Genomic DNA, 57,022 nt, shown 5'->3' with positions numbered 1-57,022 from the left:
TGGGCCTGGAGTGACAGCCAATGGCAGTTGTCATCGAGCCAGAGCAGACGAAACCGGAACAACGGCCCGCCATCCAGCGTAAACAGTTGCTCGATGTTTTCCTGCGTCAGTTGGCGCGCTGCGGCGTATGGATCGGGTTGGCTGCGTAAATCGTGTACCGGCATCGGCACCGGCATGGACCGGGCAAAACGCTGCAACGGCAGCCCATCCTCGCCGGCCCCCGGCAGCAGGCTGGTGCGCATCGCGTCATGCCGGGCCACGAGACCTTCAAGCGCCGCCTGCATCAGCACCGGATCCAGCGGCCCGGTCAGTTCGACATAGCCACCGATGTTGTACATCGGCGAATTTCCCTGACGCAATTGATCGAGCCAGATGTCGCGCTGCGCAGCGGTCAGCGGGAAGGCCTCGGAAATCGCGGACAGACCGTCCGCCGCGTCGGCAGCAAATTGGTTCATAAGATCCATCTCACGTGATTTGGCGCGTATTCAAGCATCGGCCCCGAAACCCGCGTGACACGTAAAACCCGGACAACACTCCCCACTTTGTACAGTTGTGCGAACCAACAGGGCCTGAGAAGTCAGCTAATCCCCTAAAAGTTCGGAAAGAAATGACTGAAAATCCTGTAGGACAATCGCCACACTCGACTACCCGCTAGCGCCCCGCAATGGCGCGGCACCGGGGTCCGAACCCCGGAATCCGGGGTTCGTACTAGATCGTACAGTCACAAACTACGAGTCCTTACACATTGATCTGACAGAAACGTGACGCCATTTTTTCGGAAATGGTGGCACTTTGTGTCCCTGTTTTCCCCTACAGACGTAGGACAAATGCATAGGCTTAAATCCCGTTCCAGATCGATTTTCAGGAGAAACAACTGGGTGGGCGTTTCACGGGTGCATGCACGGCAGACGATTCGGCAATGGCTCTAAATCAAGGATGACAAGGATATGAATCTGACCGGCAGTCTTCGCAACATGGAAAATCCGCACTTTTACTGGCAACTGGGTGAACTGATCGCCAGCACCGGCAACGAGCGTTTTGCCACCAACATGTTCCAGCTGGTCGACAACCTCGTTCCGGTCAATCGCGTCGATCTCAGTGAGTGGACCCTGGACGAACGGGAATCCAGCGTGGTCGAGATCAAGGCGTTGGGCAGCGCCGGTTTGCCGGACACCTTCCCGCCCCCGGCCCCGTTGCAGCACCCGGACGACCACCCGCTGCTGCAAAAGATGATCGAGATGAACGACTCGCTACTGATTCAATTGAAAGCCTCGCTCCAGCATCGACACCCGCACCACAGCGTTCACCAATGCAATCTGGTATCGCGCACGTCCAACCGCCGTTGCGTCATCTCGTTTTACCGCCCCCACACGCATAGGGTGTTTTCCCTGCCGGAACTGTCGTTCCTCAAGCGCCTGTCCGACACCTTGTTGCCATTGATCGAGCGCCACGCGCACATCAGTCGCCAAGTCACCGCCCGTCAACTCCGCGCGCCACAAGCCGATCATCCCCAGACGCCGTTGCAACAGGTGTTCGACGAACGCCTGGCGTTGGGCGACATCACCTTGTCGGTGCGCGAGAAAGAAGTCTGCCTGGGCCTGCTGACCGGCGGCACCGTGCCGCAGATGGCGGAAAAGTTGCGGGTCAAGAACAGCTCGATCGAGACCTACCTCAAACGTGCGGCCGCCAAGCTTGGGGTCAGCGGGCGACACGGTCTGGCGAAATGGATGGCCGGGGCCTGATCCGGCATTTTTCTCATTCCGGGCGCCCGGCGTCCGCCCTCATTCGTGAACGAGGCTGTTTGATGTTCAGATTGCCGATTTCCCTGCTGTCCGCCGTGATGCTGCTGGGCGGTTGTTCGTTGATTCCCGATTACCAGCGACCGGCATCGCCGAGCGCTGCGCAGTATCCGCAAGGTCCCACGTATGCTGCGCCGTCCTCGGTCACACCCCGCGCCGAGGACTGGCGCGCGCTGTTCAATGACCCGGCGTTGCAGCAACTGATTGAAAGCGCGCTGGTCAACAACCGCGATCTGCGGGTGGCCGCGCTGAATGTCGAGGCCTTTCAGGCGCAGTACCGCATCCAGCGCGCCGATCTGCTGCCGGCGGTGTCGGCCAATGCCAACCAACTGCGTCAGCGGGTGCCGTCCAGCGTGACCCGCACGAAGGCGGCGATCACCTCGACCTACTCGGTGAGTCTGGGCATCAGCGCCTATGAACTGGACTTCTTCGGCCGGGTGCGCAGCCTCAGCGAGCAGGCGCTGCTGACCTGGCTGTCCACCGAAGAGGCCCGGCGCAGTGCGCAATTGAGTCTGGTGGCCAATGTCGCCAACGCCTACCTGACCTGGCGCGCCGATCAGGAGTTGCTGGCGCTGGCCCGGGAAACGCTGGCCGCCGACGAGCGCAGCCTGCACCTGACCACCCGCAATCGCGAGGCCGGCAAGTCCTCGGCGCTGGACCAGATTCAGGCGCAGACCAGCGTCGACAGCACCCGCGCAAGCCTCGCTCGTTATCAGCGTCAGGTCGCCCAGGATTTGAACAGCCTGACGCTGCTGGTGGGTGCGCCGGTGCCCGAGCACCTTCCGGCGCGTCCGCTGGACAGCGACCTGGTGGCAACCGTGCCGGCCGGATTGCCGTCGGATCTGCTGCAACGTCGGCCGGACATTCTCCAGGCCGAATACAAGCTGCGCGCCGCCAATGCCAACATCGGCGCGGCGCGGGCGGCGTTTTTCCCGAGTGTCAGCCTGACCGCCAATGCCGGGACGTCCAGCCGCGACCTGTCCGGGCTGTTCAAGGGCGGCTCCGGGGCCTGGACGTTCCAGCCGCAGATCAACCTGCCGATCTTCAACGCCGGCAGTCTGCGCGCCAGCCTGGACTACGCGAAGCTGCAAAAAGACATCAGCGTCGCCGAGTATGAAAAGACCATTCAGACGGCATTTCAGGAAGTATCCGACGGCCTCGCGGCGCGCCAGACCTACGAACAACAGCTCCAGGCCCAGCGCGATCTGGTGCAGGCGACCCAGGATTATTACGACATGGCGCAGCATCGCTATCGCAGCGGCGTCGACAGCAGCCTGACGTTCCTCGATGCCCAGCGTTCGTTGTTCAGTTCTCAGCAAGGGCTGATTACCGACCGGTTGGCGCAGCTGGTGGCGCAAGTGAATCTGTACACCGCGCTGGGCGGCGGCTGGAGCCCGGTCGAGTCGCCACCGCCAGCACCTTGAGTCATGTTTTCTTACACCTTTTGTCGCCTGTTCCGACATTGACGGGTGATCAAAAACCGACCTGCCGGATCATTTTGGTATCATGCGCCGCTTTTACGGTTAACCCCCCGCCTGTCCTGCCGACCGGCGGGCTCCAAAGGGCGGTATGAAATGACGGCTTTGTTGACTCGCCGCAAGGTGCTTGCGGGAATGGGCGTACTCGGTCTCGGCCTGCTCGCCGGCTGCGACACCCGCGGCGAACTGTCGTACAAGTACGGCAAGGATCTGAGCGACAAGATCCTCGGACGCACCTTCAAGCTCAAGGACACCGAAGGCAACACCGTGACGCTGTCGAGCTTTCGCGGCCTGATGCCGATGATCTTCTTCGGCTTCACCCAGTGCCCGGCGATCTGCCCGACGACGCTGGCCCGCGCCGCGAAAATCAAGAAGCTGATGGGCAAGGACGGTGACATCCTGCAAGTGGTGTTCATCACCCTCGACCCGGAACGCGACACCCCGGAAATCCTCGACGCCTACGTCAAGACCTTCGATCCAAGCTTCGTCGCGCTGTACGGCACCCTCGAAGAAACCAAGGCCACCGCCAAGGAATTCGACGTGTTCTACGAAAAAGTCCCGGCCGGCGACACCTATACCCTTTCCCACACCGCCACCAGCTACGTCTACGACACCCGGGGCACGTTGCGCGTGGGTCTGTCTCAATCGCTTTCTGCACAAGAGTGCACGGAAGATTTGCTTACCGTCATGGAGGTCTGCTGATGAACCCTTTTCTGAACAACATCAAACGTGCCGCACTGGGCCTGTCCCTGCTGGGCCTGGCTTTCCAGGTATCGGCGCAGACCAAGGTCGACGACGCCTGGGTGCGTGCGACCGTGCCGAACCAGCCGGCCAGCGGCGCGTTCATGAGCGTCACCGCCGACAGCGACAGCAAGCTGCTCAGCGTTGCTTCGCCGGCGGCCAAGGACGTGCAGATTCATGAGATGAGCATGAAGAACGACGTGATGAGCATGGGCCCGGTGAAGTCGGTCGACCTGCCGGCGGGGAAAGCCGTCAACTTCGATCCGAATGGCTACCACGTGATGCTGATGGGCCTGACCGCTCAACTGAAGGAAGGCGACAGCGTGCCGCTGACCCTGACCGTCGAAAACGCCAAGGGCGAAAAGGAAACCGTGGAAGTGAAAGCGCCGGTCAAGGCGCTGACCATGGAAGGCCACGATCACAGCAAGATGCATTGATCGCTGACTGACAGATTTACGCCTTCAAAAAAACAAAAGGGGCGGCNGCCCCTTTTGCATCTGGATATCAGACCAGTTTCAATTCGACCTCGATATTGTTGCGCGTGGCCTTGGAGTACGGGCACACCTGATGCGCCGCATCCACCAGCTGCTGCGCCGCGCCGCGCTCCATGCCCGGCAGGCTTACATTCAGTCGCGCCTGCAACAGATACCCTCCCGAGTTGGTACCCAGGTCCACTTCGGCATCCACCGCGAGGTCCGCTGGCAGGCTGATTTTCTGCTGCCCCGCCACCGCTTTCATCGCGCCGATGAAACATGCCGACCAGCCTGCGGCGAACAATTGTTCCGGATTGGTCCCGCCGCCACTGGAACCGGGCGACGACAGTTTTACATCGAGGATCCCGTCGGAACTGCGCGAGGCGCCGTCACGTCCGCCGGTGGTGTGGGTTTTCGCGGTGTAGAGGACTTTTTCGATCTGACTCATGGCGATCTCCTGAATGAAAACAGCAGATTGTTCGCTCGGCGCCTCCCGTCGCAGCTTGAGGTGCGCCACCCGTTTCACACAGCCCTCTCACTATAGACGCGGGTTTGTCGCTCACTCGGGCAATGGACGTACGGGTTGTTCAGAAATGACGGCCGTTCAACTCCCCGCCCCACCATGCGCCTCTTCAAAGAAATAATCCTTCCAGCTGTCCGCCTTGTTTTTCAGCACACCCAGTTCCTGCAATTTCTCTGCATAGATAAAGGTGCGTTGCGGCACCACGGTGAAATCGATTTCCGGATCGGTGACGATTTTCTCCACCAGCGCCAGCGGCAACTTCGACTGCTCGACACGAATGTAGGCTTGGGCCGCCGCAGGCTTGTCGGCCTTGATGATCTTCTCGGCCTCGGCCAGGGCGTCGTAGAACGCCTTGTAGGTTTTCGGGTTTTCGTCGTGGAATTTTTCCGTGGTGTACAGCACGTTGAACGTGGCCTGGCCACCGAGCACGTCGTAGGAACTCAGCACTTTGTGCACGTTGGGATTCTGCAGCGCCTGATACTGGAACGGTGGGCTGGAGAAATGCGCGTTGATTTCCGAGCCGCCAGCGATCAGTGCAGCCGTGGCATCCGGGTGCGGCAGGCTGACGGAGATGTCGTCGAATTTCTTGTACTGGTCATTGCCGAATTCCTTGGCCGTTTCGATCTGCAGCGTGCGTGACTGGAAGCCCACACCCGCTGCCGGCACGGCGATGCGATCCTTGTCGCTGAAGTCCTTGAGGGTTTTGACGTTCGGGTTATTGGTCAACAGGTAGTTGGGCATCGAGCCCAGCGAAGCGATGGCCTTGACGTTCTGTTTGCCTTTGGTGCGATCCCACACGGTAAGCATCGGCGGCACGCCCGCCGAGACCACGTCCAGCGATCCGGTGAGCAGCGCTTCATTCATGGCGGTGGCGCCGGAAATGCTGTTCCAGTCGACCTTGATGTCCAGCCCCTGGGCCTTGCCGTGTTTCTCGATCAATTGCTGATCGCGCACCACATCCAGAATCAGATAACCGATGCCGAATTGCTGGGCGATGCTGATCTTGCCTTCGGCTTGTGCAGTGTTGCCGAGCAACGCGCCGGCCAGCGAGGCCGCCAGCAGCGTCAGTGCAGAACGTTTGAACGGTAGGGCCATGACAACCTCGCAACGATTTATAGAGAAATCTGTGAGGCCGGACTCTATCGCTATAAAAAACGAAATTTAAATACCGTTATCGCATATTGATATCACTGGAAAACCAGCTCGAAAAACTGATGAACAGGCTGATACCGACGTTCAAGGCGTACGCTGGTTGAACCGGGTTCTGAGCCCGTCGGCGTTCGTGGACAGGCGCTTCGCGATGTCCACGAACGGCGTAACGATCAGGCTGTACAGCGTCAGATAACGCGTGCGGTCCTGCTCGCCCGTGCCGAAGCGCAAGTCTTCGGGCTTTGAAGTGGTTACGTACAACGTGCCGAACAGCCAGTCCCACAGTGACAGATTGATCGCGAAATTCTTGTTGAAATGGCGCGGTGCGTCGCTGTGATGAATCTGGTGCTGGGCCGGGCTGCTGAGCACATGCTCGACTGCCGCCCCGAACGACAGCCAGACATGGCTGTGGCGCAGATTGGAGCCCAGGCTGTTGATGATCAGCACCAGCCAGGTCACGCCGAACAACGTGTAGCGGCTGACCTCGCCGCCGCAGGCATACCAGACCGCCCCGGCAAACGCGCCGAGGCCGGCGGTGATGACGATTCGCTCAACGATCGATTCGACAATGTGAATGCGGCTGGCGGTGGCCGGCACCAGCACCGGCGCCGAATGATGGACCCTGTGAAATTCCCACAGATATCGGGAATGGAAGGCACGGTGAATCCAGTAATGCAGAAAATCCCTGAACAGGAACACACCCAGTCCGTAGAACAACGCGATCAACGGGTGTTCCGGCACTTGCTCGCGCGCGCCCCACAGCTGAGTGAAAAACTGTGCGTAGTCGCCCGAACGCAGAATATGCGGGTCGACCAGGCCGACCACGGGCAACACCAGCGTCACCCGAAGAATCGCCTTGATGAAGTAATAACGGTAATCCAGCCAGGCCGAACGATGCCCGTGAACATGACCGCCGCCGACAAATTGCCAGAAGGATCGGGCTTGCGTCAGGTGCCGGGATTTTCGATGGCGATAAAGGCCGTAAGCCACGCCGTAGGATGTGAGCAGAAACACCACACCCAGACGACCGTTCAGATCGAACAGGCCAAGGAACCGCTCGGTGACCGGATCGATCACCCAGCGGCTGAGCTGCGCAAAGAGTTGCGTGAGGACATCCACGGAGCTTGATCTCCATCAGAGGTCGCGCATTGTAAATCGCACTGGTTCGCAAATGCAGCACCAACGGATCAAAGGCCGGTTAAACAGCCTGAAACAATAAAACCGCCGCCGCGTTCAGACCGGAAAACCGCCAGGACGGTCGCCGATCAAGGCCCCGGCTCATCCGGGTGGCTAACAGCACCCTCCGGGGAGCAGATCACCCAGCCGTTTAAAAAGGCGATCAGACAGCCCACCCTTGGTATCATCGCCCACACTTTTATGACGGTTTAATGGCTGGAAGGTCTTTTTTTGTGAGCGCTCTTTTTCAACGGCTGCGGTGCCTGGATGCCCGCCTTCTCTCTCTGGTTTTTCTGGTACTGATCGTGCCGGTGTGCCTGCGGGCGGCACTCGGCTGGTCGAGCCTGTTCGGTTACCTGTCGGACCTGGCCATCGGCAGTCTGCTGGTGGTGCTGTTGCACCGCCGTCCCTGGTGGCTGGCGCTGCCCGTATTGCTGTTCTGGGGATTGCTGGCGGTGGCGACGGCTGAACTGGTCAGCGCGGTCGGTCGCCTGCCGACCGTGGCGGACCTGCATTACCTGATCGACCCGCAGTTCGTGGAGAACTCCACCGGCGGCGGCTTCGCCCATCCTGGCGTGGCGGTTGCGCTGCTGCTGGCTCTGGCCTTGTGGCTGCTCAGTCATTGGACTCGACGTGCGACACCGGTTCGCGCTCTGCCCCGTGCAACCTGGGCGACGCCGGTGCTGCTGTTCTCCGCGTATTGGGGCGCGCAGCACTTAAACCCGAGCGATGCCGACCCGTGGCGTCTGTACAACCTGCCGCACCAACTGCTGGCCGCGCAGGTTGCCGACATGCAGATGCAGGCTGAAGAATGGCTGGACGGCGGCACCCAGGTCGCTCCCCCACCGATGGCCGGTCTCACCGATGTCGATCTGAACGGTCACCCGTTGCTGGCGGCCAAGGGCCAGGCGCGCAATGTGTTGATCGTCGCCCTCGAAGGCATTCCCGGCGCTTACATCGGCGCCAATCGCCAGGCCATCGGCAGCCATTATCAGGAAGACCTGATGCCCAACCTCAGCCGCTGGGCCGAGCGCGGCATGAACACCCCGGATTACGTGCTGCACACCCATCAGACCATTCGCGGTCTGTACGCCATGCTCTGCGGCGATTACGACAAGCTCGACAACGGCACGCCCAAAGGCGTGGAAATGCTGACCCAGCACGAACGCAATCAGGCGTGCCTGCCGGCCCAATTGCGTCAGCACGGTTTTGCCACGCACTACCTGCAAGGCGCAGGGCTGCGGTTCATGGCCAAAGACAAGATCATGCCGCACATCGGGTTCGATGCGACCCATGGCCTGGAATGGTTCACCAACGCCAACTACCTGGAATTCCCGTGGGGCAAGGATGACAAGGCGTTTTTCGAAGGCGCACTGAAATACGTCGGCGAACTGAAGAAGCAGAAACAGCCGTGGATGCTCACGCTGCTGACCGTCGGCACCCACCAGCCCTACTCCGCGCCGGAGGATTACCTGCAACGCTACGACACGCCCAAGCAGGCCGCCGTCGGTTATCTGGACGATGCACTGGAACAGTTTCTCAGCGGCCTCGAACGCCAGGGCGTGCTGAAAGACACGCTGGTGGTGATCACCTCGGACGAATCCCACGGCATCGACGGCGTACGCCTCGCGTCGTCCTGGGGCTTCAACCTGACCCTCGCGCCGGAACAGGCGCAACTGCCGCGCCTGAACGCCGGGGTCTATGGTCACGTCGATCTGAGCGCGTCGATTCTGGATTATTTCGACTTTCCGGTGCCCTCCGCCCTCAGCGGTCGCTCGTTGTTTCGCGATTACGATTCGGGCCGCGAAATCATGTCGTTCACCAACGGCAAGCTGCGTTACCACGACGGTCGCGGCCTGCTGACCGAATGCGACATGCCGCGCCGTTGCCGCAATTACGCAAGCCAAGGTTTCATCGCCGAAAGCGCCACGTTCAAGGGCAACGCCAGCAGCCAGAATGCCCGGGATATCGCCGCCCGCGCCTCGGCCCTGGATCTGTCGCTGCTGCGCACCCCGCTCAACCAGCGTTATCAGTTCGGCAGCGCCAACGTCATCCCGCTGCAAGCGCAGATCAAGGACGACTGGGCCGACAACCTGATCGGCGCGCAGTATCTGGAAATGCCCAAGGGCTCCCATACCCGCGTGCGCCTGACCGTACGTTCGGTCGATCCGCAGCAGGCAGCGTACATTCAGCTCAAGGCCAAGGAGTTCGAACAGGACGTGCAACTGGGCCTGCCGACCGAGATGGTCGCCACGGCGGATCAGCCGCTGGAGATGGATTTCAGCTTCGACAACCCGCAACCGCGCAAGGCGTTCTCGTTTCACTTGCTGGGGTATGGGCTGGGCGCCGTGGAAGTCAGTGATTTCAGCGTGATCACCGAACTGCCGGGGCAACAGGATCTGCTGGACGAGATCCCGGAGGAAGACACCGCTCAATCGAGTTGAGGTCGACGCCAGCGTCGCAACGACGCTGGCGCCTGCCCGATGTGACCGATCAGAACGTGGTGCGCAGCCCTACCTGAATGCTGCGCCCTTCTGCCGGCGCAATATCCCGCAGGATTGAGCTGGCGTAACGCACGGTCTGGTTGGTCAGGTTCTCGGCATTGACGAAGGCCAGCCACTTGCTCTGACCAACATCAAAGTGATAACCCACATTGGCCCCCAGCGTGGTGTAGCCGTCGGTGCTGCTTTCGTTGTCCGGCACCCGGTGCTGGGAACTGGCGTGTTCCACATCGATCCGCGCCTGCCAGCGATCCAGCTCCCACAACAACCCAGTGTTTAACCGCAGCGGCGCGATGCGCGGCAGGTCCTGGCCGTTGTCGAGGTTCTTGGCGCGGGTGTAGTCGCCCGACAGCTCCAGCGCAAACTTGCCGTAGGCGTTTTCGCCAAGGGTCCAGCGATCCTGCGCTTCGATACCGCTGAAGCGCGCCCGTACGCCGGAGTAGGTGTATTCAGGAATGCCATCGGCGTCTTCCTCGCCTTCGTCGTTGAGCGTGCGCCCGGTCCCGAGCAGACCAATGTAGTTGGAGAAATGGCTATAGAAAACGCCAACGCTACCCTTGTGGGTGCCGTTGTCGAAACGCAGGGCCAGGTCGCTGGAGACGGCTTTTTCTTTCGACAGCCCCGCATCCCCGACTTCATAAGTGCCGGTGGCGACGTGGGCGCCATTGGCGTAAAGCTCATAGAACGTCGGCGCACGCTCGGTGTAGCCCAGCGTGGCGGCGACCGACCAGATCGGCGTCAGCGTGTACACCGCACCGGATGACAGGCTGCCGGCGGTGAAACTGCTGGAGCGATCGGCATTGGCGAAACGCTCGTTGCCTTTGCCATCCGGGTCGACCGTGGTGTGTTCGAGGCGTCCGCCGAGGGTGAACAGCAGACGATCCGTGGCTTGCAGCTCTTCAAGAATGAACAGTGCACCGGCATCGGTATCGGTGTGCGGCACGAAGGCTTCTTCGCCCAGCGCCGAGAATTCGTTGCGACTGACTTGCGCGCCAATCACCCCGTTGAACGGACCCAGTGGCTGATGCCGGGCCTCGACCCGCGCCTCGTAGCCCTTGTTCTTGAACGTGGTGCCGACCTCGCCGCCTTCGATTTCCCGGTGCTGGTAATCGGTGTAGCCAGCGTCGAGTTTCACCGAGCTGAACGGGCCGTCGAGGTTGCGGATTTCCGAGGCGAACGCGTAGTGCTCCTGCTCCATGCGGATGCGCACATCGTCTTCGGCCGGCGAGCCGTAGTTCGAATCGTAATTGCTGTACGACAGCCCCGCGTAACCGTCATCCCAGGTGTAGGAACCGCCCACCGCACCGCCGTCCTGACGACCGTCGCTGTTGGCCAGCCGATGCTTTTTCGAATCGCCATCGTCGTTCGCCCGTTCACGGCCGGTTCTGGCGTAGCCGGGGATTTTCAGGTCATTGAACTCGCGGGCGCTGGCGTCCAGGTGCAAGGCGAACTGGCCGTTACCGGCTTCAAGCTTGCCGGCGCTGCTGCGGGTGGTGTCGGCGCCGCCGTAGCGCAACTCGCCGGCACCGTGGATGCCGTCGATGGCTTCGGTCGGGATGCGATTGTCGAAGGTGTTGACCACCCCGCCGATGGCGCTGCCGCCGTACAGCAAGGCCGCCGGGCCACGGACGATTTCGATGCGCTCGACATTGACCGGGTCCAGCGGCACTGCGTGATCGTAGGACAACGACGAGGCGTCCAGCGCGCCGACGCCGTTGCGCAGGATGCGAATGCGATCGCCGTCCTGCCCGCGAATGATCGGCCGACTGGCACCCGGGCCGAAGTAGGACGACGACACGCCCGGCTGCTTGTTCAGGGTTTCGCCGAGGCTGCCCTTTTGCTGCAGCGTCAGGTCATCGCCGCTCAACACGGTCGAGGGCGAGGCCAGGGTCTGACTGCCCAGCGGATTGCCGGTGATGACTTGCGGTTGCAGTTCCAGCGGGTCGGCGGCGAATGCGGGCGAAGCGATCAGCAGCGCCGAGGCCATGAGCGTCAGGCGGGGTTGGAAGGTGTGGAAGCGGGAAGGCATTTCAGGAATCCGTCAGGCAGAAAATTGAGGATCAATGCCAGCGCTACACAGGGTGTATTACCGGCACCGATCAGATGAAATCATTTTTATGTTATACAATAACATTTCTAATGACTATCCCGTTTCGCCCAGACACATGCAAACCAGCGCTCAAGCACGGGCATTTCAGCGCCCTGCCCCTGCAGGTTCCCTACACTTCGCGTGAGAGACTATGCCTATCAGGCACCAATAGTCGGCCTATTAGCTGACTTGCCAAGTCGGGTCTAGCCTTACTAGTCCGAAGTCGGCACGAGCCGGCCGCAGAAGACCTGATAAGGATCCCGAACATGGCAAATGAATCGAAATGCCCGTTCAATCACGCCGCCGGCGGTGGCACGACGAACCGCGATTGGTGGCCGAATCAACTGAACCTGAAAATCCTGAGTCAGCACTCGCCCGCATCCGATCCGATGGGCAAGGACTTCGACTATGCCAAGGCTTTCAAGAGCCTGGATTTCCAGGCCCTCAAACGCGATCTGACGGCGCTGATGACCGACTCCCAGGAGTGGTGGCCAGCGGACTTCGGCCACTACGGCCCGCTCTTCATCCGCATGGCCTGGCACAGCGCCGGCACCTATCGCACCGCTGACGGCCGTGGCGGCGCAGGCTCCGGCCAGCAACGCTTCGCCCCGCTCAACAGCTGGCCGGACAACGTCAGCCTCGACAAGGCCCGCCGCCTGCTGTGGCCGATCAAGCAAAAGTATGGCCGCAACATTTCCTGGGCCGACCTGATCGTGCTCACCGGCAACGTCGCGCTGGAATCGATGGGCTTCAAGACCTTCGGTTTCTCCGGTGGCCGCGCGGATGTCTGGGAACCGGACGAAGACGTGTACTGGGGCTCGGAAAACAAATGGCTGGGCGGCGATAACCGCTACGGCAAGGATCCGGAATCCATGCAGCCGCCGGGCGAAGGCACGCTGGTGGCCGAACCCGCCGAGCACGGCAATGAAGAGAGCCGCACCAATCAGGGCGAACGCAACCTCGAGAACCCGCTGGCCGCGGTGCAGATGGGCCTGATCTACGTGAACCCGGAAGGCCCCGAAGGCAATCCCGACCCGGTGGCCTCGGCCAAGGACATCCGCGAAACCTTCGGCCGCATGGCCATGAACGACGAAGAAACCGTCGCCCTGATCGCCGGTGGTCACGCCTTCGGCAAGACCCACGGCGCAGGCCCCGCCGACAACGTTGGCCCGGAACCGGAAGCCGCCGGCCTCGAAGAACAAGGCCTGGGCTGGAAGAACAGCTTCGGCACCGGCAAGGGCGCCGACACCATTACCAGCGGCCTGGAAGTGACCTGGACCACCACCCCGACCAAGTGGAGCAACAACTACCTGGAAAACCTGTTCGGCTTCGAGTGGGAACTGACCAAGAGCCCCGCCGGCGCCCATCAGTGGAAACCGAAAAACGGCGCCGGGGCCGGCACCATTCCCCACGCCCACGACCCGAACAAACGCATCGACCCGACCATGCTCACCTCCGACCTGGCCCTGCGTTTCGACCCGGCCTACGAGAAGATTTCGCGGCGCTTCCTGGCCAATCCCGATCAACTGGCCGATGCCTTCGCCCGCGCCTGGTACAAACTGATTCACCGCGACATGGGCCCGCTGTCACGCTATCTCGGCCCGGAATTGCCGCAGGAAGAACTGCTGTGGCAAGACCCGATTCCCGAGACCACGCATCCACTGGTGGACGACAGCGATATCAGGGCGCTGAAAGGCAAAATACTGGCGTCGGGGCTGTCCGTTTCGGAACTGGTTTCCACCGCCTGGGCGGCCGCATCGACCTTCCGGGGTTCGGACAAGCGCGGCGGCGCCAATGGCGGGCGTCTGCGTCTGGCACCGCAGAAATTCTGGCAGGCCAACCAGCCTGAGCAACTGGACAAGGTGCTGAAAGTCCTCGAGGGCATTCAAAACGAGTTCAACACTGGAGCGACAGGCAAGCAAGTCTCGCTGGCGGACCTGATCGTGCTGGCCGGTAACGCCGGTGTCGAGCAAGCGGCGCAAAACGCCGGGCATACGGTGACTGTGCCGTTCAATCCGGGGCGCACCGATGCGACTCAGGAGCAAACCGATGTCGAGTCATTCGGCTTCCTCGAACCGCACACCGACGGCTTCCGCAACTACGCCGCCAACACCTATCGCGTGCCGGCCGAAGCGTTGCTGATCGACAAGGCACAACTGCTGACCCTTTCCGCCCCGGAAATGACCGTGCTGATCGGCGGTCTGCGGGTGCTGGACACCAACGTCGGCAAGACGAAACACGGGGTGTTCACCGACAAACCCGGCTCCCTCACAAACGACTTCTTCCGCAACCTGCTGGACATGGGTGTGGAATGGAAACCGACGTCGAAAACCGAGTTCGAAGGCCGCGACCGTAAAACCGGCAGCGTGAAATGGACGGCGACCCGGGTCGATCTGGTATTCGGTTCCAACGCGATACTGCGGGCGTTGGCCGAGGTGTATGCCAGCTCCGATGCGAAGGAAAAGTTCGTCAACGACTTCGTTGCTGCGTGGGCGAAGGTGATGGATCTGGATCGGTTTGATTTGCGCCAATAAACCTTTTTCATCCATCCACAAAGAACGCCGCTCATCGAGCGGCGTTTTTTATTGCCCTGAACCAGCGTCAGGCAAGGCTTTTGCTGACCACTTCGTACACATCGCTGGACAGCTGCCCCGAAGCCAAAATCCGCTCCAGCTCCGCCTTCATCAGCGCCTGACGAGCGCCGTCATACTTGCGCCAGCGCGTCAGCGGCGCCAGTTGACGCGAAGCGATCTGCGGGTTGAAGCCGTTCAGCTCGATCACCAGATCCGCGAGGAAGCGATAACCCGAGCCATCCGCCGCGTGGAAGTTGATCAGGTTCTGCCCGGCGAACGCACCGACCAGCGCACGCACCTTGTTCGGGTTCTTGATGTTGAACGCCGGGTGCTGCATCAGCGCTTTCACACGTTCCAGACCGCCCGGCAAGGTGCTGCCGGCCTGCACGCTGAACCACTGATCCATGACCAGCGGATTGTCCTTGAAGTGCTCGGCGAAACTGGCCAGTGCGGTGGCTTTCTGCTCGTCGAACGGCGAGTTGACCAGCACCGCCAGCGCGGTCAGGCGCTCGGTCATGTTGTCGCAGCTGTCGAACTGTTCCAGGGTTGCTGCCAGCACTTGCGGCTTGCCGCTGAGCATCAGGTACGACAGCGCGATGTTCTGCAACGCGCGACGGGCGAAATGCTCGGCTTCGGCCACGTACGGGGTTTGCTTCGACAGGTCGCGGTTGGCCTGATAACGCAGCCACAGGGCCTCGAACAGGTTGTCCGCCAGTTGCTGACGGGCGAACTCGCGGGCGGTGTGGATCGCGTCCACGTCGGCGATTTCGCTGATTTCGGTCAGATAGGCTTCGCTTGGAAGCGAGAGCATTTCCGCGACCATCGCCTGATCCAGCGACTCGTCCGACAGCACGGTGCGCAGCGCGGAAACCAGACGCGGGTCGAGCACCAGGCTTTCGCCCTTCTGCTGCTGGCCGATCAACTCTTGCAGCACCTGCACCGACAGTTGCTGGCCGGCATCCCAACGATTGAAACCATCGGTGTCGTGCTGCATCAGGAACATCAGCTGATCGCGGTTGTACGGGAAGCTCAGTTTCACCGGCGCCGAGAAGCCACGCAGCAAGGACGGCAGCGGTTGTTCGGCGATGTCGACGAAGGTGAAGGTCTGCTCGGCTTCGGTCACCGAAATCACCCGGGTGGTGCCTTGAGCCGAGTCTTCGCCGGCCAGACGCAGGGCAATCTCGTTGCCCTGGCTGTCGAGCAGGCCCAGTTCGACCGGAATCACGAACGGCAGCTTTTCAACCTTGTCCGGGGTTTCCGGGCAGCTCTGGCGGAAGGTCAGGCTGTAGGTTTTCGCGGAGGCGTCGTAAGACTCGCTCACCGCCAGACGCGGTGTGCCGGCCTGGCTGTACCAGCGCTTGAACTGAGTCAGGTCGACGCCGTTGGCATCTTCCATGGCCTTGATGAAGTCATCGCAGGTCACGGCCTGGCCGTCGTGGCGTTCGAAGTACAGATCGCTGCCCTTGCGGAAGCCTTCGGCGCCCAGCAGGGTGTGGATCATGCCGACCACTTCCGAGCCCTTTTCGTACACGGTCAGGGTGTAGAAGTTGGAAATCTCGATGAAGCTGTCCGGGCGCACGGCGTGGGCCATGGGACCTGCATCTTCGGCGAACTGGTGGGTACGCAGGTACGCCACGTCCTGAATGCGCTTGACCGTGGCCGAGTTCATGTCAGAGGAGAAACCGGCATCGCGGAACACCGTGAAGCCTTCCTTCAGCGACAGCTGGAACCAGTCGCGGCAGGTCACGCGGTTGCCCGACCAGTTGTGGAAGTATTCGTGGGCGACGATCGCTTCGACCCGCTGGTGCGCAGCGTCGGTGGCGGTTTCGGCGCGGGCCAGCACGGCGCTGGAGTTGAAGATGTTGAGGCCCTTGTTCTCCATGGCGCCCATGTTGAAGTCGTTGACGGCGACGATCATGAAGATGTCCAGATCGTACTCGCGACCGTAGACCTCTTCGTCCCAGCGCATCGACTTCTTCAGGCTGTTCATGGCGTGCTGGCACTTGTCGATGTTTTCCGGCTCGACGTAAATGCGCAGCGCCACGTTGCGGTTGGTCATGGTGGTGAAGGAGTCTTCAACGCACCACAGGTCACCGGCCACCAGCGCGAACAGGTACGCCGGTTTCATGAACGGGTCTTCCCAGGTCGCCCAGTGCCGACCATCTTCGCCAGGGCCGCTGGCGATCGGGTTGCCGTTGGACAGCAACACCGGATAGCTGTGCTGCTCGGCCACTACGGTGGTGGTGAACTTGCTCATCACGTCCGGGCGGTCGAGGTAATAGGTGATCTTGCGGAAGCCTTCGGCCTCGCACTGGGTGCAGAACATCGTGCCGGACTTGTACAGGCCTTCCAGTGCAGTGTTGGTTTCCGGGTGGATCCTGACGCTGGTGTCGACCGTGAAGGTTTCGCTGGCCGGTTGCAGGGTCAGGTGATTTTCCGTCAGCTGGTAGTCGGCGGCGCTCAGTTCCTGGTCGGCCAGGGTCACCGAGAGCAACTCCAGCTGCTGGCCATCGAGCACCAGCGGCGGCAGGCCCGGGCCACGGGCCGGGTTGCGGCGCATCACCAGTTGCGCGTGGACCAGACTGTGGTCCTCGAACAACTCGAAGGTCAGGTGTGTTTCGTCGATCAGGTACTCGGGCGCCTGATAGTCCTTCAGGTAAATCATCTTCGGTTGTTCGGTGCGCATGCTGAAGTCCTTATTGATGCACGGCGAGCTGGTAAGCCGTGTATTTACGAATGTTGATCACGCCGGTGTCGAAGATCAGGTACTGGCCCTTGATCCCCAGCAGCGTGCCTTCGGCAATCGGGTTCTTGTCCAGGTTGAAGCTGACGATCTTGGCCGGGTACTGCTCGACCGGGTAGCGGATTTCCAGCGGATCGACATCGGCGATGGTCTGAATGGCCTGGAGACCGAATCGCTCCTGCAAACCTTGCAGACCCGGGGCGCAGCTTTCGAACAGTTGATCGCGCACCTGCGCCAGATCCACCGCCGCCGCGTCGCCCTTGAGCAAGGCGCGCCAGTTGGTCTTGTCCGCCACCTGGCTGCGGAACAGGTCTTCGACAAAGCCCGACTGCTGCCGCGTCGAAACGCGCATGATCGGCAGCGCCTGACTGGCGCCCTGGTCGAGCCAGCGGGTCGGCAACTGGGTGGCGCGAGTGATGCCGACCTTGATCCCCGACGAATTGGCCAGGTAGACGATGTGGTCGGTCATGCAGAACTTCTCGCCCCACTCCGGCTCACGGCAGGTGCCGGCCTCGAAGTGGCAGCGCTCCGGGCTCATGATGCAAATGTCGCACTGGGCGAGTTTGGTCATGCACGGGTAGCAGTAGCCTTGACTGAAACTGGTCTTGGTCCTGCGCCCGCAATGGGTGCAGTGAATCGCCCCCAGGTATTCCAGACGCACCGTGCTGCCGATCAACGGGTTGACCGGCACCTCGACGTCATCCAGACGAAACGCGTACTGCACGATCGGCCCGTCCAGGCGTGCCGACATTTTGCTGATTGCACCGCGGCCGATCTCGATCAATGGAGGGCGTCCGACTTGAACAGGATGTTCGGTACTTCGATCGACTTCGACGCGCATTCCTGCGGGCCCATGTAACCGGTGCGCTCTTCCTCGGGCAGGTTCTGCATTTCCCAGGCGATCATTGCCTGCAACGACAGCTCGCGCTGCTCGGCGGTGAGTTTGCCGCCGTCGGACCATTTGCCGATCTCTACCGCCAGTTTCAGGCTCTGGTAGATGTCCGGGGTGATGTTCTTGATCAAATCGTTAAAAGAGGACATCAGGGTCTCCGTGCTCTTTATTCAAAAAATTCAGGCGGCCAGTTTACGGCGGTTGTACAAACCGCCCAACAAACCGGTTAAGCATCCGATGAGTAACCCGCTGACGTGGGCAGCGTTGGCGATTTCGCCGAAACCGATCATCGAGATCAGCCCGGACATGCACACCAGCAACCACACCAGCATCATTGCCAGCACGCCGCGCGGCAGGCGATAGGCCGGGTTCGGCGCCAGCAACTGGAAGATCCAGCAGTGACCGAGCAATCCGTAAAGTACGCCGGACAGGCCGCCGAACAGGCTCGGGCCGCTCCACGCGAATTGCGCATAGTTGGAAACCAGGCCGAACAGCAGCGTCAGACCGATCAGGTTGACGCTGCCCTGGCGCGACTCGATGCGCCGCCCCAGCTCCCAGTACCACATGCCGTTCATGGCCAGGTGCAGGATGCCGAAGTGGATCAGCATCGGCGTAAACAGGCGCCACCACTGCCCCGCTGCCAGGCTGTCGGCCAGTGGTGTGAAGTGGATGTAGTCGCCGACCACGCGAAAATCGAGGAAGGTCAGCCAACGCATGGTGTCGAGGTTATCGCCAAGGAAGGTCAACCCGCCGACGATCAGGCTCAGCAGCAGAATGAATCCGGTGGCTTTGGCATGTTTCAGTTGCTCGGCGAAGCTAGGGCGCTTGAACGTCGGCGCCGCCGGAATTTCCAGCTGCTGATCCGGGTCGCCCGCCGGGAAACGCTCGTACAGCGAGCGCACGTCGTCGCTGATTTCCGAGGGCACCCACAACACCTGCTCGCCCGCCTCTTCGCTGACACGATGGGGCACTTGCATGCGTTGCAGCAGTTTGACGAACCCACTCAGGTCCGCCGCCAACGGCACACGCAAGACCGCTATGGCACTCATCGCAGCACCTCCGGCCGCTCGACGTCGACCCAGACAAATTTATGCGGATCGAGGCGGGTTTCCTGATCCAGACGATAGGCCACCAGTTTGCCGTAGAGCACCGCGCTGTAATCCAGGCACGCGAGGTTCGGCCGGATCGGCGCCGGTTTGCCGCTGCGCCAGTAATGACCGACGAACAGCAACGGCTCATCGACGCCGTAGCGCAGCAGGGAATTCTTTTCGCTGGAAGTCAGCGGCTTCTGCGCCACCGGCTCCGGCAGCGCATCTGGCTGGAACACGATGTCGCCGTAGGTCTGCGGGTCGTCTTCCCAGAACTTGGTGCGGAAGAACGAACGCACCAGGCCATCGCCGCTGGTCATGGTCAGGCCATCCGGCAGACGCATGTCGGTGCCGCGCAGCAGGCGATCGAACACTGTGCAGGCGAAACTGCCCGGCACCGCCGATGCCTGGAGGAAGTGCTCGTCGATGCAGCCATCGCGGAACAGCGCGCGCAGCGGCTCGATCAGGCCGGCATCCCAACAGGCATGCACCACGCGGAAACGTCCGGCGTCGACGAACAGTGGCAGTTGGTAGAACCATTGCTGGAAATCGTGCCAGTCGCCCGGATGATCTTCGAACTGGGTCAGGGTTTCGTGCAGCAACCGGGCATGGCGCGGGGTGTGTTCACGGACGAACTGCTTGCCGCTGCCCGGAGGCGCCGGGGTGCTCCAGCCGAGTGCGTTGAACTCGTGGTTGCCCATGATGCACAACGCCTGACCGGCCTCGACCATGTCGTGGACGATGTGCAGCGCCTCGCGAATCCGCGGGCCGCGGTCGATGATGTCGCCGACAAACACGGCCATGCGCGACGGATGCCGCCAGACCCCGCCCTGCTTGTGGTAACCGAGACGGTCCAGCAGGTGTTCCAGGGTCAGGGCGCATCCGTGCACGTCACCAATCAGGTCATAACTGCGCGCGGGATCGAGCATCAGTCGCCTCCACCACCCAACTTGCTGCCCCAGCCGAGCTTGGTCCGGCAGACTTCGTAGTAGTTGTGGTCGAGCGGATGAATCAGCCGCAGCTTCTGCGCTTTCTTGCTGACGGTGATGGTGTCGCCCGGCGCGCAGGTGAAGTGGTTCTGCCCGTCGCAGGAGACCTGCGGGTAGATCTGCATATCTTTGGACACGACGATTTTCAGCTCACTGTTGCCATCGACCACGATCGGTCTGCCCGACAAGGTATGGGGGTACATCGGCACAATCACAATAGCGTCAAGCTTGGGATGCATGATCGGGCCACCGGCGGACAGTGCGTACGCGGTGGAACCGGTCGGAGTGGCGACGATCAGGCCGTCGGCCTTCTGGCTGCAGACGAACTGGCCGTCGATGTACAGCTCGAACTCGATCATCCGCGTCGATTTGCCCGGGTGCAGCACCACGTCGTTCAGCGCGTCGCCCTGGCCGATGGCCTCGGCGTGACGACGGACTTCGGCCTGCAGCAGGAAGCGGTTTTCCACCAGATAATGGCCGTCGAGCACTTCGGCGACCTTGATTTCCAGCTCGTCGGGGCGAATATCGGTGAGAAAGCCGAGGCTGCCACGGTTGATCCCGAGTACCGGAATATTGTGTTTGGCCAGTGCCCGCGCCGCGCCGAGCAGGCTGCCGTCACCGCCGACCACGATCACCATGTCGCAGACTTCGCCGAGCATCTTGCGTGACGAAGTTTGCAGGCCATGGCCCGGCAGGACTTCGGCGATGGTGTCTTCGAGAATCACATGCAGGTGACGATCGAGCAGGAAGCGTTTCAGTCGGCGGACGGTATCCAGCACCTGGGAGCTGCCCAGGCGACCGATGATGCCGATATTACGAAATTGCTCCATGGGACTCCTGCGGGGGACTGAGACGGCGAAAAGCACGATTATGGGCGAAAGCGCCGGATAGACAAAATCCTTTCAGCCCCGAGGCTGCACCGGTGTTTGAGGCTATGCTCGCAAGATGATCCTATTTCCCGATTTGCTGCAGTTGCCCCACCAGTTACGCCACCCCGAGGTGCGTGATCTGGCGTGGGTGATCCTCGCCCCGCCGATGCTCGCCGCCACCCCGTGGCCGCAGCGCCATCCGCTGGCGGGCAGCGACTGGGTCAGCGACCCCGAGCGGCTGGAACACTGGTTGCGCCAGCTTGATCGCGACAGTTACGGCCTGCTGCACTGGCTGTCCCAGGCCCGTACCCGGCGCCTGGGCCTGTATTACGAGCGGTTGTGGCAATTTGCGGTGGAGCAGGCGCCAGGCATCGAACTGATCGCCGCCAACCTGCCGATCCGCCGCGACGGTCACACCCTCGGCGAGCTGGACATGCTGCTGCGCGACCGCGACGGCGTGCATCACCTGGAACTGGCGATCAAGCTCTACCTCGGCCCACAGAACGGCGACGGGCATGATCCGGCGTCGTGGCTGGGGCCGGGCTGTCATGATCGACTGGATCGCAAACTGGCGCATTTGAGCGAACATCAGCTGCCGATCTCCGCGCGCCCGGAAAGCCGCGAAGTGCTGGCGGCGCTGGATGTCGGGTCGTTCAGTGCGCAACTGTGGCTGGGCGGATACTTGCTGTATCCGTGGCCCGGCCAGTCGGTGCCACCCAGCGGCGCCCATCCTCAGCATTTGCGTGGCAGTTGGCTGCATCAGAAAGACTGGCCGGCGTTTGTCGCCCAGCGCCCGGCCGGACGCTGGCAACCCCTGCCCCGCCACGCCTGGCTGGCGCCGGCGCACTACCCGGCGGAGCAGACCTGGAGCAACGGGCACTTGCAGGCCTGGCTCGATGAACTCGAACCGCTGGCCCCGGCGCAACTGATGGTGCGCCTGACCGAAAATGCCCGGGGCGAGTGGGAAGAAGCCGAGCGGCTGTTTCTGGTGTCGGACCTGTGGCCGAATGTGCCGGGCCAATCCTGATTTCTGTGCCGTCTGATCCGGCCCCTTCGCTGGCAAGTCGAGTCGTCGCACCGCAGCGATTGAGCCGACTCGGTCTAAATGGAAAGTCTCACGGCGAGTGCCGCCAAGGTCACCAACAGAACCGGCACCGTCAGCACGATCCCGACCTTGAAGTAATACCCCCAGCCGATCTTGATGTTCTTGCGCTCCAGCACATGCAGCCAGAGCAAGGTCGCCAGACTGCCGATCGGGGTGATTTTCGGCCCCAGGTCGCTGCCGATCACGTTGGCGTAGATCATCGCCTCCTTCACCACACCGCTGGCCTGGCTGGCATCGATCGACAGCAGACCGACCAGCACCGTCGGCAGGTTGTTCATGATCGAGGACAACAAGGCCGTCAGCACCCCGGTGCCCATCGCCGCTCCCCATACACCGTAATCGCCGAATACATTGAGCCACCCGGCCAGATAATCGGTGAGCCCGGCATTGCGCAGCCCGTAGACCACCAAATACATGCCCAGCGAGAAAATCACGATCTGCCACGGCGCCTCTTTCATCACCTTGCGCGTGGAGATCTTGTGCCCGCGCGCGGCAATCGCCAGCAACAGCGCCGCGCACACCGCCGAGATCGCACTGATCGGAATGCCCAGCGGCTCCAGCGCGAAACAGCCGATCAGCAGAATCACCAGCACCGCCCAACCGGCGTAGAACGTGGCTTTGTCGTGGATGGCGGTTTGCGGGTGTTCAAGCTGTTCCGGGTCGTAGGCCTTGGGAATGTCGCGGCGGAAGAACCACAGCAACATGCCCAGCGTGGCAGCGACGCTGACAAAGTTGACCGGCACCATCACCGCCGCATACCGGTTGAATCCGATGTGAAAGAAATCGGCCGAGACGATATTCACCAGGTTCGACACCACCAGCGGCAGGCTCGCGGTGTCGGCAATGAACCCCGCGCCCATGACGAACGCCAAAGTCGTCGCCGGGGAAAAACGCAGGGCCAGCAGCATGGAAATCACGATAGGCGTGAGGATCAGCGCCGCACCGTCATTGGCGAACAGCGCCGACACCAGCGCGCCGAGCAGCACCATAAAGGCAAACAGCTTGCGCCCGCTGCCCCGCCCCCAGCGCGCCACGTGCAAGGCCGCCCAAGCGAAAAAACCGGCTTCATCGAGCAGCAGACTGATGATGATCAGCGCCACGAACGTGCCGGTGGCGTTCCAGATGATTTGCCATACCAGCGGGATGTCGCTCAGATGCACCACGCCGAAAATCAGCGCAACGATGGCGCCGAATGTTGCACTCCAGCCGACCCCGAGGCCTTTGGGTTGCCAGATCACCAGGGTAATGGTCAGCAGGAAAATCAGTGACGCAGCGAGCATTCGCGACAGCCTTCAATAAAAGGGAAAAATTGAGCCACACCACAAAACCTGTGGGAGCGAGCCNCAGCTGATACACCGAGATCGCGAGCAGGCTCGCTCCCACAGGGGCAATATCTTGTCAGAAAATTCAGCGAATCACTTCTTGTGCTGCGCCACCCACTCACCAAACGCATTGATGAAGCTTTGCAGAAACGGCTTCACCGACTCGTTAAGCTTGCCCGCTTCATCGAACGCCGTGCCCGCGCCGCCCAGGTAGGCTTCCGGCTGCTGCATGCAAGGCACGTTGAGGAAAACAAAGGACTGACGCAGATGCTGGTTGGCGCCAAAACCGCCGATGGCACCTGGCGAAACGCTGATCACCGCCCCCGGCTTGCCGCTCCAGACACTCTTGCCATAGGGCCGCGAACCGACGTCGATCGCGTTCTTCAAAGGCGCCGGCACCGAGCGGTTGTACTCCGGGGTGACAAACAGCAGAGCGTCGGATGAACCCACTTTTTGCCGGAAAGTGCTGTAGGCTGCCGGCGGTGAATCGCCGTCGATGTCTTCGTTGTAGAGTGGCAGATCGCCAATTTCGACAATGTTCAGCTTGAGATTGGCCGGTGCCAGTTCCGCCAGCGCCAGGGCGACCTTGCGGTTGATGGACGCCTTGCGCAGGCTGCCGACCACTACTGCGACGTTATAGACATTGCTCATTGGAAGACTCTCGACTGTCCGTGGGAGGAGCCAGTAGTTATAGATGATCCGATGACGATTCCACCAGACGCCGAAGGTTATTTCCCGCGTCTGGAATATTTTTTTCCTGTAGGAAAACTTACCAAGCTCGATGACGGTCTACCAAGCCGCAAATCAAGCGTTTTATCTCCAGAGGTTCTAAGCAGATGGCAGCAGTACTCGTCGGTCAGTTCCATGCAAGAGATGCGGAAGGCCGCGTTTATTCCGTGCATGAGTTCCAGGAATCCAACCCGTCGGCAGACGGCTTCACCGGCACGGAGCCCGTTACCACCTACAAGCTGGCGATTGGCGACCGCGTCAACAAAATCGACGACAACGAGTTTTTGCTGGTTCAATCGGGCATCACCCTGATCCGCGAACCCGAGCCATCGGTCGCTTCATAACCGATCGTTATGAGCAGAAGTCATCCGCGCCGAGTTGGGGTAGGATTCAGCCACTGACCCCAACGGCCGGACATGGACTTCACGCATGCGTTTACGTCATATCGAAGTGATTCAGGCGCTTTTGCAGACCGGTCACGTGGGCACCGCCGCCGAATGGCTGCAACTAGCGGCACCCGAGGTCGAGGAGCGTTTGCGCGAAGCCGAGAGTCAGCTCGGTTTCATGCTGTTCGCCAGCGTACGCGGACGACTTCAGCCGACCCCGGAGGCCCGGGCGCTGCAAGTCGAGATCGGCCACATCTATGAAGCGCTGGAACCGGTGCAACGGCTGGCCAGCAGCCTCAAGCAATATCTCGCCCCACCCTTGCGGATCATCGGCACCCCGCCGCTGGCCCAGCAACTGCTGCCGCAAAGCCTCGCCGCCCTGCGTCGGCGCCTGCCCGACGTGCCCTGCACCCTGCTCAGCGAACCGACCCGCGACATCGTCCGACATCTGCTGCTGCGCGACAGCGATCTGGGCCTGAGCCTGCACGATCCACAACACCCCGATATCCATTGCCAGCCGCTGGCCCAGGGCAAGTTGCAATTGCTTGCGCCCCACGGCTGGCTGCAACCGAAGCAGAAATACATTTCCCTGCAGGATCTGGCCGGTCAGGCGATGGTCGGCCTCGAGGGCCAGGACCCGCTGAGCCCGGCCCTGGAAAACAAGCTCCAGGCCCTGCGCCCGGCGCCGACCATCCAGACCCGGGTGCAGACCCACCAGATGATGCGCAGCATGGTCGAGGCCGGCGAAGGCCTGGCGATCGTCGACCCGTTCACCGCCATTGGTGCGCGGGCGGGCGGTCTCGATGTCTGCCCGTTGTCGCCGGCGGTGCCGATCAGCCTCTATGCCCTGACCTTCAAACACGCCACGCCGTCAGCGGCGATTCAGACGCTGCTCGGGATCGTCACGGAACAAGCCGAGGCGATGCTGGCGAACTGATCGGATGCTCCAGCGGGTTATCGAACAATCGATACCAGAACAACGCCACTTCGGCGGTGTTCGGATCGATGCCGCGATAACGCAAGTGGTCGATGCCGCCGATCACATACCCGCAACGCTCATATAGGCGGCAGGCGCCAAGGTTGTTGTTCTGGGTTTCCAGCATGATTCCCGGCAGCTTTTTCTTGCGGCTCCAGAACTGCGCCACGTCGAGCAGGGCCTTGGCCACCCCATGGCGCCGCGCCGGGGCGTGCACCGCCAGTTCATCGATATGAGCGAAGCCGTTCCAGTTGGTACTGATCACCAGGTGCCCGACCGGCTCATCCTCCAGGTACGCCATGAAAATCGCGCTGTCGGCAGCATCGCGAAAACTGCTGAACTCCTCCGGATCGATGCCGTAGCACTTGCGATACGGCACGATGGGCGTCACGGCCCATTGCGCCACGGATTTGCCGATTTCGGCCGTGCCGTAGGCGGCCACCTCGAAGCTGAAATCGCTGCCCCAGATATATTCGGCAAACCCCTCGTCGGCGACCCGCACCGACAACCCTGGGTATTTCGGATTCATGACCGGTTGCATACTCGGAAAAGCCCTCATTCCTTGACGCAATCGACGGTGTATTGCCGTCCATTGCCCTCATCTTCGTGTTGCAGCCCGTGCACATCGACCACAAACCCCGGAAAAGTTGCGTCGAAGGTGCGGGCAAACCTGAGGTATTCGATGATCGAGCGCGTGGATTCGGTAAAACGTTCGCCAGGCATGATCAGCGGAATGCCCGGCGGGTACGGCACCAGCATCACCGCCGCCACCCGGCCTTCCAGTTCATCGATCGGCACCGCCTCGACTTCACCACGCACCAATTGATCGTAAGCGTGGGCCGGTTTCATGGCGATTTCCGGCAGCACGGTGTACATGCGCTTGAGGTGTTTGGCGGTGGCGTTACTGCGATAGCAGGCGTGGAGTTGATCGCACAGATCGCGCAGGCCCATGCCGCGATAACGCACAGGATCTTCCTGGGCGACACACTTCAGGCAGGTGTCGAGACTGACGTTGGCGTCGTAGCTGCGCTTGAACTCCAGCAGTTCGGTCAGCAGCGTGCTCCACTTGCCCTTGGTGATACCCATGGAGAACAGCACCAGAAATGAGTACAGGCCGGTTTTCTCCACCACCAGTCCGCGCTCCCAAAGGAAACGGCTGACCACTGCCGCCGGAATGCCCTTGTCGCTCAAAGCGCCGCCAGCGGTCAGGCCCGGCATGACCAGGGTGACCTTGATCGGGTCGAGCAGCACGTAGTCGTCGCTGACCTCGCCGAACCCGTGCCAATCCGCATCGGGTTGCAGCAGCCAGTCCTCGGTCTGCACCCGGTCGATGCCCTCGACACCCGGTGGCTGCCAGATCGAGAACCACCAGTCGTCGGCGGCGATGTGCTGGCGCAGATTGGCCAGCGCCCGGCGAAAGCTCAGGGCTTCGTCAAAGGTTTCCTGCAGCAGCGAACGCCCCGCCGGACCTTCCATCATCGCCGACGCCACGTCCAGCGAAGCAATGATGCTGTACTGCGGCGACGTCGAGATGTGCATCATGAATGCTTCGTTGAACCGGTCGCGATCCAGCTTCCGCGCCCCGCCGTCCTGCACATGAATCATCGAAGCCTGACTGAACGCCGCCAGCAGTTTATGGGTGGAATGGGTGGTGAACACCAGCGGACTGTCCTCGCTGCGCGAGGTGGCCATGCCGTAACGACCGGCGAAAAATTCGTGAAACGCGGCGTAGGCGTACCAGGCCTCGTCGAAATGCAGGACTTCGACACTGTTGCCCAGGCTCTGCTTGATCAGCTCGGCGTTGTAGCAGAGGCCGTCGTAGGTGGAGTTGGTGATCACCGCCAGTTTGACTTTCGGTTCGCGGCCCTTGGTCAACGGGCTGGCATCGATCTTGGCCTGGATTGATTCGCGACTGAATTCACTGAGCGGAATCGGGCCGATGATGCCCAGCTCGTTGCGCTCCGGGCACAGGTACAGCGGAATCGCGCCAGTCATGATGATCGCATGCAACACCGACTTGTGGCAGTTGCGATCCACCAGCACCAGATCATCGCGCCCGACCATCGAGTGCCAGACGATCTTATTGGCGGTCGAGGTGCCGTTGATCACGAAAAAGGTGTGATCGGCGCCGAAATTGCGCGCGGCTCGCGCTTCCGCCTCGGCCAGCGGCCCGGTGTGGTCGAGTAACGAGCCCAGCTCCGGCACCGAGACCGACAGATCCGAGCGCAGGGTGTTTTCCCCGAAGAACTGGTGAAACGCCTGCCCCACCGGACTCTTGTGATAAGCCACCCCGCCGCCATGGCCCGGGGTATGCCAGGAATAATTGGAATCGGCGGTGTGCTGCACCAGCGCCTTGAAGAATGGCGGCAGCAGGCCGTCCAGGTACTTGCGTGCCGCCCGCGCCACTTGCCGGGCGAGAAACGGCACCGTGTCTTCGAACAGGTAGAGAATGCCGCGCAACTGATTGAGCTCGGCCATGGCATCGGCCGGGGCGTTTTCCAGGGTGACTTGCTCGCCGAGGGCAAAAATCGGCAGATCCGGCGCCCGCACCCGGGCCAGACCGATCAGTTCGGCCATGTTCTGCAACAGGTGGGAGTTGGTGCTGGCGTCTTCGGCGGCGATCAGCATGCACGCCAGACCATGGTGGGTCGACGCCACCAGCCGGCCCTCGGTGTAGTCCGTGGCCGAAACGATACTGAAACCTTCCAGCTCCAGCTCTCGGGCGATGCCGCGAATGCGTTCACCGGCAACCGTGTCGGCCTTGATATCGCGGTGGACGATCAACACCGGGAACTTCAAATCTTTGTACATGAGGCTCAGTGTCCTGAGGCGGCGGAGAGTGATCTGCCAATGTCCTCAGGGTAGAGGGTCGGAGCGGATGTGGCGAGGGTGGCCAGTTGTCAGTACTGCCAAAAACAAAGGATCGCCTGAACACGGCCTGGATGTTCGGGCGATCCTTTTTTGCCTTACGCCTGAGCTTCGGCTTCCAGCAGTTGAGTCCACAACGCCGGGGCACCGGCCGATTTGGCGATGATTTCCAGGCGCACCTGGTGTTCGGCCAGCTCGGCTTCGGTAGCGCGAATGATCCGCCCCGGTTTGCGATCTGCCGGCAGACGGCGGATTTCGGTGGCCGAGTTGTCCGCGCCCTCGCCCGTGCCATTGCCGTCGGAGGCGTTGCCGGCCAGCGACAGGCTGGTCTGGCCACCGGTCATGGTCAGGTAGACGTCGGCGAGAATCTCCGAGTCGAGCAATGCGCCGTGCAGCTCACGGCCGGAGTTGTCGACGCCGTAGCGTTTGCACAAGGCATCGAGGCTGTTGCGCTGACCCGGGTGACGTTCCCGGGCCATCATCAGGGTGTCGAGGATCGTGCAGTGCTGCGTGATGTCCGCGCGATCCTGCTGGCCCATCAGGGCGAATTCATTGTTGATGAAGCCAACGTCGAACGCCGCGTTATGGATGATCAGCTGCGCGCCGTTGATGAATTCGAAAAATTCGTCGGCCACTTCGGCGAAGCGCGGCTTGCCGACCAGGAATTCGTTGGTGATGCCGTGAACGGCGATCGCGCCTTCATCACTCTCGCGATCCGGTTGCAGGTAAACGTGAAAGTGCCGGCCCGTCAGACGTCGACCGATCAGCTCGACACAACCGATTTCGATAATCCGGTGGCCGTCGGTCACCGGCATGCCAGTGGTTTCGGTATCGAGTACAACGGATCTGGTGGCCATCAGTGTTCAGCTCTCAACGGGGTCAATCGTGCAAAAGCGGCGATGTTAACACGCTCGCGGTACGCGTCGCGCGCCGTCAGGTGACCGGCGCTCATGCAGTTTTTAACAATCATTAGCAATGTTCATAAAGTCGGCGGCAAACCGGCTTGTTAGCGTGCGCGGCTTGTTTCCTGCGGATTGAGAGCGTCATGAAGACTGCATACGTTTTAATGCTCGGCGGCTGCCTGCTGGCGGCCGAAGCGCACGCCACCAGTTTCGTCATCAGCACCGACATCACCATGAGCCTTACGCTCAGCTCCAGCAAAGGCACCAGCGGTTCGTTCAAGGACGACAAGATCGTGTTGGCGGCCAAGGATGACGCCGCGGCGTTCGTTGCCAGCGACGGGGACATTCGCGGCGCACAGATGGAAGCGGCGCTGACGCGAATTCGCAGCCTGCTGCCAGGTCAGCCCTATACCGACCTGCAACTGGCCACGGCCATTTTGATGCTTTGATCAATCCTGCTTGTAACCGCGAACCTCATCCACCCCACGGTTGGCCAACTGGTCAGCCCGTTCGTTGCCGTGGTGGCCGATGTGGCCGCGGACCCATTTCCAGGTGACCTTGTGGCGGTTGACCTGCTCATCCAGCTCCTTCCACAGGTCAGCGTTTTTGACTGGCTCCTTGGCAGCGGTTTTCCAGCCGCGTTTCTTCCAGTTGGCCATCCACTCGTTGATGCCTTTCATCACATATTGCGAGTCGGTGACCAGCAGCACTTCGCACGGACGCTTGAGGGCTTCGAGGCCGCGAATCGCGCCGAGCAACTCCATGCGGTTGTTGGTGGTGTTGGCTTCGCCGCCCCACAGTTCCTTTTCAACACCCTTGCACACCAGCAAGGCGCCCCAGCCGCCGGGGCCGGGGTTGCCTTTACAGGCGCCGTCAGTGAACAGTTCTACGCTATCGACGCTTTCGCTCATGCCAGTCTATCCAGAAAAAATGCGTGGCCTCGCCGATCACGGATCGACGATGGCCAAGGCCGGGATATACCCGGCCATAAATAAAAGAAGGTTTACGGTTCGATGCGCCGGCGGTTGACCTTGGCCATCGGCAGCGGAATCAGCTTGCCCATCGGCTCGCGGCGTTCCTGACGCACCGGACGCAGGCCGACCACGATCTTGCGCGCGACCAGTAAATAGAAGCCGCCGCCCGACAGTTGCCAATCGCCGGCCTTGCGTTCCCAGCCGGCCAGACGGGCCTGCCACTTGGGTGACGCGAGCGGCGGACGATAGCACCCGAAGCGGCGTTTCTCCAGCGCGAAGCCCAGCAGGTTAAGCCAGTCCGCCACCCGCGACGGCGAGATACAGCGCGCCTGATGCAAGGCGTCATGGGCGAACACGTGGCGCAGCCCCCAGGTGCTCCAGGGGTTGATGCCGACAATCAACAGATGCCCGCCGGGGCGCACGCTGCTGGCCGCTTCGCGCAGAAGACCGTGGGGCGACAGACAGAAATCCAGGCCGTGCTGCAACACCACCACATCGGCGGCGTGCTCGCTCAACGGCCAGGCCTGTTCTTCGCAGACGATCTCCACGCCCGGCAAGGGCGCGCCCAGCCGCACGTTGCGCTGCACCTGCGGCGCCGACGGCGGCGTTTCGGCGGACGGGCCGTAATGCACCAGATAGCCACCGAAGAACCGGCCCAGCTCGTCTTCGAGCATGCGCCGTTCTTCGTCCAGCAGAAATTGCCCGAGGGGGCCGGACAGCCATTCACGGGCTGCACCGATCAGCGCGAGCCAGTCAGGATCGGCCTGAGCGAACGCTTTATCGATCATTGCATTCTCCAACACGCCAGGAACCTCTAAGATGCGCCAATGTTACCCGCTTGGCGAATTCGACGATGATACAGATCAGTGCCCTGCCCGCCTTCACCGACAACTACATCTGGTTGTTACAGGATCATGCCACCCAACGTTGCGCGGTGGTCGATCCGGGGGATGCCGCCCCCGTGCAGGCGTGGCTCGACGCGCATCCGGGCTGGGTGCTCGGCGACATCCTCATCACTCACCATCACCACGACCATGTCGGCGGCGTCGAGACGCTGAAAAAGGCCACCGGTGCCACGGTCTACGGACCGGCCAGCGAAAGCATTCCGGGGCGCGACGTGGCCCTCAAGGACAACGACACGGTGCGCGTGCTCGGCTGGGACTTCGACGTCCATGCCGTGCCCGGCCACACCCTGGGACACATCGCCTACTACCATCATGGCCTGCTGTTCTGTGGCGACACCCTGTTCGCTGCCGGCTGCGGCCGGTTGTTCGAAGGCACGCCGCAACAGATGCACCAGTCGTTGAGCCGTCTGGCGGCGCTGCCGGAAGACACCCTGGTCTACTGCACCCACGAGTACACCCTGAGCAACCTGAAATTCGCCGCCGCCGTGGAGCCGGGCAACCGGGACATCGCCGCCCGTCTGGAGAAAGTCAGCCAGCAACGTGCGAATGGCGTGATGACGCTGCCCTCGACCCTTGCGCTGGAAAAGCTCACAAACCCGTTTTTGCGCACCGGTGAAATATTGGTTACACAAAAAGTGGACGAACGGAACGGCCCTCAAAACCGGGCGCCGAGTGAGGTTTTTGCGGCTCTGCGGGCATGGAAAGATACGTTCTAAGTGGCTCCCTGCCTGGTACAAAAATTCTGAATGGTTGACCGCAGGGGGTGCGCTTTCTAGAATCGCCCGACATTTTTGCCCGGAACTTACTTCCAGCCAATGTCGTCATCCATACGTAAGTCCGTCAATTCAGATGCATTGACCCGCCTGGCGCAGGCCATCGCGGTGGCTGTGTCCGCCACACTGGCGGGCTGTTCCAGCCATGCTCCGCAGACTGAAGCGACACATACGCCGAACATTGCTGCGCGAGCCAAGCAGAAGCCCATCTGGTTGTCGGAAAAGCCCAGCCCGCAGGTGCCTCAGGACATCTGGGAACGCATGCGCGGCGGCTTCCAGCTGCAGGAAGGTCTGGGCGTGAACCCGCGCATCGAGCAACAGCGCCTGTGGTTCGCCAGTAACCCTTCCTTCCTCGAGAACGCCGGCGAACGCGGCAGCCTCTACATTCATTACATCGTCGAGCGCCTCGAAGAACGCAACATGCCGCTGGAACTGGCGCTGCTGCCGGTCATCGAAAGCGCCTACAACCCGATGGCCTATTCCCGGGCCGACGCGGTGGGCCTCTGGCAGTTCATCCCGTCCACCGGGCGCTACTTCAACCTGCGTCAGACCCGTTTCTACGATGGCCGTCGCGACATTACTGCCTCGACCACGGCAGCGATGGACTACCTGACCCGCCTGCACGACATGTTCAACGGTGACTGGTTGCTGGCACTGGCCGCGTACAACGCCGGCGAAGGCACGGTCAGCCGCGCCATCGAGCGCAACGAAAAGCTCGGCCTGCCGACCGACTACTGGAACCTGCCGCTGCCAGCGGAAACCCAAGCCTACGTGCCGAAACTGCTGGCGCTCTCGCAAGTGGTCCTGACGCCTGAAGCCTATGGCGTGAACCTCAACCCGATCGCCAACGAACCGTATTTCCAGGTCGTCGAAATCAACCAGCGCATGGACCTGTCCAAGGTCGCGGCGGTGGCCAACATCGACGAAGACGAGCTGTTCCAGCTCAACCCCGCCTTCAAGCAGCGCACCACCATCGACGGCCCGCAGCACCTGCTGGTGCCGACCTCGAAGGCGCAGCTGCTGACCGCCAGCCTCCAGACCATGCGCCCTGACGAACTGATCAGCCCGCGTTCGCTGAAACCGGTGTTCGAAGGCGCCGATCCGAGCGAGATCGCCCAGGCCAAGCGTGCTTATCGGGTCAAGCGTGGCGACAACCTCGGTTCCATCGCCAAGGCCAACAAGGTCGAGGTCAAGGACCTGCAACGCTGGAACAAGCTCACCGGCAAGAACCTCAAGGTCGGCCAGACCCTGGTCATGCAGGACACCAGCAAGCGCACGCCGGCGCGCAGCAGTGGCGGGCGCATCAACACGGTCATCGCAGCCAACAGCAAGACCAGCAGCAAGACCAGAGAAAAGGACGACGGTAAACAGACCCAGTACAAGGTTAAACGCGGCGACACGCTGTACGTGGTCGCCAAGCGTTTCAACGTCGAGATGCAGCACCTCAAGCGCTGGAACCCGGGCGCCGGCAAGGCGCTCAAGCCTGGGCAGATGCTCACGGTCTACCAGCCGCACTGACCAAGAGCCCCTGAATTTCAGGGGCTTTTTTTCGCCTGTCATTTTCTGATATTTCCGTAGATCGGCGCAGACAGCTCCCACAATTAACCGCGCATTAAGCCCCTGTCTTTTTCCTGTCCATACAAGCTGTTACTGTACGGCCCACAAAGCCCAAGCCGCCTGGATCGGATCTGACTTGAAGCGTCCCCTCCTCCTGCTCCTGATCAGCCTGGCCTTGAGCTCCCCCGTCAGCGCGACGATCACCGAAAGCCACGGTTATGCGCAGTTCGGCACGCTCAAGTACCCGGCCAGATTTACCCACTTCGACTGGGTCAACCCGCAAGCGCCCAAGGGCGGTACGTTGCGGGTGATGGCGTTTGGCACCTTCGATACGCTCAACCCCTACACGTTCAAGGGCACCAGCCCGGTCACCACGGCGAATTTCCTGCAATACGGCATCAACGAGTTGAACGAGCCGCTGATGGTCGGCACCGGGCAATACGCGCCGTCCGGTGACGAACCGGCGTCCAGTTACGGTTTGATCGCCCAGTCGGTGGAGTACAGCGAAGATCGCAGCTGGGTGGTGTTCAACCTGCGCCCGCAAGCGCGCTTCCACGACGGCACGCCGATCACCGCTTACGATGTGGCGTTCTCCTACCGTTTGCTGCTCAAGGAGGGTCATCCGCTGTACCGCACCGCCCTTCAGGAAGTGCTGCGCGTCGACATCCTCAACCCGCAGCGCATCCGGTTTGTGCTCAAGCGCAGCGGCAATCCGTTGCTGATCCTGCGTCTGGGCGAATTGCCGGTGCTGCCCCAGCATTACTGGAAGGGCCGCGACTTCAAGGCCACCACCTTCGAGCCCCCACTGGGCAGCGGGCCATACCGCATCACCTCGGTCACGCCGGGGCGGCAGTTGATATTCGAGCGAGTCAAGGACTACTGGGGCAAGGACCTGCCAGTCAATCGCGGCAAATACAACTTCGATCGCATGGAAGTCGAGTTCTACCGCGACAGCGATGTGGCCTTCGAAGCGTTCAAGGCCGGCGAGTTCGACATCTATATCGAGCATCAGGCGAAGAACTGGGCCAATGGCTACAACTTCCCGGCCGTGCGCCGTGGCGACGTGATCAAGGCGCAGATCCCGCACCAGATCCCGACCCAGAGCCAGGGTCTGTTCATGAACACCCGGCGCGCGACCTTCGCTGACGTCAAGACCCGCGAAGCCCTCGGCCTGATGTTCGACTTCGAGTGGACCAACCGCGCCTTGTTCAGCGACGCCTACAAGCGCACCACCAGCTACTACCCCAACAGCGAGTTCAGCGCCGTCGGCCTGCCGGTCGGCCATGAATGGCTGATGCTCAAGCCGTACAAGGATCAACTGCCGGCGCGTCTGTTCACCGAACCGTTCACGCTGCCGCAGACCGACGGGCGCGGCATCCCCCGGGAAACCCTGCGTAAAGCCCTGGCGTTGCTGGCCGAGGCCGGCTGGAAGCTCAACGGCCAGCGCCTGCAGAACGCCGCCGGCCAGCCGCTGCGCTTCGAGCTAATGCTGGTCAATCCCAGCCTGGAGCGTCTCTATCAGCCGTACATCGAGAACCTCAACAGCATCGGCATCGAGGCGCGCCTGCGCACCGTCGATCGCGCGCAGTACAAACAGCGCCTCGATCAATTTGATTTCGACATGATCTCGATGACGCTAGGCCAGACCTTAAGCCCGGGCCTGGAACAATGGCAGTACTTCCACTCCAGCCAGGTAAACGTCAAGGGCAGCAAGAATTACGCGGGCATCGCCAATCCGGTGGTCGATCATCTGCTTGAACACTTGCTCGCCGCGCAAACCCGCGACGAACAAGTCGCCGCCGGCAAGGCGCTGGACCGCGTGCTGCTCTGGCAGCACTACAGCATTCCCAACTGGTACCTCAATTATCACCGTCTGGCGTACCGCAACCGGTTCGCCTTCGTCACCACGCCGCCCTACACCCTGGGCCTGAGCGCGTGGTGGCTGAAATCTTCGGAGAAAGATCGATGAAGCCTATCCGCGCCCTGCTTGTGCAGGCCAGCGGTCTGCTGTTCGCCGGGCTGGCCTGTGCCGCCCCGCAACACGCCGTGACCCTGTACAACGAGCCGCCGAAATACCCCGCCGACTTCAAACACTTCGATTACGTGAACCCCGACGCGCCTAAGGGCGGGATCTTCCGCCAGGCCGGCTTCGGCGGCTTCGACAGCCTCAATCCGTTCATCAGCAAAGGCGTGCCGGCGGACGATATCGGCCTGATCTACGACACCCTGGCCAAACAGGGCCTGGACGAGCCGTTCACCGAATACGGCCTGATCGCCAGCAAGATCGAAAAGGCTCCGGACAACAGCTGGGTGCGCTTCTACCTGCGTCCCGAAGCGAAGTTTCACGACGGCCACCCGGTACGCGCCGACGACGTGGTGTTCAGTTTCCAGACCCTGACCAAGGAAGGCGCGCCGATGTATCGCGGTTACTACGCCGACGTTGAGGAGGTAATCGCCGAAGATCCGCTCAAGGTGCTGTTCAAGTTCAAGCACACCAACAACCGCGAACTGCCGCTGATCCTCGGCCAGTTGCCGGTGCTGCCCAAACATTGGTGGGCCGAGCGTGATTTCAACAAGGGCAACCTGGAAATCCCTCTCGGCAGCGGCCCGTACAAGGTCACCCAAGTGAAGGCCGGGCGTTCGGTGCGTTACGAGCGGGTCAAGGACTACTGGGGCAAGGACCTGCCGGTCAATCGCGGTTTCTACAACTTCGACGTGATGACCACCGACTACTACCGCGACAACACCGTTGCGCTGGAAGCGTTGAAGGCCGGGCAGTTCGACTATTGGCTGGAAATGGCCGCGAAAAACTGGGCCAACGCCTACAACGTGCCAGCAGTGACCGAAGGGCGACTGATCAAGGAGCAGATTGCCAACGGCAACCCGACCGGCATGCAGGGCTTCGTCTTCAATCTGCGCCGTCCGGTGTTTCAGGACGTGCGGGTACGCCAGGCCCTCGGCCTGCTGTTCGACTTCGAATGGACCAACAAGCAACTGTTCAACGGCGCTTATGCGCGCACCCGCAGCTACTTTGAAAACTCGGAAATGGCCGCCACCGGCCTGCCGGATGCAGAACAGGTGGCAATCCTCGATCCGTTCCGCAGCCAGCTGCCGGCGCAGGTGTTCAGCGAAGCCTTCGAAAATCCGAAAACCGACGCCAGCGGCATGATCCGCACGCAACAGCGCGAGGCGTATCAGCTGCTGCAAGAGGCCGGCTGGAAAATCGTCGACGACAAAATGGTCGACGCCACTGGCAAACCGGTAGCCATCGAATTCCTGCTGGCGCAAACCGAATTCGAGCGTGTGTTGTTGCCGTTCAAGCGCAACCTCAGCGATCTGGGCATCGATCTGGTGATTCGCCGCGTCGACGTCTCGCAATACGTCAATCGCGTGCGTTCGCGGGATTTCGACATGATCGTCGGCAGCTTCCCGCAGTCGAACTCGCCGGGTAACGAACAGCGTGAGTTCTGGATGAGCGCCGCCGCCGACAAGTCCAGCAGCCGCAATTCAATGGGCCTCAAGGACCCGGTGGTCGACCATCTGGTGGAAAACCTGATCAACGCCGATTCGCGCAAAAGCCTGGTGGCCCACGCCCGCGCTCTGGACCGTGTGCTGCAATGGGGCTACTACGTGATCCCCAACTGGCACATCAAGACCTGGCGCGTGGCGTACTGGAACCACATCGGCCACCCGAAAGTCTCCCCCAAGTACGACATCGGCATTAACACCTGGTGGGTCAAACCCGATGCGAAACCTGCGGTAGAAGTCGAAACCCAACTGCAAGCCGACCCTGTGGGCACGGAGTAATCAGATGCTGGCTTACATTTTTCGGCGACTGCTGCTGATCATCCCGACCCTGTTCGGCATTTTGCTGATCAACTTCGTGATCATCCAGGCCGCGCCCGGCGGGCCGGTGGAGCAGATGATCGCCAAGCTCGAAGGTTTCGAAGGCGCCACCAGCCGCATCGCCGGCGGCGGTGCCGAAGTGTCGGTGGCCGGCTCCTCCTATCGCGGAGCGCAGGGCCTGGACCCGGCGCTGATCAAGGAAATCGAGAAGATGTACGGGTTCGACAAGTCGGCCCCGGAGCGTCTTTGGATCATGGTCAAGAACTACGCGAAGCTGGATTTCGGCGACAGTTTCTTCCGCGACGCCAAGGTCATCGACCTGATCAAGGAAAAGATGCCGGTGTCGATCTCCCTCGGGCTGTGGAGCACGCTGATCATGTACCTGGTGTCGATCCCGCTGGGGATCGCCAAGGCCACGCGGCACGGCAGCCATTTCGACGTCTGGACCAGTTCGGCGATCATCGTCGGCTATGCGATTCCGGCGTTCCTGTTTGCGATTTTGCTGATCGTGGTGTTTGCCGGCGGCAGCTATCTGGACTGGTTTCCGCTCAGGGGCCTGACCTCGAACAACTTCGACGAGCTGAGCCTGGGCGGCAAGATCCTCGATTATTTCTGGCACCTGGCGCTGCCGGTGACGGCGCTGGTGATCGGCAACTTCGCGACCATGACCCTGCTGACCAAAAACAGCTTCCTCGACGAAATCAACAAGCAGTACGTGGTCACCGCCAAGGCCAAGGGCCTGACCCGCCACCGCGTGCTCTACGGCCATGTGTTTCGCAACGCGATGCTGCTGGTGATCGCCGGTTTCCCGTCGGCGTTTATCGGCATCTTCTTCACAGGTTCCCTGCTGGTGGAAGTGATTTTCTCCCTCGACGGCCTCGGCCTGATGAGTTTCGAAGCGGCGATCAACCGCGATTACCCGGTGGTGTTCGGCACCCTGTTCATCTTCACCCTGCTGGGGCTGGTGGTGAAACTGATCGGCGACCTCACCTACACCCTGGTCGATCCGCGCATCGACTTTGCCAGCCGGGAGCATTGAGATGAACCTGTCCCCTCTCAACCGCCGGCGCTTCGAACTGTTCAAGGCCAACAAGCGTGGCTGGTGGTCGCTGTGGCTGTTTCTGATCCTGTTCGGCCTGAGCCTCGGTGCCGAGCTGATCGCCAACGACAAGCCGCTGGTGGTGCACTACGACAACAACTGGTACTTCCCGGCGATCAAGCGCTACCCGGAAACCACTTTCGGCGGCGAATTCCCGCTGGAAGCCAACTACAAGAGCCCGTATATCCGCGAACTGCTCAAGGCCAAGGATGCGTGGGTGCTGTGGGCGCCGATTCCGTTCAGTTACCAGAGCATCAACTACGACCTGAAAGTCCCGGCTCCCGCCCCGCCGTCGGCGGACAACCTGCTGGGCACCGACGATCAGGGCCGCGATGTGCTGGCGCGCGTGATCTACGGTTTCCGGGTCTCGGTGCTGTTCGCCCTGACCCTGACCGTGCTCAGCTCGATCATCGGCGTGATCGCCGGCGCCTTGCAGGGCTTCTATGGCGGCTGGGTCGATCTGGCCGGCCAGCGTTTCCTGGAGATCTGGTCGGGGTTGCCGGTGCTGTACCTGCTGATCATTCTTGCCAGTTTCGTCCAGCCGAACTTCTGGTGGCTGCTGGGGATCATGCTGCTGTTCTCATGGATGAGCCTGGTGGACGTGGTGCGCGCCGAGTTCCTGCGCGGGCGTAACCTCGAATACGTGCGCGCAGCCCGGGCGCTGGGCATGCAGAACGGCGCGATCATGTTCCGCCACATCCTGCCCAACGCGATGGTTTCGACCATGACCTTCATGCCCTTCATCCTGACCGGCGCCATCGGCACCCTCACCGCCCTGGACTTCCTCGGTTTCGGCTTGCCGGCCGGCAGTCCGTCGCTGGGTGAACTGGTGGCCCAGGGCAAATCCAACCTGCAGGCGCCGTGGCTGGGCATGAGCGCGTTTGCGGTGCTGGCGCTGATGTTGAGTTTGCTGGTGTTCATCGGCGAGTCCGCTCGCGATGCCTTCGACCCGAGGAAGTGACATGAATCAGGACAATCTGATCGAAATCCGCGACCTGGCCGTCGAATTCGGCATCGGTGATCGCGTGCAACGGGTGGTCGAAGGCGTGAGTTTCGACATCAAGCGCGGCGAAACCCTGGCGCTGGTGGGCGAATCAGGCTCGGGCAAGTCGGTGACGGCGCATTCGATCCTGCGCCTTCTGCCCTACCCGCTGGCGCGGCATCCGGCCGGCAGCATCAACTATTCCGGGCAAAACCTGCTGGAGCTGGGCGAAAAGACCATCCGTCACATTCGTGGCAACCGGATCGCGATGATCTTTCAGGAACCGATGACCTCGCTCAACCCGCTGCACTCGATCGAGAAGCAGATCAACGAGGTGCTGGGCATCCACAAGGGCCTGACCGGCAAGGTCGCGACCAAGCGCACGCTGGAGCTGCTGGAGATGGTCGGCATCCCCGAGCCGCACAAGCGCCTCAAGGCCCTGCCCCACGAATTGTCCGGCGGCCAGCGCCAGCGGGTGATGATCGCCATGGCCCTGGCCAACGAGCCGGAACTGCTGATTGCCGACGAGCCGACCACCGCGCTGGACGTGACCGTTCAGCTGAAAATCCTCGACCTGCTCAAGGAATTGCAGGCTCGATTGGGCATGGCACTGTTACTGATCAGTCACGATTTGAACCTCGTGCGAAGAATTGCGCATCGTGTATGTGTCATGCAGCGCGGTTGCATCGTCGAACAGGCATCGTGCGAAGAGCTGTTCCGTTCGCCGCAGCATCCGTACACTCGGGAACTGCTTGGCGCGGAGCCCAGCGGAGGCCCGGCGAGCAATAAAATCGGGGCGCCGCTGCTTGAAGTCGAGGATCTGAAAGTCTGGTTCCCGATCAAGAAAGGCCTGCTCAAGCGCACGGTGGATCACGTCAAGGCAGTGGACGGCATCAATTTCAGCCTGCCCCAGGGTCAGACTCTGGGGATCGTGGGGGAAAGCGGTTCCGGCAAATCCACCCTTGGCCTGGCGATCCTTCGGTTGATCGGCAGCCAGGGCGGGATCCGTTTTGAGGGCAAGCAGCTAGACTGCCTGACGCAGAGCGAGGTCCGGCCGCTGCGCCGGGAGATGCAGGTGGTGTTTCAGGATCCGTTCGGCAGCCTGAGCCCGCGGATGTGCGTGAATGACATCGTTGGCGAAGGTCTGCGGATCCACAGGATGGGCACCGCCGCCGAGCAGGAAGCGGCAATTATTGCGGCATTGAAGGAGGTAGGTCTGGATCCGGAAACCCGGCACCGCTACCCCCACGAATTTTCCGGTGGGCAGCGGCAGCGGATTGCCATTGCCCGGGCCCTGGTGCTCAAACCGGCGCTGATCCTGCTGGACGAGCCGACCTCGGCCCTCGACCGGACGGTGCAGCGGCAAGTGGTGGAGCTGTTGCGTTCACTGCAAGCCAAGTACAACCTGACGTATTTGTTCATCAGCCATGACCTGGCTGTTGTGAAAGCGCTGAGCCACCAGCTGATGGTGGTCAAGCATGGCCAAGTGGTCGAACAGGGAGACGCGCAAAGTATCTTTGCCGCCCCCCAACATCCGTATACACAGCAGTTGCTGGAGGCCGCTTTCCTGGCACCAGCCACTGCGCAATAACCTGAAAGAGGAGCAACACATGGGTTTTCTCGCCGGTAAGCGCGTACTGATCGTCGGTGTCGCCAGCAAGCTGTCCATCGCATCCGGCATCGCTGCCGCCATGCATCGCGAGGGCGCTGAGCTTGCCTTCACTTATCAGAACGACAAACTGAAAGGTCGCGTAGAAGAGTTCGCACAGGGCTGGGGCTCGAGCCCTGAGCTGTGCTTCCCGTGCGACGTGGCCAGCGATGAAGAAATCGCCAAGGTTTTCGAAGAACTGAGCAAGAAGTGGGACGGCCTGGACTGCATCGTGCACTCCGTCGGCTTCGCCCCGGGCGACCAACTGGACGGCGACTTCACCGAAGCCACCACCCGTGAAGGCTTCCGCATCGCTCACGACATCAGCGCCTACAGCTTCGTGGCCCTGGCCAAAGCCGGTCGCGAAATGATGAAAGGCCGCAACGGCAGCCTGCTGACCCTGTCCTACCTGGGCGCCGAGCGCACCATGCCGAACTACAACGTGATGGGCATGGCCAAGGCGTCGCTGGAAGCCGGCGTGCGTTACCTCGCCGGCTCCCTGGGCCCGGACGGCACCCGCGTCAACTGCGTATCGGCCGGCCCGATCCGCACCCTGGCGGCTTCCGGCATCAAGAACTTCCGCAAGATGCTGGCCGCCAACGAAGCGCAAACTCCGCTGCGCCGCAACGTCACCATCGAAGAAGTCGGCAACGCCGGCGCCTTCCTGTGCTCCGACCTGGCGTCGGGCATCAGCGGTGAAATCATGTACGTGGACGGCGGTTTCAACACCACCGCCATGGGCAACATCGAAGAGTAATCTTCGGCTAGCCGCTAAAAAACCCGCCAGTTCTGGCGGGTTTTTTTGCTCGCGGGTCCCCTTCATCCCACGAAACCCAACACCTGCGCCGGCGGTTTACCCGCAGGATCAATCTCGTCAGCAGCAGCGATGATTCTCCCTGTATTGCTCTGGACGATGCAGTCATTCATGCGCCACCCCTCCAACCTGGCAACGCCTCCAACCCCGAAGTTATCATCGAGTTTACCGTCTTCCAGAATACGCAGAAGGGTCAGCACAAGGTCGGAACGCACCCCCACAATGATGCTTCCATCTGGTGGAACGACCACGTTTTGAATAGTCACGAAGCGTCCATTAATGTCGGTCCACAGTACTTGGCCATTGTTGAAACGGGGATCGGGCGTTCCATCATTCTGCAAGCGTACAGTTGCGACGCTAATTCCTTCGGCAGAGTGTACGGATGCCGCAAAGGTTATTCCGTGACGCGATACGCCTATGTTGTTAAATAAACTGAATCCCTCAGAAATCTTGTACAGACCGCCTGTTGCAAACCCTTTGTCCAACTTTCCGCTTTCGTCATAACTAGCCAGAACACTTTTGGCTTCTGATTCATTGCCGGTGGAGTTATCGAGCGATCCACTGACTATGAACCCTCCCTGCAGCTTCGGCTTGATGCTCTCGATACTCGAGTAGCGTGCGTTGTCGAATATGATCTTAACTTCGCCATTTCCACCGAATGTATCGTCAAGATCGCCATTAGGGAGATAGCAGCGGATGGTTCCACTCCCCTTAACGGGAGCTCCTGTTCCATCATGCAGAATGTGGCTTTGACCCAACAGGACACGCCCATCGGAGAGGGCACAGCCCTTTGCTTCGTGAGTTGTCACACTTTGCCCAGGGTCAAGTGGAATGTCGGGAAAGATTTTCGTGCCAAAGACCAGATTCTGACTGCCGTGCTCATTGAACTTCGTGACTGCAGCTAACCGGTTAAAGCCATCGCCAGTGCTACCGATAGCAACGATACCGTCATCGTCTTGAATGGCAAGTTGACGCGAAGCGGAATATTTTGGCCCATATTGCCAAGGTGGATTCGCGAATGAAGGGTCGATAGAACCATCGCCGTAGGCCCGAATCAGCTTCAATCCGTCTCCCGAATCATGAACATAAACAATACGTCCAGTTTTTGTCTCCACCACGGAGCCGCAACTGCCTGGTCCGATATGAATGACTCCATTTTTGGCAAAAGTTGGATCCAGATCACCAGCATTGCGATGTGTTTTGGCCAGGGTTGACATGGGGTTTTCCTCTGATTGTCAATATTCTCCGCCCTGAGAAAAAACAACCAGTCTTCCCGACTCCGGCAGAATGTCTTTTACAGCGCCCACGCTAACGCCTGATAACAGATAAAGACACTGTCAGGACTGACAGTTGACTTTCATCAGAAAGGCTTTTCGCTTTCGATCTGCAGACATTTGCTGAACATTATTCGCAGCGGCAAGTTGCGGCAGCTGTATCGCTGGATGATCAATCGCATGCCGCCCGGTGCGATCGAACAGACGCACGCCCAAGGCCTGCTCCAGATTGCGGATCTGCGCGCTGACAGCTGATTGCGCCAGGCCGACATGCAGACCGGCCGCCGCAAACGTGCCATGCCGTGCCACCGCCAGAAAGGTTTTCAGTTCACGCAGCATGGGCGTCTAGACTGATCGAAATAATTTGAGCTCGGCGCAAAAACTATCGTCTTTCAATCGAAAAGCACGGCGCTAGACTCAGTTCATCCCAACCGTTGAAATACGCCTGCTGTGGGAGCGAGCTTGCTCGCGATGAGGTCAGCACTAGCAACGCTTCAACGCCTGCTTGTGCTCATACATTGCCGCATCCGCATCCGCCAGCAACTTATCCACGGTGTCATGGCGCTGCGGGTTGTATTCGATCTGGCCGACGCTGAAGCGAATCGCGTAGCCGCGGTGCAACGTGGCATTGCGCTCTTCGAGGATTTCCTTGAGTCGCGCCATGATCGCCGTCGTTTCGACATGGCTTGAGCCGGTCAGCAACGCCACGAACTCATCACCGCCTAGCCGTCCCACCACATCGCTCTCGCGAAAGGCGATGCGCAGCACATCGGCGAAAGTCTTGAGCGCGCTGTCGCCCTCGGCATGGCCGTAAAGGTCGTTGATCTGCTTGAGTCATTGAGGTCGAAAAACAGCAGCGTTGCCGGTTTTTCCAGCCGTGCGCAGGCGTCCAGCGCGTGCTGGGCCAGCATCTTGAAGCCGCGACGGTTGGACAGAAGCGTCAGCTCGTCCATGCTCGCCATCTGCACGGCCATCAGTTCCTGCTCGGCCATGCCGGCCAGATCGCGCAACAGGGCACGCTCCTCTTCGTCGAGATCGCGGGGTTTGGTGTCGATCAGGCACAAAGTGCCCATCTTGTTGCCGCTGGGTACGGTCAGCGGATAACCGGCGTAAAACCGGATGTTCGGCTCCCCGGTAACCAAAGGGTTGTCGTGGAAACGCTCGTCCTCTCGGGCGTCAGGTACCAGCATGAGCTCGTCCCTGAGAATCGCATGGCCACAGAATGAAACAGAGCGTGGCGTTTCGGTCGTGTCCAGACCCACGCAGGACTTGAACCATTGCCGCTCCTTGTCCACCAGCGTGACCAGCGCGATCGGCACGTTGAACAGCCGCTTGGCCAGTCGCGTCAGCCGGTCGAAGCGCTCTTCCGGTGCGGAATCGAGCAATTTCAAATCATGCAGCACTTGAACTCGGACAGCTTCATTGGCGGGTTTGCCGGGTACCAGCATCACACACTCCTTTGTCGTCGATGCAGTTGAGCGTAGCCCGAATCAGCGATGACTCAACCTCTCATTCGCCGGCCACCGGACACGGCCCGCCTGCATCGGCCCAAAGCTTGAACTGGGTCACGAAGATATCGTGCGGCACCGGCACCGGCGCGCGCCCTGCCCCGGGACTCCAGCCCCAGAGCACCAGTTTGTCCTCGCTGACGTGTTTGATCAGCGCGGCGAAATCGCGGTCACCGTTGCTGGCGCGGTCCTTGATCATTGCGCACAAACGATCCGGCGGCAGACCGATCCAGGCCATTTTGTGCGCGGCCGGCGGCAGGCTCCAGTGCGGCGCACCCGGTGGCGCGTGAGGGCCGTAACTGGCCGGCGGATTGCTTTCGGCGTGGCAGGTGGCGCAGGGCAAACCGGCGGCGCCCTTGCCGTCCATGCCGCGCACCACGTTCATCGCGTGGGGGATGCCGGCGTCGAACTGCAACGGCGAATCACCGGGAATGTGGCAGTTCTGGCAGCGCGGGCTCTGGAAGACTTTCTGCACCGTGCCGAAAGCTTTCAAGGCGTCCTGATCGTCGGCAAACAGATCCGAGGCGTAACCGCCCAGCCCAAGCAGAATCACCGTGCCCAACAACAGATGTCGTTTCATCTCACACCCCCGACATTTGCAGTGGCAGTTCCCGCAGGCGCTGCCCGGTCAGGGCGAACACTGCGTTGGCCACCGCCGGCGCCGTGGGCGGCACACCCGCCTCGCCGATGCCGCCGGGCTTCTCGCTGCTCGGCACGATGTGCACCTCGACCAGCGGCATTTCATTGAGCCGCAACACCTGATAGTCGTGATAGTTGGACTGAACGACATGGCCGTCCTTGAGCGTCAGTTTGCTGTGCAGCGCCATGCCCAGGCCGAAGGTGATGCACGACTCCATCTGCGCCGCGATGCTCTGCGGGTTGACCGCAATCCCGCAGTCCACCGCGCACACCACCCGATGCACGCGGATCGCCAGATTGTCCTGGGACACTTCCGCCACCTGCGCCACATAGCTGCCGAACGACTCATGCACCGCCACGCCCAGCGCATGGCCGTCCGGCAGCGGGGCTTTCCAGTTGGCCTTCTCCACCGCCAGGTTCAACACGCCGAGATGCCGGGCATGATCCTTGAGCAGCGTTCGTCGGTACTCCACCGGATCCTTGCCCGCCGCCGTGGCCATTTCATCGATCAGCGATTCCATGACAAACGCGGTGTGGCTATGGCCCACCGAACGCAGCCAGAGCACGTTGATGCCGGTGGTCGGCGAGTGCAGATCGACCTGATGATGGGCCAAGCCCTTGATGTACGGGCTGTCGGAAACGCCCTCGACCGACGTCTGGTCGACGCCGTTCTTGACCATGGTTTTCTCGAGCATGGTGCCGGCCATGATCGATTGCCCGACCAGCACATGCTGCCAGGCCAGCGGCAGGCCGTCGGCGCCGAGGCCGATTTTCGCCTGATGCAGAAACATCGAGCGGTAGTAACCACCGCGAATATCGTCTTCGCGCGACCACACGGTTTTCACCGGCATCGCCGCAGCCTTCGCCACTTGCACCGCTTCGGCGACAAAGTCCGAGGTCGGGTTGGCTCGGCGACCAAAACCACCACCGAGAAATTCGGTGTGGATCTCCACCTGCTCCGGCTTGAGCCCGGTGATCTTGCCGGCAACCATCTGATCCAGCGTCTGGAACTGGGTACCGGTCCAGATCTCGCACTTGTCGGCGCTGATCTTCACCGTGCAGTTGAGCGGCTCCATCGGCGCATGGGCCAGGTACGGCACGCTGTATTCGACGTCGATTTTCTTCGCTGCCTTGCCGAAATTGCCCTTGGCATCGCCGGCCTGCGCCGCCGAGGTGCCCGGTGTAGCCGCCAGTTTGCGGAAACTCGCCAACAGCTTTTCACTGCTCAGATCAGCGTTCGGCCCCAGATCCCAATCGACCTTCAGCGCATCGCGACCGAGTTTCGCCGCCCAGTAATGCTCGGCGACCACCGCGACACCGCTCGGCACTTGCACCACTTTGTGCACGCCGGGAATCGCCAGGGCTTCTGCGCCCTCAAAGGATTTCACCGTGGCGCCGAACGCCGGCGCCCGGGCAACCATCGCGGTCATCAATCCGTCGAACTGCACGTCCATGCCGAATTTGGCGCGACCGGTGATTTTTTCCGGGGTGTCGAGGCGTTTGGTGGGTTTGCCGATGACTTTCCAGTCCTTGGCTTCTTTAAAGGTGATCGACTTCGGATCCGGCACCGGCAGTTGACCGGCGGCGTCCGCCAGCTCGCCGTAGGTGGCGCGGTTATCGCCGGCAATCACCACACCGGATTCGGTGCGAATCGTCGACGGCGCCACGTTGAAGCGCTTGGCCGCCGCCTCGATCAGCATCTGCCGCGCCGTGGCACCGGCGAGCCGGTAACGGTCGAACTCCATCCAGGTTGAAGTGGAGCCGCCGGTAATCTGCATTCCGCCAAAACCGGGCATGCCGTAATCGGCCGCCGAGGCTGGCGAGTGTTCGACGCGAATCTTCGACCAGTCGGCGTCCAGCTCTTCGGCGATCAACATGGTCAGGCCGGTCCAGATGCCCTGGCCCATTTCCGAATGGCCAAGCAGCACGGTAACGCTGTTGTCCGCCGCAATCCTCAGGAACGCGTTCGGCGCAAACACCTTGCCTTCATTCTCGGCCGCCATGGCAAAGCGGTTGCCGCCAGGCACCACGAACGCCACCACCAGACCACCGCCAAGCACGGCGCTGCCCTTGAGAAATCCACGACGGGATACAGGACTGTTCATCACTCACCTCCCCTCGCTCAGCCGATGTCGGCAGCACGTTTGACCGCCGCGCGGATTCTTGGATACGTGCCGCAGCGGCAGATGTTGCCGGAGAGCGCCTGATCGATGTCGCTGTCGGTGGGTTTGGGGATTTTCGCCAGCAACGCGGCGGCGGACATGATCTGCCCGGACTGGCAGTAACCGCACTGCACCACGTCCAGCTCGGCCCAGGCCTGCTGCACCGGGTGCGAACCGTCGCTGGACAGGCCTTCGATGGTGAGGATTTTCTGGCCATGGGCGACAGCCGTGGCCGGGGTGATGCAGGAGCGCAGCGGTGCGCCATCGACGTGCACGGTGCAGGCACCGCACTGGGCCATGCCGCAGCCGAATTTGGTACCGGTCAGGTGCGCGACATCGCGCAGGACCCAGAGCAACGGCATGTCCGCGGGGACATCGAGCTCCTGATCCTTGCCATTGATGTTCAAGGTCAGCATCGGGGACTTCCTCAGACTCACGGTGTTCTGAAGGGCGCTGCTACGGCCATCGTTGGCGGTGCGCGCCTCGGCTTATCCCTTTCAGCTAAGCGCATTTTGACCCGACGACCAGCCGCCGCGACCACCGGTCATCCGGCACCGTTCGGAAAATCATCGATCAGGGTGTCGTTTTTGCTCCTACAGTTGATACCGCTTGTCACCGCAAGAACTGCCCTTTCACACTTTCCAGGAGTCGCGAACATGGGATTTGTCACAACGAAAGACGGCGTCGAAATCTTCTACAAGGACTGGGGGCCCAAGGACGCCCCGGTCATTCACTTCCACCACGGCTGGCCGCTGAGCGCGGACGACTGGGATGCGCAGATGCTGTTCTTCCTCGCGCAGGGATTCAGGGTCGTGGCCCATGATCGACGGGGCCACGGACGTTCGAGCCAGGTCTGGGACGGCCACGACATGGATCACTACGCCGATGATGTGGCGGCGGTGGTCAATCATCTGGGGACGCAGAAAGCCGTGCATGTGGGCCACTCCACAGGTGGCGGGGAAGTGATTCACTACATCGCCCGGCATGGCGAGGATCGGGTATCGAAAGCAGCGATCATCAGCGCCGTGCCGCCGCTGATGGTGAAAACCGAGAGCAACCCCAGCGGCCTGCCCAAATCAGTGTTCGACGATCTTCAGGCGCAACTGGCAGCCAATCGTGCGCAGTTCTATCGCGACGTGCCCAGCGGGCCGTTTTACGGCTACAACCGCCCTGGCGCCAAGCCATCGGAAGGGATCATTGCGAACTGGTGGCGCCAAGGCATGATCGGCAGTGCCAAGGCCCACTACGACGGCATCGTCGCCTTCTCGCAGACCGACTTCACCGCCGACCTCAAAAGCATCTCGATCCCGGTGCTGGTCATGCACGGCGACGATGACCAGATCGTGCCGTATAAAAACGCCGGTGTGCTGTCAGCGAAACTGCTGAAAAACAGCACGCTGAAGATCTATCCGGGCTTCCCCCACGGGATGCCGACCACCGAGGCTGCGACGATCAACGCGGATCTGCTGGCGTTCATTCGCGGCTGATCATACCCGCCGGGGTCAGGCGCCCTGCCTGACCCGGCTATTCTTCGGTTCGCCCCGTTCTCTCACGATCGCGCACGTAGTGTCTGGCCAATGGAAAGGCCGGTAGCCACGACTCGCGACGCACCGTCCACAGCTCGTACGTGGGCTGGAATTGATCCGGTGCATCCAGCGTCCCCAGATTCACCTCCACTTCATCGCCACTGCGGCCAAACACCGACGAGCCACAGCGCGGACAGAAATGCCGCCCCGCGTAGTCATGGGTCTCGCCGCTGATCGTCACCGCCGCCTCGGGAAAGATTGCCGACGCGGCAAACAGCGCGCCCTGGTGTTTGCGGCAGTCAAGACAATGGCAAACGCCAACCCTGTAGGGTCGCCCTGACGCCTCGATCCGCACTTCGCCGCACAGACAACCGCCGGTCAATCGGTCCATGGGACACCTCCGCCTGAAAATGGAATATCCGGTGAGTGAAAATAGCAGCCCATAGGGGGAACGCTTACAATCGTGGCCCATTAACACTATCCAGGCAGACCTGTCCTTTCATGGCGCTCGATCCTCTCACGATGCTCACCATTTCCACCGCCCTGGCCGCGGCGGCCGCCCTGTATCTGGCGGTCGAATGGCGCAGTATCCGCGAATCTTCTCTGCTGTTCTGGAGCGCCGGTTTCGCCACCATCACCGTCGGCTCGAGCCTGGCCCTGTTGCGCGCCAACGGTTATCCGCTGATCGGCATCTGGTTCGCCAACGGCCTGCTGGTGGTCGCGCACTGGCTGTTTCTGCTGGGAGTCGCGCGGTTTACCCAGCAGCGCTTGTCGCGGGCCTGGTACCTGATGTTCCTGCTCTGGCTGGCGTTGCTGCTGTTACCGGAAGATCCGTCGTGGTCGAAGATCATGCTGATGGCCAACTCGCTGCTGGTGGCCGCGCCGATGCTGCGGGCCAGCCTGTTGCTGCGCCCGCACGGCAAATCGTTGAGCGTCGGCGCGGTACAGTTGCGTTACGTGCTGCTGGTCCACGGCGCGTTCTATTTCACCAAGGCGATCATCGCGGTGATTCCCGGCACGCTGATCGACCTGGCGTCGCTGCGCGGCGAGATCATTCAGATTTCCCTGGTAGAGGGCGCGATGGCGATCATGCTGATCGCGCTGTCGATGACCGGCACCGAGCGCTACCGGCGGGAAAAGCAGATTGCCGAACTGGCCGCCCGGGACCCGCTGACCGCGCTGTACAACCGCCGCGCGCTGGAAGTCCGCGCACCGCGCCTGCTCGACGAAGTCTCCAGCGCCCGCCCGGGCGCGCTGCTGCTGATCGACATCGACAATTTCAAACTGATCAACGACCTGTACGGCCACACCGCCGGCGACCGGTTGCTCATCGCCCTCAGCGAAATGATCCGCGCGGTCCTGCCCAAAGGCGCACTGGCCGCACGGCTGGGCGGTGACGAATTCGTGATGCTGCTGGGTGATGCGTCCCACGCACAAATCATGGTGCTGGGCAGTGCGCTGCGTGAGCAGTTCCAACAGATGACTTCCCAGAGCTACACCACCCCGCAGGCGGTCACCCTGAGTATCGGCGCCAAAGTGTTCGATCAGCCGCCGGCCAGCCTCGCAGCGTTGATCGAACAGGGTGACAGCGCGCTCTACGAATCCAAGCGCAGCGGTCGCAACCGGATTCAGCTCGCCGACTACACCTGACCTATCCTTGTCTGCATCCCGCGATCCGGAGCCCGTCATGTCCTCGCCTGAATCCACCCTCCTCCAGAGCTGGCACCACAACGCCCGGGCCTGGACCGAAGCCGTGCGCAGCGGCGCCATCGAAAGCCGTCGGCAGGTGACCGATCAGGCCATACTGCTGGCGGTAATGGGGCGTCAGCCGGAGCGCGTGCTCGACCTGGGATGCGGCGAAGGCTGGCTGTTGCGGGCGCTGGCCGAGCGAGGACTCGAGGCGGTCGGCGTAGACGGTGATCCGACGCTGGTCGAGGCCGCGCGGGTGGCCGGTTCATCGCCCGTGCATGTCGCCAGTTACGAAGACTTGGTTGAAGCGAAGGTCGACATCGGCCGCGATTACGACCTGATCTGCGCCAACTTTTCCCTGCTGCAGCAGGACATCATTCCGCTGCTCGCGGCGATGAATGCCCTGCTCGTGCCCGGCGGTGCGCTGGTGATCCAGACGCTGCATCCGTGGTCGGTGGCTGCCGGTGATTATCAAGACGGCTGGCGGGAAGAAACCTTCGACGGACTCCAGGGCGATTGGCAGCCGATGCCGTGGTATTTCCGCACCTTGTCCAGCTGGCTCAATGCGCTGGACATGGCCGGCCTGCAGTTGACCGGCCTGCGCGAGCCGCAGCATCCGCAAAGCCCGGTGCCGCAGTCGTTGCTGATGATTGCCGAGCGTCGCGGCTAAAAAGCTACAGCCTCGGTTTGAGCAGGATCGCGGTGTAATGCCGCAAAAACAGCGCGAACCCCGCGCACCAGAGCACCACTGACAGCCCCAGCCCCAGACTGGAAAACGGCACCAGCAACACCCGGCAACCCGCCGCGATCAGCACCAGCGCAAAGCCCAGCACCATGCCTTTCGATGGCTGCAACAACCGGCCGGTATGCCCAAGGCTGACCCGCGCAATCATCGCCAGAATCAACCCGCCCACCCCGCCGACCGCCAATGCATGGGTCGCCAGGCTTTGCTGGCCGATCAAGCCGAGATGCCACAGCGCCATGGCCCAGGTTGCCAGCGCCATCCAGGCGTAAGCCAGATACAGCGACCACAGCAGCGGCACCCGCCACATCCCGCGATCATGCCAGCGGATCAGCCGCATCAACTGCAAACTGCCGGTCAGCACAAACAAGCCTGCCAGCCACAGCCGGGGGGAATCATTGAGGCCTGCCGCAAAAGTGACAGCGGTCAGCAGGCTGCCGATCAACAGCAAGCGGGTTGGCAGTGGGTTGGCGGCCGGCGCCGGTGGACGGTTCAAGCCGCGCTGGATGAAAAACGGAATCACCCGCCCACCGATCACGCTCATCAGCGCTGCCACCAGCCACAAAGCGCCCAGAACACCCTGGCGTTGCAGGCCGGCGTCGTCGTTGTACAGGCCAATCAAAGTCAGCGCCTGACAACCCGCCATCAACCCGAGCACCAACACAATCGGATAGTTGTCGCGCTTGCGGGCAGCGACCAGATCCCGTCCCAGCATCACCGCCAGCAGCGGCAGAAAACCCCATTGCAGCGCCAGAATCAGCCCGGTCGGCAACGGCAGCCACCAGGCCACACGCCCGAGTAGCCAGACCGACACCAGAGCGATCAACGCCCCGCCGCGCACGCCGGGAGTGCCGGTCCAGTTGGGCACCGCCGTCAGCAGAAACCCGGCAACGATCGCCGATGCGAATCCGAACGGCATCTCATGCCGATGCCATGCAAGCATGCCGCCCGCCGGTTGCAGATCGAACCAATTGCCGTAAAGCCACAGGCCCCAGATCAGGATCGCCAGCGCGGCGAATCCGGACCCGGCCAGAAACAGCGGCCGAAAGCCCAGGCTGAACAGCGGTGTATCGGCGAGTCTGCGCATGTTCAAGCCACCACGGCGGCGTGATGCTGACCCAGCCGATATTGCGACAGGAGGCGCATCACGTAGCCGATTTTGATCAGCGTCGGGCCGATGATGGTCATCGCATGCATCGCCACCAGCAACGCAATCGGCATGTGGCCCTGGTACAGATAAGCGCCGTAGATTCCGGCCAGCAACATGACCAGACCGGCTGCGAGCACTTTGCTCGACAGGTGCAGAACGTTCAGCGGATTCTCGAAGAAAGTGAACATGTTTCGTACTCCTGAGCGGATCAGTTTGTACGATTGATATATCAACTCTTGTGCCAGATTTTTTATCGTTAAAAATCAGCTAGATAATCCATAAGAAGTCAATATGACTCGACCAGGAAAGAGTCATATTGACTTCTATGTTTGTCATAACGACAACAATCGCCTTCAGGGTTGCTTTGCGTAAGCCCCTCTGAAATCAGAAAACTCGCCGGCCCCCTCCACTTGCACCGCTCCGTCGAGCAGCCGCAATCGATAGAGTGGCTCGGCGATCTGATCCTGACCAATCACCAGATTGCCCGCCTGCAACGGCCACTGCCGGTTCTCCTGACGGGGTGGCTTGCCCGGTTGCGTCACGGCCATCTGGATCAACGCCTGCTCACCCGCGCCCTTCTCGGTGGCCGGCACGATTTTGATCGTCAGCCACGCCGATCGCTCGTCCGGCGCCATCATCACGTAACGTCCTTCACGCTGATCGCCCGTGGGCGTCTGAAACTTTTGCGGTGCAACCCGGAATGCCGTCGGCCGTGCTTCGAAGATCAGAGACTTGTCGCCGTCGTGCCATGTTCCGCCCTGAAAGCCGTGCTCATCAGGCTCACCTGCCACGTACCAGTCGCCGGTGACACGGCCCTGGGCGTCCAGCTCATGCAGCAATACAGCTCCGTCATCGTAGGTCTCGCCCACCAGCCGAATCGGTTGGCCATTGCCCGTTTTCGTATAACGAACCTCGCCAATGTAGACGCCACCCAGCATCTGCCACCACAGCTCGAATGCGATCTTGCCGTCAAGCTTGCCCCGCAGCATCACCGGCGCTTCACCCACGGGCCCCTCAAGGCGACGCTGTTCCAGCCATCTGCCATCCTTCAACTCCCGCTGCGTGACGTCGGTATAACCCGCCGGCATCAGCGGGCTGCCTTCGGACGGCCGCTGCGTCACCTCGATGGTTTCGGTCACCTTGACCGGCGAATTGTTCTGCACCTGCCAGGTACGGCTCTGGCGCCAGCAGCAACCGCTTTTCGCGTGAGTGACCACGCGATGAGCGGCGGAATCGACTTCGAACAACCCCAGATACGGTTCGCGAGTCAGCTCCGACAATGCCTTGTTCGGCACCAGTACCGGGCTCGACGGATCGAACAGATAGATGTCGTAGGACGCCGCGCCGTAGCCACCGTCGTTACCGTTACGGAGCGCCAGATCCTGGTGTCCATCGAAATTGAAGTCGCCAAACACCACCAGACGTTGCTCGTCGCATCGCAAGGCCTTGGCTGAATCGTTGAGCGGAACCAGGTCGACGGCATCGGCCGTGTCGATTCGTTGCAACACTTCGCCACTGGACTTGTCGCGCAGGATGACTTGTGCCGCCACTGGTTCGAAGTTCTGCGTCGGTGGATGCTCGATGGTCACATCGACGCTGTACCTGTTTGCCGGATCCGAGAGCTGACAGCTCAACGGTTCGGCACTGGCCGACGCGGCGGCAAACAGGCAGAAAAAAATCCATGTACGAGAGGCAACCATGATGCAGAGCGTCCTTGCGGCAAAATCGGGGCGGCAAGTCTAACGACAAACGTTTTGGGGCGCACTTGTCGATCTATGGCGCCTACGACCCGCTTCGGACTGACTACGCTATTAATCCAGCGTGTCCAACCTGCCGAGGATGACTGCCATGCAACGCTTTCAAAAGCTGACGCCGTGCCTGTGGTTCGACGATCAGGCGGAAGCGGCGGCGAAGTTTTACTGCTCGATCTTCGACCACTCGAAAATCACCGCCCTCACCCACTACAGCAAGGTCGGCCAGGAATTTCACGGCCGCCCGGAAGGCTCCGTCATGACAGTCAGTTTCGAACTCGACGGCCAGACTTTCACCGGGCTCAATGGCGGGCCGGTGTTCAAGTTCAATGAGGCGATCTCGTTTCAGGTCAATTGCCAGAACCAGGAAGAAGTCGATCATTTCTGGGGCAACCTCAGCGCCGGCGGGCCGGTGCAAGCGCAGCAATGCGGCTGGCTCAAGGACCAGTTCGGTGTGTCGTGGCAGATCGTGCCGGTGGCGTTCATGCACATGATGACCGACCCCGACCAGGCCAAAGTCCAACGGGCAATGCAGGCCATGTTCGGGATGAAAAAACTCGACATCGCCGAACTCGAGCGAGCCTTCGCCGGCCAGAGCTAATACACTCGGGCACTGGCCTGCCGAGAACCCCAACGATGAAACCCGCTGCCGCCAAAAACCCCGAACAAGCCCCGCGCTTCTGGCGCGACGACGCCCTGCCCTTCATCGAGGCCCGGACCATCGCCGATGGCCGCGAGGTCTGCTACTCACGACACTCCCACGCGCACTTTTCCATCGGCGCGATCACCGCCGGGCGCAGCACCTATGTGCATGAGCAATCCTCGTTCGAAGTGGCGGCCGGCACCGTGGTGCTGATGAATCCGGGGGACGTGCACGCATGTAACCCGATCGGTGACCAGCCGTGGTCGTATTTGATGTTGTATGTGGAAACGCCGTGGCTGACAGACTTGCAACACCAGTTGGGGTTCAGCGCGGAGCTTGAGTTTCGGCGGTTTGCCGATACCCATTTGAATGACGCCCGCCTGTTTCGCGACTTGAATGGGTTGTACAGCGTGTTGGTCGACGATCAGCAAGACGTGCTGTGCAAGCAGAGCGCAGCGGTGGAGTTTTTCAGCGAGCTGCAACTGCGCCTGAATCCCATCGAACCACCGTTGCGCGAACCGAACTGCAAACTCGAACGCGCCGCCGACTTCATCCGCCAGCACTGCACCGTGCTGCTCAGCCTCGACGATATTTGCGCGGCTGCCGAACTGTCACCGTCGTACCTGATCCGTGCTTTCAAACAGCACTTCGGCATGACGCCCCATGCGTTTTTGGTCAACCAGCGCATCCAGTTCGCCCGCGAGCGTCTGCGGCGCGGGCAGTTGATTGCGGATGTGGCGCTAGAGGCGGGGTTTGCCGATCAGGCGCATTTTCAGCGGGCGTTCAAGCAGCATTTGGCCGCTACGCCGGGGCAGTATCGGGGGTGAGAACCGTGCAGCTTCAATGCTGTTCTCGCTCCCGTGAATCAGACAACAAACTCGAAATTGTCCACGATAAGGTTGTCTCTCAAAGTACCGGCAATCTCGACGGTTCTGATCCCGGGCACAGTGAAGAGCATTTGTGCCGTCGCTGGAATATTAAGCAGTTGCATGGGTCTGGTTTCCAGCAAATTACCGTTACCGTCGTAACTGTAAGCCGTAGCGGGACGCAGCGTGGACGTGTACCAGAAGCTGACCCGAGAGTAAGTTGACTTGAGCCGAAACTGCGTGCGCTCCGTGGACTGATTATTGGGACTGATAAAAACGAAATGCCCTGAAATCGGCGGCATCGGGTAATTGTAAGTACCGATCGCCACGGCACCAGGCCCTGTAAACGAGATAGTCATGGTCGGGCAATCAATGATTTGCCCGGGTTGAACAATCACTTGCTGTGGCACTGTTTCGAAGTTCTCGCCCAACGCCTGCTGGCTGACCGTCAACCTCCACTCGGAGGTCGGCAACGAACTGGCATTTGCGCGCAGCTGGTAGTGATGCCCCCCCAGAGCTAGACCCTGAAACTGCTCGACGAATGCACCACTGGCATTGAATTGACTGTTCGGCTTACTCACAACAACGTTATTGTCGAGTATCTCGAATGGACTATGGGGCACGCCATCCCGACTTATCAGCTCAATGCCCGTGGATGAAGTTTGTCCCCCGTTCAAAATAGGGGTTCCACCGGGATAAGTAGTGCACCCGGCGAAGCTTGGAGTCTGGCTTGTCATGGAAACGCTCCTTGTTGGCAGGTAGGCCGACGCAGCATTGACCACATTCGACATATGCCATCGAACACCCACCGGCCAGAGTCACGCTACTGTCAACTCTGACAGTAGCGATGAGTGGTCATGGTGGTTCATCCGCTTTTCCAGACAGAAAAAAACGGCCTGCAGGCCGTTTCTTGTTCAACGCATCAGACAGTCGACTCCGCTGTCACCTCCAGATTATCCAGCGCCCGATTCACCGCCAGCTCCCCCAGCATGATCAGTTGCGCAATCCCCAGCAGCACATGCCGATGCGAGCCGTCCACCAAGCCGGCGAAGTCGGTGGCCATGGTTTTGGCCGAGGTCAGGGTTTCGCAGGCGTCGGCCAGC

General features: G+C 61.3%; 51 protein-coding genes and 2 pseudogenes (1 of these 53 only partly in view). 23 read left to right on the top strand and 30 right to left on the bottom strand.

Annotation, left to right across the window (positions count from 1 at the left end; translation table 11 throughout):
• A protein-coding gene (locus tag ACTJK9_RS17115; protein WP_440815013.1) for an amino acid adenylation domain-containing protein crosses the window boundary here: on the bottom strand, positions 1 to 455 show its 5' end (the start). It extends 5,956 nt beyond the left edge of the window; only the first 455 of its 6,411 coding nucleotides appear in the window; its start codon is at positions 453 to 455; its stop codon lies beyond the left edge, outside the window.
• 492 nt (positions 456 to 947) lie between these two features.
• Between ACTJK9_RS17115 and ACTJK9_RS17110 the strand changes: the two genes are divergently transcribed.
• From ACTJK9_RS17110 to ACTJK9_RS17095, 4 genes are all read left to right on the top strand, one after another.
• Entirely contained in the window at positions 948 to 1,742 is a 795-nt protein-coding gene (locus tag ACTJK9_RS17110) for a helix-turn-helix transcriptional regulator (protein WP_085613085.1), read from the top strand.
• Positions 1,743 to 1,804: 62 nt separating this feature from the next.
• On the top strand, positions 1,805 to 3,223 hold the full coding sequence (adeC, locus tag ACTJK9_RS17105; RefSeq protein ID WP_440815011.1) for an AdeC/AdeK/OprM family multidrug efflux complex outer membrane factor: 1,419 nt from the start codon (positions 1,805 to 1,807) through the stop codon (positions 3,221 to 3,223).
• A 150-nt stretch (positions 3,224 to 3,373) separates the two neighbouring features.
• On the top strand, positions 3,374 to 3,979 hold the full coding sequence (locus tag ACTJK9_RS17100) for an SCO family protein (protein WP_039770777.1): 606 nt from the start codon (positions 3,374 to 3,376) through the stop codon (positions 3,977 to 3,979).
• Positions 3,979 to 4,455, top strand: a complete 477-nt coding sequence (locus ACTJK9_RS17095; RefSeq protein WP_440815008.1) for a copper chaperone PCu(A)C — start codon at positions 3,979 to 3,981, stop codon at positions 4,453 to 4,455. The genes ACTJK9_RS17100 and ACTJK9_RS17095 overlap by 1 nt, the downstream gene beginning before the upstream one ends.
• 67 nt (positions 4,456 to 4,522) lie before the next feature.
• On the opposite strand, the gene ACTJK9_RS17090 is transcribed toward ACTJK9_RS17095, so the two are convergent.
• The 3 genes from ACTJK9_RS17090 to ACTJK9_RS17080 all read right to left on the bottom strand — a co-directional run bounded on the left by ACTJK9_RS17090 (position 4,523) and on the right by ACTJK9_RS17080 (position 7,282).
• Entirely contained in the window at positions 4,523 to 4,939 is a 417-nt protein-coding gene (locus ACTJK9_RS17090) for an organic hydroperoxide resistance protein (RefSeq protein ID WP_007956881.1), read from the bottom strand.
• A 156-nt stretch (positions 4,940 to 5,095) separates the two neighbouring features.
• A complete protein-coding gene (locus ACTJK9_RS17085; RefSeq protein WP_085608945.1) occupies positions 5,096 to 6,109 on the bottom strand; it encodes an ABC transporter substrate-binding protein in 1,014 nt (337 codons plus the stop codon).
• 141 nt (positions 6,110 to 6,250) lie between these two features.
• Entirely contained in the window at positions 6,251 to 7,282 is a 1,032-nt protein-coding gene (locus tag ACTJK9_RS17080) for a sterol desaturase family protein (protein ID WP_440815005.1), read from the bottom strand.
• Between the two features lie 290 nt (positions 7,283 to 7,572).
• Between ACTJK9_RS17080 and ACTJK9_RS17075 the strand changes: the two genes are divergently transcribed.
• The gene (locus ACTJK9_RS17075) at positions 7,573 to 9,783 is read left to right on the top strand and encodes an LTA synthase family protein (RefSeq protein WP_440815003.1); all 2,211 of its coding nucleotides are present in this window, start codon (positions 7,573 to 7,575) and stop codon (positions 9,781 to 9,783) included.
• A 49-nt stretch (positions 9,784 to 9,832) separates the two neighbouring features.
• Here ACTJK9_RS17075 and ACTJK9_RS17070 read toward each other — a convergent pair whose 3' ends face one another.
• Positions 9,833 to 11,869 carry a TonB-dependent receptor gene (locus ACTJK9_RS17070; protein WP_440815001.1) on the bottom strand — a complete coding sequence of 679 codons (2,037 nt, stop codon included), beginning with the start codon at positions 11,867 to 11,869 and terminating at the stop codon, positions 9,833 to 9,835.
• Positions 11,870 to 12,195: 326 nt separating this feature from the next.
• Here ACTJK9_RS17070 and katG point away from each other — a divergent pair, with 326 nt between their 5' ends.
• Positions 12,196 to 14,463, top strand: a complete 2,268-nt coding sequence (gene katG / locus ACTJK9_RS17065; RefSeq protein WP_085613079.1) for a catalase/peroxidase HPI — start codon at positions 12,196 to 12,198, stop codon at positions 14,461 to 14,463.
• A gap of 67 nt (positions 14,464 to 14,530) precedes the next feature.
• Here the strand turns inward: katG and pepN are convergent, their stop codons facing one another.
• The 6 genes from pepN to ACTJK9_RS17035 are packed head-to-tail and all read right to left on the bottom strand — an operon-like array spanning position 14,531 to position 21,044.
• Positions 14,531 to 17,188 (bottom strand): aminopeptidase N, encoded by a 2,658-nt coding sequence (pepN, locus tag ACTJK9_RS17060; protein ID WP_440814999.1) that lies wholly within the window; start codon positions 17,186 to 17,188, stop codon positions 14,531 to 14,533.
• A gap of 10 nt (positions 17,189 to 17,198) precedes the next feature.
• Positions 17,199 to 18,029, bottom strand: coding sequence for a DUF2797 domain-containing protein (locus tag ACTJK9_RS17055; protein WP_440814997.1), 831 nt, complete (start codon positions 18,027 to 18,029; stop codon positions 17,199 to 17,201).
• A complete protein-coding gene (locus ACTJK9_RS17050) occupies positions 18,026 to 18,286 on the bottom strand; it encodes a YeaC family protein (RefSeq protein ID WP_011333626.1) in 261 nt (86 codons plus the stop codon). Before ACTJK9_RS17050 ends, ACTJK9_RS17055 begins: the two co-directional genes overlap by 4 nt.
• Before the next feature lie 30 nt (positions 18,287 to 18,316).
• Complete coding sequence (locus ACTJK9_RS17045; RefSeq protein WP_440814995.1) at positions 18,317 to 19,186, bottom strand: rhomboid family intramembrane serine protease; 870 nt, start codon at positions 19,184 to 19,186, stop codon at positions 18,317 to 18,319.
• The gene (locus ACTJK9_RS17040; protein WP_440815020.1) at positions 19,183 to 20,157 is read right to left on the bottom strand and encodes a metallophosphoesterase; all 975 of its coding nucleotides are present in this window, start codon (positions 20,155 to 20,157) and stop codon (positions 19,183 to 19,185) included. Before ACTJK9_RS17040 ends, ACTJK9_RS17045 begins: the two co-directional genes overlap by 4 nt.
• Entirely contained in the window at positions 20,154 to 21,044 is an 891-nt protein-coding gene (locus ACTJK9_RS17035) for an NAD(+) kinase (protein ID WP_011333623.1), read from the bottom strand. The genes ACTJK9_RS17040 and ACTJK9_RS17035 overlap by 4 nt, the downstream gene beginning before the upstream one ends.
• A gap of 115 nt (positions 21,045 to 21,159) precedes the next feature.
• On the opposite strand from ACTJK9_RS17035, the gene ACTJK9_RS17030 reads away from it, so the two are divergent.
• Positions 21,160 to 22,110 (top strand): DUF1853 family protein, encoded by a 951-nt coding sequence (locus tag ACTJK9_RS17030; protein WP_440814993.1) that lies wholly within the window; start codon positions 21,160 to 21,162, stop codon positions 22,108 to 22,110.
• A gap of 74 nt (positions 22,111 to 22,184) precedes the next feature.
• Here ACTJK9_RS17030 and ACTJK9_RS17025 read toward each other — a convergent pair whose 3' ends face one another.
• Both ACTJK9_RS17025 and ACTJK9_RS17020 read right to left on the bottom strand, forming a co-directional pair.
• Positions 22,185 to 23,468, bottom strand: a complete 1,284-nt coding sequence (locus ACTJK9_RS17025) for an arsenic transporter (protein WP_085613075.1) — start codon at positions 23,466 to 23,468, stop codon at positions 22,185 to 22,187.
• A gap of 135 nt (positions 23,469 to 23,603) precedes the next feature.
• Positions 23,604 to 24,161 carry an NADPH-dependent FMN reductase gene (locus ACTJK9_RS17020; RefSeq protein WP_007956924.1) on the bottom strand — a complete coding sequence of 186 codons (558 nt, stop codon included), beginning with the start codon at positions 24,159 to 24,161 and terminating at the stop codon, positions 23,604 to 23,606.
• A gap of 185 nt (positions 24,162 to 24,346) precedes the next feature.
• On the opposite strand from ACTJK9_RS17020, the gene ACTJK9_RS17015 reads away from it, so the two are divergent.
• The gene (locus ACTJK9_RS17015; protein WP_007956926.1) at positions 24,347 to 24,583 is read left to right on the top strand and encodes a hypothetical protein; all 237 of its coding nucleotides are present in this window, start codon (positions 24,347 to 24,349) and stop codon (positions 24,581 to 24,583) included.
• A gap of 85 nt (positions 24,584 to 24,668) precedes the next feature.
• Complete coding sequence (locus ACTJK9_RS17010; RefSeq protein ID WP_085613074.1) at positions 24,669 to 25,562, top strand: LysR family transcriptional regulator; 894 nt, start codon at positions 24,669 to 24,671, stop codon at positions 25,560 to 25,562.
• On the opposite strand, the gene ACTJK9_RS17005 is transcribed toward ACTJK9_RS17010, so the two are convergent.
• The 3 genes from ACTJK9_RS17005 to dnaQ all read right to left on the bottom strand — a co-directional run bounded on the left by ACTJK9_RS17005 (position 25,528) and on the right by dnaQ (position 29,326).
• Complete coding sequence (locus tag ACTJK9_RS17005; RefSeq protein WP_440814990.1) at positions 25,528 to 26,142, bottom strand: GNAT family N-acetyltransferase; 615 nt, start codon at positions 26,140 to 26,142, stop codon at positions 25,528 to 25,530. The genes ACTJK9_RS17010 and ACTJK9_RS17005 overlap by 35 nt on opposite strands.
• 14 nt (positions 26,143 to 26,156) lie before the next feature.
• Entirely contained in the window at positions 26,157 to 28,412 is a 2,256-nt protein-coding gene (locus ACTJK9_RS17000) for an Orn/Lys/Arg decarboxylase N-terminal domain-containing protein (RefSeq protein ID WP_085613072.1), read from the bottom strand.
• Between the two features lie 155 nt (positions 28,413 to 28,567).
• Complete coding sequence (gene dnaQ / locus ACTJK9_RS16995) at positions 28,568 to 29,326, bottom strand: DNA polymerase III subunit epsilon (protein WP_039770804.1); 759 nt, start codon at positions 29,324 to 29,326, stop codon at positions 28,568 to 28,570.
• Between the two features lie 188 nt (positions 29,327 to 29,514).
• Between dnaQ and ACTJK9_RS16990 the strand changes: the two genes are divergently transcribed.
• Positions 29,515 to 29,820, top strand: coding sequence for a DUF2388 domain-containing protein (locus ACTJK9_RS16990; RefSeq protein ID WP_064595508.1), 306 nt, complete (start codon positions 29,515 to 29,517; stop codon positions 29,818 to 29,820).
• On the opposite strand, the gene rnhA is transcribed toward ACTJK9_RS16990, so the two are convergent.
• Both rnhA and ACTJK9_RS16980 read right to left on the bottom strand, forming a co-directional pair.
• Positions 29,821 to 30,282, bottom strand: a complete 462-nt coding sequence (gene rnhA / locus ACTJK9_RS16985) for a ribonuclease HI (protein ID WP_039770807.1) — start codon at positions 30,280 to 30,282, stop codon at positions 29,821 to 29,823.
• Positions 30,283 to 30,374: 92 nt separating this feature from the next.
• A complete protein-coding gene (locus tag ACTJK9_RS16980; protein WP_011333614.1) occupies positions 30,375 to 31,133 on the bottom strand; it encodes a methyltransferase domain-containing protein in 759 nt (252 codons plus the stop codon).
• Positions 31,134 to 31,198: 65 nt separating this feature from the next.
• On the opposite strand from ACTJK9_RS16980, the gene gloB reads away from it, so the two are divergent.
• The 8 genes from gloB to fabI all read left to right on the top strand — a co-directional run bounded on the left by gloB (position 31,199) and on the right by fabI (position 41,912).
• On the top strand, positions 31,199 to 31,966 hold the full coding sequence (gene gloB / locus ACTJK9_RS16975) for a hydroxyacylglutathione hydrolase (RefSeq protein ID WP_039770970.1): 768 nt from the start codon (positions 31,199 to 31,201) through the stop codon (positions 31,964 to 31,966).
• A gap of 99 nt (positions 31,967 to 32,065) precedes the next feature.
• The gene (locus ACTJK9_RS16970) at positions 32,066 to 33,541 is read left to right on the top strand and encodes a transglycosylase SLT domain-containing protein (protein ID WP_064595503.1); all 1,476 of its coding nucleotides are present in this window, start codon (positions 32,066 to 32,068) and stop codon (positions 33,539 to 33,541) included.
• A gap of 175 nt (positions 33,542 to 33,716) precedes the next feature.
• Positions 33,717 to 35,549 (top strand): extracellular solute-binding protein, encoded by a 1,833-nt coding sequence (locus tag ACTJK9_RS16965; RefSeq protein ID WP_210709497.1) that lies wholly within the window; start codon positions 33,717 to 33,719, stop codon positions 35,547 to 35,549.
• Positions 35,546 to 37,387, top strand: a complete 1,842-nt coding sequence (locus ACTJK9_RS16960) for an extracellular solute-binding protein (protein WP_085613069.1) — start codon at positions 35,546 to 35,548, stop codon at positions 37,385 to 37,387. The genes ACTJK9_RS16965 and ACTJK9_RS16960 overlap by 4 nt, the downstream gene beginning before the upstream one ends.
• Before the next feature lie 4 nt (positions 37,388 to 37,391).
• Positions 37,392 to 38,465: a microcin C ABC transporter permease YejB gene (locus tag ACTJK9_RS16955; protein ID WP_064595496.1), complete on the top strand. Its 1,074-nt coding sequence runs from the start codon at positions 37,392 to 37,394 to the stop codon at positions 38,463 to 38,465.
• A 1-nt stretch (position 38,466) separates the two neighbouring features.
• Complete coding sequence (locus ACTJK9_RS16950) at positions 38,467 to 39,486, top strand: ABC transporter permease (RefSeq protein WP_007956945.1); 1,020 nt, start codon at positions 38,467 to 38,469, stop codon at positions 39,484 to 39,486.
• A gap of 1 nt (position 39,487) precedes the next feature.
• Positions 39,488 to 41,098 carry an ABC transporter ATP-binding protein gene (locus ACTJK9_RS16945; RefSeq protein ID WP_064382291.1) on the top strand — a complete coding sequence of 537 codons (1,611 nt, stop codon included), beginning with the start codon at positions 39,488 to 39,490 and terminating at the stop codon, positions 41,096 to 41,098.
• 19 nt (positions 41,099 to 41,117) lie between these two features.
• Positions 41,118 to 41,912: an enoyl-ACP reductase FabI gene (gene fabI / locus ACTJK9_RS16940; protein WP_003202751.1), complete on the top strand. Its 795-nt coding sequence runs from the start codon at positions 41,118 to 41,120 to the stop codon at positions 41,910 to 41,912.
• Between the two features lie 62 nt (positions 41,913 to 41,974).
• Here the strand turns inward: fabI and ACTJK9_RS16935 are convergent, their stop codons facing one another.
• The 6 genes and pseudogenes from ACTJK9_RS16935 to ACTJK9_RS16910 all read right to left on the bottom strand — a co-directional run bounded on the left by ACTJK9_RS16935 (position 41,975) and on the right by ACTJK9_RS16910 (position 47,968).
• A complete protein-coding gene (locus ACTJK9_RS16935) occupies positions 41,975 to 43,186 on the bottom strand; it encodes a hypothetical protein (RefSeq protein WP_143492978.1) in 1,212 nt (403 codons plus the stop codon).
• A gap of 213 nt (positions 43,187 to 43,399) precedes the next feature.
• Positions 43,400 to 43,582, bottom strand: a pseudogene (locus ACTJK9_RS16930) (helix-turn-helix domain-containing protein); the annotation flags it as partial.
• Positions 43,583 to 43,726: 144 nt separating this feature from the next.
• A pseudogene (locus tag ACTJK9_RS16925) lies at positions 43,727 to 44,691 on the bottom strand (sensor domain-containing diguanylate cyclase).
• 61 nt (positions 44,692 to 44,752) lie between these two features.
• Positions 44,753 to 45,331 carry a hypothetical protein gene (locus ACTJK9_RS16920; RefSeq protein WP_085613065.1) on the bottom strand — a complete coding sequence of 193 codons (579 nt, stop codon included), beginning with the start codon at positions 45,329 to 45,331 and terminating at the stop codon, positions 44,753 to 44,755.
• Between the two features lies 1 nt (position 45,332).
• Positions 45,333 to 47,495, bottom strand: a complete 2,163-nt coding sequence (locus tag ACTJK9_RS16915; RefSeq protein WP_440814983.1) for a molybdopterin cofactor-binding domain-containing protein — start codon at positions 47,493 to 47,495, stop codon at positions 45,333 to 45,335.
• 17 nt (positions 47,496 to 47,512) lie between these two features.
• On the bottom strand, positions 47,513 to 47,968 hold the full coding sequence (locus ACTJK9_RS16910) for a (2Fe-2S)-binding protein (RefSeq protein ID WP_007956954.1): 456 nt from the start codon (positions 47,966 to 47,968) through the stop codon (positions 47,513 to 47,515).
• Positions 47,969 to 48,208: 240 nt separating this feature from the next.
• On the opposite strand from ACTJK9_RS16910, the gene ACTJK9_RS16905 reads away from it, so the two are divergent.
• Positions 48,209 to 49,039 (top strand): alpha/beta fold hydrolase, encoded by an 831-nt coding sequence (locus tag ACTJK9_RS16905; RefSeq protein ID WP_440814981.1) that lies wholly within the window; start codon positions 48,209 to 48,211, stop codon positions 49,037 to 49,039.
• Between the two features lie 37 nt (positions 49,040 to 49,076).
• Here the strand turns inward: ACTJK9_RS16905 and ACTJK9_RS16900 are convergent, their stop codons facing one another.
• A complete protein-coding gene (locus ACTJK9_RS16900; RefSeq protein WP_440814979.1) occupies positions 49,077 to 49,469 on the bottom strand; it encodes a GFA family protein in 393 nt (130 codons plus the stop codon).
• A gap of 110 nt (positions 49,470 to 49,579) precedes the next feature.
• Here ACTJK9_RS16900 and ACTJK9_RS16895 point away from each other — a divergent pair, with 110 nt between their 5' ends.
• Together ACTJK9_RS16895 and ACTJK9_RS16890 are read left to right on the top strand one after the other, a co-directional pair.
• Complete coding sequence (locus ACTJK9_RS16895; protein ID WP_440814977.1) at positions 49,580 to 50,728, top strand: GGDEF domain-containing protein; 1,149 nt, start codon at positions 49,580 to 49,582, stop codon at positions 50,726 to 50,728.
• A 37-nt stretch (positions 50,729 to 50,765) separates the two neighbouring features.
• Positions 50,766 to 51,437 carry a class I SAM-dependent methyltransferase gene (locus ACTJK9_RS16890; RefSeq protein WP_440814975.1) on the top strand — a complete coding sequence of 224 codons (672 nt, stop codon included), beginning with the start codon at positions 50,766 to 50,768 and terminating at the stop codon, positions 51,435 to 51,437.
• 4 nt (positions 51,438 to 51,441) lie between these two features.
• Here ACTJK9_RS16890 and ACTJK9_RS16885 read toward each other — a convergent pair whose 3' ends face one another.
• From ACTJK9_RS16885 to ACTJK9_RS16875, 3 genes are all read right to left on the bottom strand, one after another.
• Complete coding sequence (locus ACTJK9_RS16885) at positions 51,442 to 52,596, bottom strand: NnrS family protein (RefSeq protein ID WP_440814973.1); 1,155 nt, start codon at positions 52,594 to 52,596, stop codon at positions 51,442 to 51,444.
• A 2-nt stretch (positions 52,597 to 52,598) separates the two neighbouring features.
• Positions 52,599 to 52,847 carry a transmembrane sensor/regulator PpyR gene (locus ACTJK9_RS16880; protein WP_085648912.1) on the bottom strand — a complete coding sequence of 83 codons (249 nt, stop codon included), beginning with the start codon at positions 52,845 to 52,847 and terminating at the stop codon, positions 52,599 to 52,601.
• Between the two features lie 165 nt (positions 52,848 to 53,012).
• Positions 53,013 to 54,359: an XAC2610-related protein gene (locus ACTJK9_RS16875; protein ID WP_210709508.1), complete on the bottom strand. Its 1,347-nt coding sequence runs from the start codon at positions 54,357 to 54,359 to the stop codon at positions 53,013 to 53,015.
• A 148-nt stretch (positions 54,360 to 54,507) separates the two neighbouring features.
• Between ACTJK9_RS16875 and ACTJK9_RS16870 the strand changes: the two genes are divergently transcribed.
• The gene (locus tag ACTJK9_RS16870; protein ID WP_440814970.1) at positions 54,508 to 55,011 is read left to right on the top strand and encodes a VOC family protein; all 504 of its coding nucleotides are present in this window, start codon (positions 54,508 to 54,510) and stop codon (positions 55,009 to 55,011) included.
• 35 nt (positions 55,012 to 55,046) lie between these two features.
• Positions 55,047 to 55,880, top strand: a complete 834-nt coding sequence (locus ACTJK9_RS16865; RefSeq protein WP_440814968.1) for a helix-turn-helix domain-containing protein — start codon at positions 55,047 to 55,049, stop codon at positions 55,878 to 55,880.
• Between the two features lie 38 nt (positions 55,881 to 55,918).
• Here ACTJK9_RS16865 and ACTJK9_RS16860 read toward each other — a convergent pair whose 3' ends face one another.
• Both ACTJK9_RS16860 and ACTJK9_RS16855 read right to left on the bottom strand, forming a co-directional pair.
• The gene (locus ACTJK9_RS16860; protein WP_085613054.1) at positions 55,919 to 56,656 is read right to left on the bottom strand and encodes a hypothetical protein; all 738 of its coding nucleotides are present in this window, start codon (positions 56,654 to 56,656) and stop codon (positions 55,919 to 55,921) included.
• A gap of 185 nt (positions 56,657 to 56,841) precedes the next feature.
• A partial coding sequence (locus ACTJK9_RS16855; RefSeq protein WP_440814965.1) for a DUF6124 family protein occupies positions 56,842 to 57,022 on the bottom strand: 181 nt, incomplete at its 5' end.

It is taken from the genome of Pseudomonas sp. 22082 (assembly GCF_052046055.1).
Taxonomy (GTDB): domain Bacteria; phylum Pseudomonadota; class Gammaproteobacteria; order Pseudomonadales; family Pseudomonadaceae; genus Aquipseudomonas; species Aquipseudomonas pharyngis.
Note: the sequence above shows the minus strand (reverse complement) of the source record. Positions and strands in the feature narration are given on the sequence as shown.

Coding starts and splice junctions, on each gene's coding strand:
- ACTJK9_RS17110 (WP_085613085.1), top strand. CDS start 948: ATGAATCTGACCGGCAGTCTTCGCAACATGGAAAATCCGCACTTTTAC.
- adeC (WP_440815011.1), top strand. CDS start 1,805: ATGTTCAGATTGCCGATTTCCCTGCTGTCCGCCGTGATGCTGCTGGGC.
- ACTJK9_RS17100 (WP_039770777.1), top strand. CDS start 3,374: ATGACGGCTTTGTTGACTCGCCGCAAGGTGCTTGCGGGAATGGGCGTA.
- ACTJK9_RS17095 (WP_440815008.1), top strand. CDS start 3,979: ATGAACCCTTTTCTGAACAACATCAAACGTGCCGCACTGGGCCTGTCC.
- ACTJK9_RS17090 (WP_007956881.1), bottom strand. CDS start 4,939: ATGAGTCAGATCGAAAAAGTCCTCTACACCGCGAAAACCCACACCACC.
- ACTJK9_RS17085 (WP_085608945.1), bottom strand. CDS start 6,109: ATGGCCCTACCGTTCAAACGTTCTGCACTGACGCTGCTGGCGGCCTCG.
- ACTJK9_RS17070 (WP_440815001.1), bottom strand. CDS start 11,869: ATGCCTTCCCGCTTCCACACCTTCCAACCCCGCCTGACGCTCATGGCC.
- katG (WP_085613079.1), top strand. CDS start 12,196: ATGGCAAATGAATCGAAATGCCCGTTCAATCACGCCGCCGGCGGTGGC.
- pepN (WP_440814999.1), bottom strand. CDS start 17,188: ATGCGCACCGAACAACCGAAGATGATTTACCTGAAGGACTATCAGGCG.
- ACTJK9_RS17050 (WP_011333626.1), bottom strand. CDS start 18,286: ATGTCCTCTTTTAACGATTTGATCAAGAACATCACCCCGGACATCTAC.
- ACTJK9_RS17045 (WP_440814995.1), bottom strand. CDS start 19,186: ATGAGTGCCATAGCGGTCTTGCGTGTGCCGTTGGCGGCGGACCTGAGT.
- ACTJK9_RS17035 (WP_011333623.1), bottom strand. CDS start 21,044: ATGGAGCAATTTCGTAATATCGGCATCATCGGTCGCCTGGGCAGCTCC.
- ACTJK9_RS17030 (WP_440814993.1), top strand. CDS start 21,160: ATGATCCTATTTCCCGATTTGCTGCAGTTGCCCCACCAGTTACGCCAC.
- ACTJK9_RS17025 (WP_085613075.1), bottom strand. CDS start 23,468: ATGCTCGCTGCGTCACTGATTTTCCTGCTGACCATTACCCTGGTGATC.
- ACTJK9_RS17020 (WP_007956924.1), bottom strand. CDS start 24,161: ATGAGCAATGTCTATAACGTCGCAGTAGTGGTCGGCAGCCTGCGCAAG.
- ACTJK9_RS17015 (WP_007956926.1), top strand. CDS start 24,347: ATGGCAGCAGTACTCGTCGGTCAGTTCCATGCAAGAGATGCGGAAGGC.
- ACTJK9_RS17010 (WP_085613074.1), top strand. CDS start 24,669: ATGCGTTTACGTCATATCGAAGTGATTCAGGCGCTTTTGCAGACCGGT.
- ACTJK9_RS17005 (WP_440814990.1), bottom strand. CDS start 26,142: ATGCAACCGGTCATGAATCCGAAATACCCAGGGTTGTCGGTGCGGGTC.
- ACTJK9_RS17000 (WP_085613072.1), bottom strand. CDS start 28,412: ATGTACAAAGATTTGAAGTTCCCGGTGTTGATCGTCCACCGCGATATC.
- dnaQ (WP_039770804.1), bottom strand. CDS start 29,326: ATGGCCACCAGATCCGTTGTACTCGATACCGAAACCACTGGCATGCCG.
- ACTJK9_RS16990 (WP_064595508.1), top strand. CDS start 29,515: ATGAAGACTGCATACGTTTTAATGCTCGGCGGCTGCCTGCTGGCGGCC.
- rnhA (WP_039770807.1), bottom strand. CDS start 30,282: ATGAGCGAAAGCGTCGATAGCGTAGAACTGTTCACTGACGGCGCCTGT.
- ACTJK9_RS16980 (WP_011333614.1), bottom strand. CDS start 31,133: ATGATCGATAAAGCGTTCGCTCAGGCCGATCCTGACTGGCTCGCGCTG.
- gloB (WP_039770970.1), top strand. CDS start 31,199: ATGATACAGATCAGTGCCCTGCCCGCCTTCACCGACAACTACATCTGG.
- ACTJK9_RS16970 (WP_064595503.1), top strand. CDS start 32,066: ATGTCGTCATCCATACGTAAGTCCGTCAATTCAGATGCATTGACCCGC.
- ACTJK9_RS16960 (WP_085613069.1), top strand. CDS start 35,546: ATGAAGCCTATCCGCGCCCTGCTTGTGCAGGCCAGCGGTCTGCTGTTC.
- ACTJK9_RS16955 (WP_064595496.1), top strand. CDS start 37,392: ATGCTGGCTTACATTTTTCGGCGACTGCTGCTGATCATCCCGACCCTG.
- ACTJK9_RS16950 (WP_007956945.1), top strand. CDS start 38,467: ATGAACCTGTCCCCTCTCAACCGCCGGCGCTTCGAACTGTTCAAGGCC.
- ACTJK9_RS16945 (WP_064382291.1), top strand. CDS start 39,488: ATGAATCAGGACAATCTGATCGAAATCCGCGACCTGGCCGTCGAATTC.
- fabI (WP_003202751.1), top strand. CDS start 41,118: ATGGGTTTTCTCGCCGGTAAGCGCGTACTGATCGTCGGTGTCGCCAGC.
- ACTJK9_RS16935 (WP_143492978.1), bottom strand. CDS start 43,186: ATGTCAACCCTGGCCAAAACACATCGCAATGCTGGTGATCTGGATCCA.
- ACTJK9_RS16920 (WP_085613065.1), bottom strand. CDS start 45,331: ATGAAACGACATCTGTTGTTGGGCACGGTGATTCTGCTTGGGCTGGGC.
- ACTJK9_RS16915 (WP_440814983.1), bottom strand. CDS start 47,495: ATGAACAGTCCTGTATCCCGTCGTGGATTTCTCAAGGGCAGCGCCGTG.
- ACTJK9_RS16910 (WP_007956954.1), bottom strand. CDS start 47,968: ATGCTGACCTTGAACATCAATGGCAAGGATCAGGAGCTCGATGTCCCC.
- ACTJK9_RS16905 (WP_440814981.1), top strand. CDS start 48,209: ATGGGATTTGTCACAACGAAAGACGGCGTCGAAATCTTCTACAAGGAC.
- ACTJK9_RS16900 (WP_440814979.1), bottom strand. CDS start 49,469: ATGGACCGATTGACCGGCGGTTGTCTGTGCGGCGAAGTGCGGATCGAG.
- ACTJK9_RS16895 (WP_440814977.1), top strand. CDS start 49,580: ATGGCGCTCGATCCTCTCACGATGCTCACCATTTCCACCGCCCTGGCC.
- ACTJK9_RS16890 (WP_440814975.1), top strand. CDS start 50,766: ATGTCCTCGCCTGAATCCACCCTCCTCCAGAGCTGGCACCACAACGCC.
- ACTJK9_RS16885 (WP_440814973.1), bottom strand. CDS start 52,596: ATGCGCAGACTCGCCGATACACCGCTGTTCAGCCTGGGCTTTCGGCCG.
- ACTJK9_RS16880 (WP_085648912.1), bottom strand. CDS start 52,847: ATGTTCACTTTCTTCGAGAATCCGCTGAACGTTCTGCACCTGTCGAGC.
- ACTJK9_RS16875 (WP_210709508.1), bottom strand. CDS start 54,359: ATGGTTGCCTCTCGTACATGGATTTTTTTCTGCCTGTTTGCCGCCGCG.
- ACTJK9_RS16870 (WP_440814970.1), top strand. CDS start 54,508: ATGCAACGCTTTCAAAAGCTGACGCCGTGCCTGTGGTTCGACGATCAG.
- ACTJK9_RS16865 (WP_440814968.1), top strand. CDS start 55,047: ATGAAACCCGCTGCCGCCAAAAACCCCGAACAAGCCCCGCGCTTCTGG.
- ACTJK9_RS16860 (WP_085613054.1), bottom strand. CDS start 56,656: ATGACAAGCCAGACTCCAAGCTTCGCCGGGTGCACTACTTATCCCGGT.